The organism is Streptomyces sp. NPDC001056 (assembly GCF_053598955.1).
Genome location: NZ_JBSFLI010000016.1, coordinates 1 through 57671, shown reverse-complemented (window position 1 = coordinate 57671; position 57671 = coordinate 1). Strand labels below are relative to the sequence as shown.

The window sequence follows — 57671 nt, the reverse complement described above, 5'->3', positions numbered from 1 at the left end:
CTGTGGGAGCGGGGTCCCGGACACCCGGAGGCGCTGACCGTGCGGCTCGGCACCGCCGACCGGAGCACGCCGGACGGCTCGGGCCTGCTGCCCGCCGTGCCGGTGACCGCCGCGCTGCGGGAGGCGGGCGCGCTGGGCCTCGCCGGTCCCCGGCCCCGGCTGTCCGGCCTGACCCGCGCGGTGCTGGCCCAGCTGGCCGCGCTCCACTCCCCCGACCTGCTGGAGATCGTGCTCATCAGCGCCGACGGCTCCCGTCCGGTCGAGGAGCGCACGGCCGAGTGGTCCTGGCTGGGCTGGCTCCCGCACGTCCGCCCGAACCACGGCCAGGACTGCCGCCTCCTGCTCGCCTACGACCGCGAGCAGGCCGCCGCCCGCGTGGAGGAACTGCTGCGCCGGGTGGACGACTCCTCGGCGCGCGACAAGGGGGCCGCGCACCCCCACCCGGTCCCGCCGCAGGGCACGGCGGCCTCCCGGACACGCCCGCACGCGGTGCCGCACGACACCCCGCTGATCCCCCACCAGGCCCAGGCCGCGGGCGTCCCCGGCGCCCCGCGGACGCGGGGCCCGGGCGGCGAGTCCGGGCCCGGCCGCCCCGCGCCCACCGCCCCCCTCGGCGCCCCGGCCCACGGCCCCCTGTCGCCCGCTTTCGGCACGCCGGCACAGAGCGCCGCCCCGGGGTCCGGCCCCGCCCCGCGCCGACCCTCCTGGGCCAAGGACGAAGCCGACCTCGGCGGCACCGGCTTCCCCGGCCCCTACACGGTCGTCGTGGTCGACGGCGACCCCGGCGGAACCGGTCTGCACGAGGCCCTGGCCCGTCTGGCCGTGACGGGCCCCCGGGCCGGAGTGCACGTGGTGTGCCTGGCCGAGGTGCCCGCGTCCTCGGCCGCGTCCCCCGTGGCCCGGACCTACGACGCGGCGTGCGCCGTGGCCCCCACCCTGCGGCACTGCGGCGCCGTGGCCCTGCTCGGCGGGGACGTGGCCGGCACGCTCCAGTTGATGCGGGTCGCGCCGGGCGGGCCCGTGGAGCCCGGTGTGGCCGCCGCCGTGGACGCGGTGTCCCCGGCGTGGGCGGAGCGGTTCGCGCGGGCGCTGGCGCCGCTGCGGCCGGACGGCCCGGCCGGCGCGGGGCACGCGCGGGTGGCGACTCCGTTGCCCCCGTCGGCGCGGCTGCTGGACGAGCTGGGGCTCGCCCGCGCCACCCCGGCCTCGCTGATGGCCCGTTGGGCGGACGCGGCGGACGACCCGGAGGCGCTGGGCGGCCGGGCCCGCGCGGTGCTCGGCGCCGGCCCGCACGGCCCGGTCACCGCGGACCTGGTGGCCGACGGCCCGCATCTGCTGGTCGAGGGGCCGGCCGGCAGCGGTCGTACCGAACTGCTTCGGGCCCTCGTGGCCTCGCTGGCCGCCGCGGAACGCCCGGACCGGCTCGGCATGGTGCTCATCGACGGCCGGGACGGCGTCGGCACGGGAGGCGGGCGCAACGAGGGCCTGCGGGTCTGCGTGGAGATACCCCACGTGACGACGCACCTGATCGCCAACGATCCCGTCCGGATGCGGGAGTTCGCGCAGTCGCTCAGCGCCGAACTGAAGCGGCGCGCGGAGCTGCTGGGCCGCACCGACTTCGCGCAGTGGCACGCGGCGCGGACGGCCTCCGGCCGTGTTGTCGCGCAGCGCACCCCGGCCGGCGCGGGGGACGTCGAGGCGCCGCCCAGCTCCACGCTGCGCCTCCGCCCCGGCGCTGCGGCACGTCAACGCGCCGAGGCCGTACCGCCGTTGCCCCGGCTCGTGGTGGTCGTCGACGATCTGGACGCGCTGGTCTCCCCCGCGCTCGGCGCCCCGGGCAGGCCCGCCGCGGGCTCGGTGATGCGGGCGCTGGAGGCGGTGGCCCGGGAGGGCGAGCGGCTGGGCGTGCACCTGGTGGCGGCTACCGGCGCGGACGGCCGTACGGCGCAGAGCGAACCGGCCCGCCGGGCCACCCTCCGCATCACCCTGGCGGCCCCCCAGCCGGGCCCCGACGAACCGGGGCCCGGCCGGGGCGAGTTGGCGCACCCGGACGCCCCCTCCCTGGAGTTCCAGGCGGGCCGCGTCACCGGCCGCATCCCCCGCACCGCGACCCAGCGCCCCACGGTCGTGCCCCTGGACTGGCACCGCATGGGCGACCCCCCGACCCGCCGCCCCGTCCGCGAACTCGGCAACGGCCCCACCGACCTCGCCCTCCTGGCCAGCGCCGTGGAACGCGCCGCCCGCCAGGTCGCGGCAGCTCAGGTGCCGTCCCTGCTGTAGGAGAGGGAAAAGCCCCAACACGCCCCGGGGAACGGCGCATACACCCCCGGTCACGACCCGGTCACGATCACCCCGCCCCGCACGCAGGCGCTCTTGCCCCGCCTCCGCGACCCGGCGTACACCGGACCGCACGGACAGTGTTCTGACGTTCAACGGTGAAAGACGAACGACGAACGGGGAAGTGATGCGCAGCAGGAGCAGCACCATCCGGACCGGCAGGGCCGTCGGCGCGGTCGCCGCGTTGCTCGCGGGGGGCCTTGTCCTCGGCGCGTGTTCCGGAGGGGGTGGTGACGACAAGAAGGACAAGGGGAGTTCGCCCTCCGCAGGCGCCTCCGTCTCGCTGCCGAGGCTGGACGGCGCGAACCTGGAGATCGCCGCCGTGTGGACCGGGCAGGAGCAGACGAACTTCAAGAAGGTGCTGGCGGAGTTCGAGAAGCGCACCGGCGCGAAGGTCACCTTCGTGCCCGCGCAGGACCCGATCATCAACTTCCTCGGTTCGAAGATCGCGGGGGGGCAGCCGCCGGACGTGGCGATGCTGCCGCAGCCCGGTGCCATCAAGCAGGCCGTGGACAAGGGGTGGGCCAAGCCGGTCGGGCCGGACGCGCTCAAGGAAGTGCGGAAGAACTACTCGCAGGGCTGGCAGGACATCGGGAAGGTCGACGGCAAGCAGTACGGCGTCTATTACAAGGCCGCCAACAAGTCGTTGGTCTGGTACAACGCCAAGGTCTTCGAGAACGCGGGGGCCAAGGAGCCCGCGACCTGGAAGGACCTGCTGACCACCGCCCAGGCCGTCTACGACTCGGGGGTCACGCCGTTCTCCGTGCCGGGCGCGGACGGATGGCCGCTGACGGACTGGTTCGAGAACGTCTACCTGTCCCAGGCGGGGCCCGAGAAGTACGACCAGCTCGCCCAGCACAAGATCAAGTGGACCGATCCCTCGGTGAAGCAGGCGCTCCGGACGCTGGCGCAGATCTGGGGCAAGAAGGACTACCTGGCCGGCGGGCAGAACGGCGCGCTCCAGACGGAGTTCCCGAACTCGGTCACCCAGACCTTCACCGGCGGCGACCAGCCGAAGGCCGCGATGGTGTACGAGGGCGACTTCGTGCAGGTCAACATCGGCGAGACCAAGGCGAAGGTGGGCACGGACGCGAAGGTGTTCCCGTTCCCGGCGGTCGGCTCGACCGCGCCCGTGGTCTCCGGCGGTGACGCGGCGGTCGTCCTGAAGGACTCCAAGGCGGCGCAGGCCCTGGTGGCCTTCCTCGCCTCCCCGGACGCGGCCACCATCCAGGCGAAGCTCGGCGGCTACCTCTCGCCGAACAGGAACGTGCCCGTCTCGGCGTATCCGAACAGCGTCCAGCAGAAGATCGCCAAGGCGCTGATCGCGTCCGGCGACGACTTCCGCTTCGACATGTCCGACCAGGCCCCGCAGGCCTTCGGCGGCACCCCGGGCAAGGGCGAGTGGAAGGACCTCCAGGACTTCCTGAAGAACCCGAGCGATGTCGCGGGCGCCCAGGCCGCGCTGGAGAAGGACGCGGCGGCCGCGTACGGAAGCGGGAGCTGAGCCGGCGATGGCGTCGGCAGCGGCGGCCGGGGCCCCACCGGGTCCCGCCGCGCCCCGCGCGCGCAAGAGCGTGACCGGCACCCGCAGGGCCGTGGCAGTGCTGTTCCTGCTGCCCGCCCTGGTGCTGCTGGGCGCGCTCGTGGTCTACCCCATCGGGTACTCGATCGTCCGCAGCTTCGGCACCGACTCCGGGCACGGCTTCGCCGGGTTCGACAACTACAAGACGGTCTTCACCGACGACGGCATCCTCACCGCCCTCAAGAACAACGTCATCTGGGTGGTGTTCGCGCCCGCCGTCTCCACCGCGCTCGGACTGGTCTTCGCGGTGCTGACCGAACGGGTGCGCTGGGGAACGGCGTTCAAGCTGGTCGTCTTCATGCCGATGGCGATCTCGATGCTCGCGGCCGGGATCATCTTCCGGCTGGTGTACGACCAGGACCCGGACAAGGGCGTCGCCAACGCCGCGTGGGTGTCGGTGCACGACACGTTCGCGCAGTCCTCGGCCTTCCCGAAGGCCCACCCGGGGCGTCGGTCGCCGCTCGTCGCGCAGGGCGGCGGCTTCGTCACCAGGGCCGTGGTGCACGCCGGGCAGCCGGTCGCGCTGCCGCTCGTCGGGGTCGCCCCGGACCAGATGCCCGGCGGCGCGGGGAAGGCGGCGGCCGCGAAGGCCGAGCCGGGCAAGGTCACCGGCACCACCTGGCAGGACTTCACCCGCGGCAAGGGCGTCGGCCGGCTCGGCGCGCCGGACCCGTCCGAGCTGGGCTATCCGGGGATGCGGATCGAGGCGGTCAAGGGCGGCAAGGTCGTTGCCTCGGCGAAGGCGGCGGCGGACGGTACCTTCACGCTGCCCGCGGCGGCCGACGGTGCCCGGCTGCGGTTGCCCGCGGGGAACTTCCGGGAGCCGTACAACGGCGTGGAGTGGCTCGGCCCCGCGCTGGTCACCCCGGCGATCATCGGGGCGTACGTCTGGATGTGGGCGGGCTTCGCGATGGTGCTGATCGCGGCCGGACTCGCGGGCGTGCCCCGGGAGTTGCTGGAGGCCGCGCGGGTCGACGGCGCCAACGAGTGGCAGGTGTTCCGCAGGGTCACGGTGCCGCTGCTCGCACCGGTCCTCGCGGTCGTCGCCGTCACCCTGATGATCAACGTGCTCAAGGTGTTCGACCTCGTCTACATCATCGCCCCCGGCTCCTCCCAGGACGACGCCGACGTGCTCGCCCTGGAGCTGTACCGCAGGGGCTTCGCGGAGGGTCAGCCGGGCGTCGCGAGCGCGATCGCGGTGTTCCTGCTGCTGCTGGTGATCCCGGTGATGCTGTTCAACATCCGACGGCTCAGGCGGGAGGTACGGCGATGACGGCGCTCGCCACCGACGTGCGGGAGGCGGCACCCGCCGCCGAGGCCCGGCGGTCGCTCGGTTCGAGGATCGCGGAGAAGCTGAACGGCGGGCTGGTCCGCGTCTTCCTCGTCCTGGTCGGCCTGTTCTGGCTGGTGCCGACCATCGGGCTGCTGATCTCCTCGCTGCGCTCCCCCGACGACATGAGCGCGAGCGGCTGGTGGACGGTGTTCACCAAGCCCTCCCAGCTGACCTTCGACAGCTACCGGAAGCTGCTGGAGAACGGCGACATCACCCACTCCCTGCTGAACACGGTCCTGATCACGGTCCCGGCGACCGTCCTGGTCGTGGTCATCGGCTCGCTCGCCGGATACGCGTTCGCGTGGATGGAGTTCCCGGGCCGTGACTGGTGGTTCCTCGGCGTGGTCAGCCTGCTGGTGGTGCCGGTGCAGGTGGCCCTGATCCCGATCGCCGAACTCTTCGGCAGGATCGGCCTGTTCGGCACGATCTTCGGCGTCGTCCTGTTCCACACCGGCTTCGGACTGCCGTTCGCGGTGTTCCTGCTGCGCAACTTCTTCGCGGAGATCCCGCGCGAACTGCTGGAGGCGGCGCGCCTCGACGGCGCCGGTGAACTGCGGCTGTTCGCCCGGGTGGTGATGCCGCTCGGCGGTCCGGCCATCGCGAGCCTCGGCATCTTCCAGTTCCTGTGGGTGTGGAACGACATGCTGGTCGCGCTGGTGTTCACCAAGTCCGGCACCCAGCCGATCACGGTCGCGCTCCAGACGCAGGTACGGCAGTTCGGCAACAACATCGACGTGCTCGCGCCCGGCGCGTTCATCTCCATGGTGATCCCGCTGGCCGTGTTCTTCGCGTTCCAGCGGCAGTTCGTGTCCGGGGTGATGGCGGGCGCGGTCAAGTAGGCGTTACCAGAAGATCGTTGCGGGGGTGGGTTCGGGCACGGGCCCACCCCTTGTTGTTCACCGGGTGTCCCCCGAATGCCGTACGGGCCGTAACCCCGTCACTCCTTCGGCCGTTCCCGGGCAGAACGCCCGCGCCGACCGACCCATGGATGTCCCGTGCCCACGTTCAGTGTCATTGTCCCCGCGTACCAGGTCCAGGCGTACCTCCCCGAGTGCCTGGACTCGGTGCTGTCGCAGTCGTACCCGGATCTCGAACTGATCGCGGTGGACGACCGCTCGCCGGACGCCTGCGGGGAGATCATCGACGAGTACGCGGCCCGGGACCCCCGGGTGAAGCCGGTGCACCTGGCCGAGAACCGGGGGCTCGGGCGGGCCAGGAACGCGGGGATCGCGCAGGCCACCGGCGACTACCTGATCTTCCTGGACAGCGACGACACCCTCACCCCGGGCGCGCTGCGGGCCGTCGCCGAACGGATCGAGGCGACCGGCGAGCCGGACGTTCTGGTGTACGACTACGAGCGCACGTACGGGGACGGCCGGCGGGTGCGCAACCATCTCGCGGGCGAGCTCGGCGAGTGGGGCCGGGCGCCCTTCCGGCTCGCGGACCGGCCGGGACTGCTGCGGGTGCTGATGGTGGCCTGGAACAAGGCGTACCGGCGGGAGTTCGTCGCGGCGCGGGGGTTCACCTTCCCGCCGGGCTACTACGAGGACACTCCCTGGACCTTCCCGGTGCTGATGGCGGCCGGTTCGATCGCGACCCTGGACCGGGTGTGCGTGCACTACCGGCAGCGCCGCCAGGGCAGCATCCTGTCCACCACCAGCCGTCAGCACTTCGACCTGTTCGACCAGTACGAGCGGGTCTTCGCCTACGTGGCGGACCATCCCGAACTCGCTTCCTGGAAGCCCGAGTTGTTCCGCCGGATGATCGACCACTACGGCGTCGTGTTCACCCGGCCGGGGCGGCTGCCGCGCGGCAGCCACCGGGAGTTCCTGCGCCGCGCCCGCGACCACCACCGCCGCTACCGGGTGCCGGAGGTACGGCTGCGGCGGCGGCACCTGCTGATCCGGTTCGGACTGCACCGCACCTTCCGGGCGCTGCGGTACGCCTCCGCCGTCCGCCGGCGCCTGCGGCAGCTCGTGCTGGGTCCGGCGCGCGCCGTGCGCTCCGGCGCGCTCCGCCTGCACTACCGGGTCCAGCTGCGGCTGCCCCTGCGGCCCGAGCGCGCGGTGTTCGCCGCCGAGGGCGGGTACGGCGGCGATCCGGCCGCACTGGAGGAGGCGGTGCGCAGATACGCCCCGTACGTGCGCACCGTCTGGATCACCGACCCGGCGCACCCGCACCCGCTCCCGGCCGGGCCGCGTCCCGTCGCCCCCGGCACGGCCGCCCACTGGACGGCGCTCGCCCGCTCCACGTACCTGTTCGGCGACGCCCACCTCACGCGCGGGCTGCGCAAGCGCCCCGGGCAGATCCTCGTGCGCACCCTGGACGGAACTCCCCTCGGGCACACGGGACTCGATCTCCAGGAGCGTCCGGCGGTCGCCCGCGACACGGACTTCGCGGCGCTGCTGCGGGACGCCGACCAGTGGGACCACGTGGTCTCCGGCAACCGCCACTCCACCCTGACCTGGGAGCGGGTCCTCCCGGGCCGCTACACCACCCTGGAGTACGGCAGCCCGCGCACCGACGTCTTCCAGCGGGCCACCCCGGACGACGTGGCCCGGCTGCGCGCCGGCCTCGGCATCCCCGCGGGCGCCGTCGCGATCCTCTACGCGCCCGGCCGCCGCGACCACCGCCGCACCCAGCACCTCCCCCTGGACCTGCCGCGGCTCGCGCACCGCCTCGGCCCGCGCTTCGTGATCCTCGCCCGCACCCACGGGGACGTGCCGGTCGAGGGCGCCCGGGTCGTCGACGTCTCCGCGCACCCCTGCCGCGAGGCCCTGTGCCTGGCCTCGGACGCGCTGCTCACCGACCACGCGCCGCTGGTGTTCGACTACGCGGGACTGGACCGGCCGATCGTGCTGCACACGGCGGACTGGACGGCGTACGAGGCGGTGCGCGGCGCCTACGTCGACCTGCCGGGTGCCCCGCCGGGCGCGGTGGGCCGCGACGAGGACGAGCTGGCCGACGTGTTCACCGACGGCCGCTGGAACAGTGCGCACGCCGCGCTGCTGCGCGCCGCGTTCCGGGAGCGGTTCTGCCCGTGGGACGACGGGCGCGCCGCCGAGCGGGTCGTACGGCATGTCGTGCTGGGCCGCGCCGAGCCGTCGCCCGTGGTGCCGCTCGCCGAGCGCCGCCCGGTGCCGTCGGCGGCGGGCCTCGCGTCCGCGGTGCGGTCGCCGCTGGCCACCGTGCCGCGTCCGGCCGGCCCGCGCCCCGTCACCAGGAGCGCCGGACACCGTTGACCCCACCGGGAGTTCCCGTGCCCGCCGGCTCGACGCGGCCCGCCCCGAGCCGGCCGTCCACCCGGCGCCCGGCGGGACGGCCCGGCCGCGCCCGCGGCGGGACGACGGGCGGTGTCCCCGCGTGGTCGGACCAGGTCTCCGCGAGGACGGGCCGCGTCCCCGAGGGGGCGGGCCGCGTGCCGGAGAAGGCCGCTTACGCAAGACGACAGAAAGAGCAGAATGCCCCGCTTCAGCATTATCGTCCCGTCCCACGGCGTCGCCGGCCGGCTGTCCCAGGCGCTGGACTCGGTCCTCGGCCAGTCCTTCGGCGACCTGGAGCTGATCCCGGTCTGCGACGCGCCCGACGCACCGGCCGCCCAGGTGGCCGCCGGGTACGCCGGGCGGGACCCCCGGGTGATGCCGGTCCACTCGCCGCCGTCCGCCGGGCTCGGCGGGGCGCGCAACGCCGGGATGCGGGCGGCGACCGGCGCGTACGTGCTGTTCCTGGACGGCGACGACCTGCTGCTGCCGGGCGCGCTCGCGGCCGTGGACGCCCGGCTGGCCGAGACCGCCGGGGTGGACGTGCTGTACGTGGAGCACGAGCGCGCCCCCTGGTGGGAGGGCGAGCCGACCAACCCGGTGGCGCCGCTGTTCGCCGGTGCCCCGCGGGGCCCCTTCACCCCCGCCGAGCTGCCGCGGCTGACCGGCGCCGCGCTCCCCGCGTGGAGCGCGGTGTACCGCCGCGCCTTCCTCACCGGGCACGGACTCGCCTTTCCCGAGGGCCACTTCACCGACGTCGGCTGGGGCGGGCTGACCACGATCGCCGCCGAGCGGATCGCCGTCCTGCGTCGGGTGGTCGTACGGCACCGGCTGCGGCGGCAGGGCAGCCGGCTGAACGCGCCCGGGAAAGGACAGCACACCCTCCTCGACCAGGTGGAGCTGGTCCTCGCGCGGGCGGCCGAGCACGCCCTGCCGGCCGAGCGCACCGGCCCCCTCTTCGACCAGCTGTTCGCGCTGGTGCTGAAGACCGCGTCCCGGCCCGAGCGGCTGGCCCGCGGGCACCGGGCGTTCTTCCGCCGCGCGGCCCGGCTGTACCGGCGGTTCCGGCCGGCCGGGCACCGGACGCCGCGCGGCAGCCTGGGCGTGCAGCACCGGCTGCTGGCGGTCGGCGCGTACGACGCCTTCCGCGCCCTGCGCGACGCGAACCGGCTCGCGGGCAGGACCGCCGGGACCGTGCCGCGCCCCCGCGCCGTGCGCACCCGGCTGCGCTACCAGGCCGCCCTGCGCCGCCCGCTCGACCCCGACCTCGCGGTCTACTGCGCCTACTGGGGCCGCGGCTACACCTGCAACCCGGCCGCGATCCACGCCAAGGCCCGCGAACTCGCCCCGCGTCTGCGCTCGGTGTTCCTGGTGGAGGCCGGGCAGGAGCACACCGTGCCCGAGGACGTGGAGTACGCGGTGCTCGGCTCGCGCCGCGCCTGGGACGTGCTGGCCCGCGCCACCTACCTGGTCAACAACGCCAACTTCGCCGAGGGCGTGGTCAAACGGCCCGGCAGCGTGCACCTCCAGACCCAGCACGGCACCCCGCTGAAGACGATGGGCGTGGACCAGTCGACGTACCCGGTGGTGGCCGCGCGCTCCGGCAGCTTCACCCGGCTGCTCGGCCGGGTCGACCGCTGGGACTTCAACCTCTCCGCCAACCGCCACTCCACCCGCGTGTGGGAGCGCGCCTTCCCCGGCTCCTGGGAGGCGCTGGAGTACGGCTATCCGCGCAACGACGTCTACTACACGGCGACCGCCGCCGACGTGGCCCGTGTCCGGCGGGAGTTGGGCATCCCCGAGGGCCGGATCGCCGTCCTCTACGCCCCCACCCACCGCGACCACCGCACCGGTTTCGAACCCGGCCTGGACCTGGAGGCGTTCTGCGCGGCGGCCGGCGAGGACGTCGTCGTCCTGCTGCGCGCCCACTACTTCTACGACCGGGGCCCCGCCCGGCACGCGGACCGGGTCATCGACGTGACCGCGCACCGCTGCGCCGAGGACGTGTGCCTGGCCGCGGACGCGCTGATCACCGACTACTCCTCCATCATGTTCGACTACGCCAACCTCGACCGGCCGATCGTGGTCTACGCCGACGACTGGGACGTCTACCGGCAGGCGCGCGGCGTCTACTTCGACCTGATGGCCGAGCCGCCGGGCCCGGTCGCCCGCACCCCCGAGGAGCTGGCCGCCGTCTTCCGCGAGGGCGCGTACGCGGGCGCGGAGTCGACGGCGCTGCGGGCCCGGTTCCGCGCGCGGTTCTGCGAGTTCGACGACGGGCGCGCCGCCGAGCGCGTCGTACGCCGGGTGCTGCTCGGCGAGCCGCCACAGGCGCTCCCGCCGGTGCTGCCGCTCGCCGAACGCGTCCCCGCCCCCGCCGCCGTGACCCTCGTGAGGAGCTGACCGTGCCCCGCTTCAGTGTCATCGTGCCCTGCTACCAGGTGCAGGCGTACCTCCATGAGTGCCTGGACTCGGTGCTGGCGCAGTCGTACCAGGACCTCGAAGTGATCGCCGTGGACGACCGCTCGCCGGACGGGTGCGGCGCGATCCTCGACGAGTACGCCGCGCGCGATCCACGGGTGAGGGTGCTGCACCTGCCGAAGAACGTGGGCCTCGGCCGCGCCCGCAACGCCGGGCTGCCGCACGCCACCGGCGACTACCTCCTCTTCCTGGACAGCGACGACACCCTCACCCCGGGCGCGCTCCGGGCCATCGCCGACCGGCTGGCGGAGAGCGGCGACCCGGACGTGCTCGTGTTCGACTACGCGCGCACCTACTGGTGGGGCGGCACCCGGCGCAACGCGCTCGCCGAGGTGCTCGCCGAGGCCGGTCCGGACACCTTCACGGCTGCCGGGTACCCGCGCATCCTGGACCTGCTGATGGTGGTGTGGAACAAGGTCTACCGGCGGGAGTTCGTCGCGGCGGAGGGCTTCGAGTTCCCGCCCGGCTACTACGAGGACACCCCCTGGACCTTCCCGGTCATGCTCAGCGCGCGGCGGATCGCGGCGCTGGACCGGATCTGCCTCGACTACCGCCAGCGCAGGCAGGGCAACATCCTGTCCACCACCAGCCGCAAGCACTTCGACGTCCACGACCAGTACGAGCGGGTCCTCGCGTTCGTCGGGCAGCGGCCCGCACTCGCGTCATGGCGACCGTATCTGCACCGCAAGATGGGCGAGCACTGCCTGGACATCCTCGCCAAGCCGGACCGGCTGCCGCCCGCCGACAAGGCCGAGTTCTTCCGCCGTACGGCCGAGCTGTTCCGCCGGTGGAAGCCCGAGGGTGCCCGAGTGGACGGCGAGGTGGCCGTGCTGGAGGGCAGCTGGGCCGGTTATCGGCTGCGGCGGCAGGCGGGCCGGGCCGGGCGGGAGGCGGTCCGGCGGGCGGGCGCGGTGTGGCGCCCGGCGGCCGGGCGGGCCCGCTCCGGCTGGGCGTCCCTGCACGCCCGCCGCCCACTCGACCCGCACCTGGTCGTGTACTCGGCGTCTTCCCACCGGGGCCTGCTGGGCGACCCTGCGGCCGTCTACCGCGCGGCCCGGCGGATCGCCCCGCAACTGCGCGGGGTGTGGGTCGTACGGGACGCGGAGACGGCGGCGGGGCTGCCGCCGGACGTGGAGCACGTGATCGCGGGCACCCGGCGCTGCGCGGAGGTCGTGGCGCGCGCCGCGTACCTCGTGAACGACGTGACGTGGACCGGCGTCCCGGCCAAGCGGCCCGGCAGTGTGTACATCCACACCCATCAGGGCACCCCGCTCAAGTACCTGGGCGCGGATCTGCTGGACAAGCCGGGCGCCCGGCTCGGCGTCGACGTGCCGCAGCTGCTGCGCCGCGCCGACCGCTGGGACCACAGCCTGGTCGCCTGCCGTCACTCCGAGCTGGTGTACGAACGCGCCTACCCCTGCCACTTCGCCTCGGCGCGCACCGGCAGCCCGCGCAACGACGTGCTGGTCCACGGCGGTCCCAGCGACTTCCGCCGGCGGTACGGCATCCCGGACGAGCACACGGTGGTGCTGTACGCGCCGACCCGGCGGGACTACCGCAGGGGCGGCCACGCGGACCGGCTCGACGTGGCCCGCCTCGCGGCCGATCTCGGCGCGGACCACACCCTCGTGGTCCGGCTGCATCCCTCGCTCGCGACCGGACCCGCGCGGGGCCTCGGGCTCACGGAGCTGGCCCGGCGCGGCATCGTGATCGACGCGACGGACGAGCCCGGCCTCGCGGACGTGCTGCTCGCGGCGGACGCGCTGATCACCGACTACTCGTCCGTGATGTTCGACTACGCCAACCTCGACCGGCCGATCGTGATCCACGCCGACGACTGGGAGGTCTGCCGGGGGACCCGGGGCGTCTACTTCGACCTGATGGCCGAGCCGCCCGGCCATGTCACCCGCTATCACCGGGAGTTGGCCCGGCTGTTCGCCTCGGGCCGCTGGCGGGACTCGGAGTCGGCGCGGCTGCGTGCCGCGTTCCGCTCGCGCTACTGCGAGTTCGAGGACGGGCGCGCCGCCGAACGCGTCGTGCGCACCCTGCTGCTGGACGAGCCGATGCCGGCCGCGGGGGTATGGCTGCCGGGGCAGACGGCGGGGCTGGGCGCGCTGACGTCGGCGTGAGAGCGGACACCGGCCGACGGGAGTGATCCGCCGGCCGGTGCCGCTTCCCCGAGTTCCCGGACCTACTCGACGACGAGGTCGACGTCGATGTTGCCGCGGGTGGCGTTGGAGTAGGGGCAGACCTGGTGGGCGGCCTCGACGAGCTTGCGGCCGGTCTCGCGGTCCACCGTGTCGGGCAGCTCGACGCGCAGGGTGACCTTCAGCCCGAAGCCCTCGCCCTGCTTGCCGATGCCGACCTCGGCGGTGACGGCGGCGTCGGTGACGTCCACCTTCTCCCGGCGGCCGACGACGCCGAGGGCGCCGCCGAAGCAGGCCGCGTAACCGGCGGCGAAGAGCTGCTCGGGGTTGGTGCCCTCGCCGTCGCCGCCCAGCTCCACCGGCGGGGCCAGCTTGACGTCGACCTTGCCGTCGGAGGAGACGGCACGGCCCTCACGGCCGTGGGTGGCGGTGGCGACGGCGGTGTAGAGCGCGTCCATGACGAACCCTCCCTCTCGATCAATCCTGTGTGGTGGTACTTCGGGGGCTTCCCCGGCTCCACAAGTAGAGCACACAATTTAGTTGTGCACAATCAAATGCCGGACGAAGAGCTACCCTGGACCCATGACCGCTTCCCCCGCCGAGACCGAGGCGGACTGGCTCCGCCTGGACCGCCAGATCTGCTTCTCGCTGCACGCCGCGTCCCGCGCCTTCAACGGCGTCTACCGCGTGGTCCTCAAGGACCTCGGCCTCACCTACCCGCAGTACCTGGTGATGCTGGTGCTGTGGGAGCAGGGCGACCTGCCGGTCAAGAAGCTCGGCGAACAGCTGCGGCTCGACTCCGGCACACTGTCCCCGCTGGTCAAGCGCCTGGAAGCGGCGGGCCTGGTGCGCCGGGAGCGCAGCGTCGAGGACGAGCGCTCGGTACGGGTCCTCCTCACCGGGGAGGGCGCCGCCCTGCGCGAGCGCGCCCTGGAGGTACCGCGCCGCATCATGCGCTCCACCGGCTTCGACCTCGCCGAGATCGCCGACCTGCACGCCCGCCTCGACCGCCTCACCACCGCACTGGACGCGGCGGCGGCGACGGAGGCCGCGCGCTCGCGGGACTGAGGGGTCGCACATAGAGCCGTACGACGGTCCGCCCGCGCACGGCCTCGCCGCTCACCGTGAACTCCTGCCGGAGCAGGGCGAGTTTGGCCCGCTCGGTGGGACTGCGCGGCGTCCACCGCCCCGCCAGCACGGCCCGGTCGGCGACGACCCACACCCGCCGCACCCCGGCCGCCCTGCGCCGCACCTCGCCGCCGGGGACCTCCACCCCGTACAGGGTCCCCGACACGTCCCCGGCCCGCCCGAGCGCCAGGTCCCGCGTCCCCCGGAAGGGAGCGGGGTACGCCAGCTCGGTGTTCCGCGTGTACGCCGGCAGGTACAGCACGGCGTCCCCCTCCCGCACCCCGTGGGCCGCCGCCCGCGCGACCGCGGCGAGGTCGTCGGGACGCCTGGCGGGGTCGCGATCCCGCTGGAGGAGGGGGAACTCCTGGACGGGGACCAGGGCGAGGGCGAGGAGACCGGCGAGGGTGACGGCCCAGGAGGACGAGCGGAGTCCGGCGGGCACCGGGAGGCCACCGGCGACCCGCCGCCCCGCCACCCCCACCAGCCACTCCGCCCCGCCGGCCACCAGCAACGGCGCCCCCGCCAGCGCGAACAGCACGTACCGGTCGACGTACAACGGCGGCGAGGACTGCGACACCGCCATCAGCACCCCCGGCGGCACCACCGCCAACGCCCCCGCCACCCCCGCGAGCGTGACCTGCCCCGCCTTTCCCCTTCCCCCGGCCGCCCCGGCCGCCCCGGCCACCAACCCCGCCGCCGCCAGCCCCAGACACACCCAGTACACCCCGTCCGACGTCCCGAAGAACTGCCGCGCCAGCCCCTCCGCCGTCGCCCCCGTCGGCCTGCGCAGCCACGCCACCTGTGCCGCCTGCGCCCGCGACACCAGCACCATCGGCACCAGGCACACCAGGACCGCCCCCGCCGCACACCCCCACCCCCGCCACGCCCGCCCCCGCACGCGGCCCAGCGCCAACGCCACCCCATGGGCCGGCACCACCAGCACCGCGAACTCGTGCAGCCAGCACGTGACGCCGAGGCAGGCGCCGTACCCCCACCACGTCCCCCGCTCCACCCCTTGCAGGAGCAGCAGCGTCGCCCCCATCACCCCCGCCGCCACCAGCGCGTAGGACCGCCCCTCCTGCGCGTAGTGGCCGGCCATCGGATTCACCGCGTAGAGCAGCCCCGCCCACAACCCCACCCGCGGCCGCGCCAGCCGCGCCCCCACCTCGGCCACCAGGCCCGCCGCCACCGCCGCCCCGGCCACCGACGGCAACCGCAGCGTCACCTCGTCGGCGCGCACGGCGAGCACCGCGTGCATGAGGAAGTAGTAGAGCCCGTGCACCGCGTCCACGTCACGCAGCAACCGCCAGATCTGCGGCACCGTCCGCCGCGCGACCTGGAACGTGACCGCCTCGTCGCGCCACATCCCACCCCGGTCCACCCCCCACAGCCCGAGCCCGAGCATCACCAGCGCGGGTACGCCCACCACACCCCCGCGCCGCCGCCGCACCCCACGCGGCTTCGGCGACGGCGCTTGCACAGCTTCCCCAGGGAGCCCGACGTTCACCACGGCCCGATCTTTTGCGATTAGCCAATGTTTGCGGGTGACTGCGGCGTATCGGCGCCGATAGTCCATCCACCCGGCTTAGGCTCCAACGCGATGAACGGTCTCGGTGTCACCCCCGGCCCCGTCCTCAAGCTCACGGTCGGCTGGCTCGCCAGTCGCGCGTTGATGCTGTGGCTGCTCGCGCACGACAGTTCGCCGCTGCTCAGCGGCGGTTCGGTGGCGCGGGAGGTGGGGCGGCTGTACTTCCACTGGTACGGCGTGCTCGAACAGGGGTCGTATCCGGTGCACGACACGCTGTGGCAGTACCCGCCGGGCGCGGGCGCGGTGTTGCTGGCGCCGGGGCTGGTGCCGGGGCTGACGTATGTCCAGGCGTTCGTGACGCTGACGCTGGCCGCGGACGCGCTGATCGAGGTGGCGCTGGTGCGCGCGGGGCGCCGGCCGGGGCGGAGTCTGCTCGGCGCGGTGATGTGGACCGGCGGACTGCCGCTGCTGTTGCACCTGCCACTCGCCCGGTACGACGTCCAGGTCACCGCCTTCGCCGTCCTCTCCCTGCTCGCGCTGGCGCGCTCTCCGCGCGCGGGTGGGGTACTGGGGGCGCTCGGCGCGCTGGTGAAGGGCTGGCCCGCGCTGGTGCTGCTGGGCACGCCCCGGGGCACGGCGACCCGGAGCGCGTGGACGTGGGCGGCGGGCGCCGGGGCCGTCGCACTGGGGGTGCTGTCCCTGTCGTTCCGGCATCCGCTGTCGTTCCTCGCGCAGCAGGGCGGGCGCGGGGTGCAGATCGAGTCGCTGGGCGGTACGGCGCTCAACCTCGCCCGGCACGCGGGCTGGTCGGGGCGGCCCCGTTACCAGTACGGCGCCATCGAACTGGTCGGCCCGTACGTGCCGGTCGTGGCCGCCGCGTCCCTCGCGCTGACGGCGCTGGCGTTCGGACTGCTGGTGCTGTGGCGGGTGCGGGCGCGGTGCTGGAACGAGGCGACGCCGTTCGACGCGGCGCTGTGCGCGGTACTGCTGTTCACGGTGACCAGCAGGGTGATCAGCCCCCAGTACATGGTCTGGCTGCTCGGGCTCGCCGGCGCCTGCCTGACCTCGCGGCACACCGTCCAGCGCCCGGCGGCCGCGTTCGTCCTGGCGGCGTCGGCGCTGAGCACGGTGGTGTACCCGCTGTGCTACGGGCAGGTGATCGGGGGCAGTTGGGCCGGCTGCCTGCTGATGCTGGGGCGCAACGGGATGCTGGCGGCCGCCGCGGTCCTGTCCTTCGCCAGGCTGTGGCGGGCCACCGGGGCGTCGAAGGTAAAGAGCGAGCAAAGGGCACAACCCCGCACGGATTCCAACCGTCTACCAAACCGAGCACTAAGCCTCTCTTAATGGGGTATTACCAAACATTTCTACGCTCCCAGCCTGTGGACCCCATGCTTCCCGACTCGCCCGACCAGTCAGAGACCCCCCAGACCACGCAGAGCACACCGAACAGGGAGAGCGCACAGAACGTCGGCGCCGTCTGCGTCGTCGTGATCGGCTACAACGATCGCGCCCATGTGGCCGACGCGGTGCGCTCGGCGCTCGCGCAGGGGCCCTCGGTCGCGGAGGTCGTGGCGGTGGACGACTGTTCCACGGACGGCAGCGCCGCGTTGCTCGACCGGATGACCGGCGAGGATGCCCGGCTGCGGGTGGTCCGCCGGGACGTGAACAGCGGTGGCTGCGGCAGTCCGCGCAACACCGGGATCGACGCGGTCACCGCGCCGTACGTGATGTTCCTGGACAGCGACGACGTGCTGCCGCCGGGCGCGGTGGACGCGCTGCTGGCCGCCGCCGAGGGGGCGGGCGCCTCGGTGGCGAGCGGGCTGTGTGTGCGCCGGGAGCTGCCCTCGGGGCGTGAACAGCCCTGGCAGGAGAGCCTCTACGCGGGGCACTCCGTCCTCGCACGCCCCTCCCAGCGCCCGGGGCTGGTCCACGACACGCTGTGCGTCAACAAGCTGTACCGCACCGACTTCCTGCGCGCGCACGGCATCCGCTTCCCCGAAGGCCCCTTCCTCTACGAGGACTTCGTGTTCACCGCCCGGGTCCTGGCCGCGGGGCCGCGCATCGCGCTGGTCCCCGACCGCGTGTACGTGTGGCACGTGCGCCGCGCCGCCGAGCGGCTGTCGCTCTCGCTGGACCGGGGGCACATCGACAACTGGGAAGCACGCACGCGGGCGTGCGCGCTGGCGTACGACATTCTGCTGGGCGCCGGGCAGAAGGAGCTGGCGCGGGCGGCTCGGGCCAAGTTCCTGGACCACGACGTGCGGATGTACGCGCGCGAACTGGGGTTGCGCGAAGCGGAGTACCGGCGCGCGTGGTGGGCGCACACCCGTGCGTACCTCGCCCGCTACGACGCCGCCGACTGGGAGCTGGACCCGGCCGCGCCCGGCCGGCTGCTGGGCCGGCTGCTCCTGGAGTCACCGGAGCCGCGCGACCTGCCCCGGCTGCGGGACCTGGCCGCCCGTCCCGGCCGCCTGCTCCCGCCGTACGCCCGCGCTTCGGACGGCACCCCGGTCTGGTCCGAGGACCTCCCCCAGCTGTCCCTCGCGCCCCTCCTGACCAGCCCCGTCGAGAGGCTCCCGCTCGCACTGGACGCGGAACTGCGCCCGCGGGCACGCGCCGGCGCCCTCACGCTGCGGCTGCACGAGCTGTACGGCAGGGTGGCCGCGGCGGGCCCGCGCGAGCTGGACGTGCGCTGGGAATCCCGGGACGACGAACGCGCCCGGGGGCGCGCGACGGTCGCGCTCACACCCGCCGGCGCGGATCTCTGGTCGGCCGGGCTGCCCGTCGACCTCGGCGCGCTCGGCGCGGGCGTCTGGGATCTGCGGCTGACCGTGCGCTTCGCGGACGGCGCGGAGCGCGAGGTGACGGCGGCCGCCCGCACGGGCGCCGGCCGGCTGCGCCGCCGCGCCGTCCCCAGCCTCCGGCACGGCGTGCTGCTCGTCCAGCCGTACGCCACCCACTCCGGCGCGCTGGCCCTGCGCGTGGCGACGGGCGCGCGCGGTCTCGCGCGGGTTCTGCGCGCCCGGCTGCGGCGCCTGCTTCACTGAGACGGCGGCGTTCTGTTCGCTCGTGCTGTGACGGGAACTACTGCGTCTGGAACTACTGGGTCTGGAACGAGGCCGGGAAGAGAATCATCGTGTCTGTCCTTATCGCCGGTGGAGCGGGTTACATCGGAAGCACCGTCGCGTCGGCCTGTCTGGACGCGGGCATCACCCCGGTGATCCTCGACAGCCTTGTGCGGGGCCGCGCCGAGTTCACCGAGGGACGCGTCTTCTACGAGGGCGACATCGCGGACGGGGCCCTGGTCGACCGGATCTTCGCGGAGCACCCGGACATCTCGGCCGTGGTGCACTGCGCGGCGCTGATCGTGGTGCCGGAGTCGGTGGCGGACCCGATCGGCTACTACGAGGCGAACGTCGCCAAGAGCCTGGCCTTCGTCGGCCATCTGCACCGCAACGGCTGCGACCGCCTCATCTTCAGCAGTTCGGCCTCCATCTACCGGGCCGAGGACGGCTCCCCCGTCACCGAGGACTCGCCGCTGGCGCCGCAGAGCCCCTACGCCCGGACCAAGGCGGTGTGCGAGGAGATGTTCGCCGACATCGCCGCGGCCGGGAAGATGCGGGTGCTGTCCCTGCGCTACTTCAACCCGGTCGGCTCCGATCCCCTGCTGCGCACCGGTCTCCAGCTCAAGCGGCCCAGCCACGCGCTCGGGATGCTGATCCAGGCCCACCAGAACGGCACGCCGTTCCCGGTCACCGGCGTGGACTACCCGACGCGCGACGGCACGGGCATCCGCGACTACGTGCACGTCTGGGACCTCGCGGCGGCCCACATCGCGGCGATCGAGCGTTTCGACGCCATCCTCGACGAGGCGGAGCCGTCGATCGCGATCAACCTGGGCACGGGCTCCGGCACGACGGTGCGGGAGCTGTGCGCGGCCTTCAACAACGTCGTGAGCACCCCCCTCGCGACGATCGACACCGATCCACGGCCCGGCGACGTCGCCGGCGGCTACACCACGAGCGACCGCGCGGCCCGGCTGCTGGGCTGGACACCGGAACTGTCCCTGGAGGACGGCATCCGCTCCGCGCTGGACTGGATCCCGGTGCGCGACAAGATGCTGGGGGGCTGATCCCCGGGGGCGGTCCGGCACCCGGTCCGCCTCAGTACGCTGAGCCCGTGCCTCCCGCTCCCTCAGCCCTCGATCGGGCCATCGGTGCCGTCGTCGGCTCCGCGGTCGGCGACGCCCTGGGCGCGCCCTTCGAGTTCGGGCCCGAGGGCGCTTTCTCGCAGCGCTTCCCGACCCCCGGCGGCGAGATGTGCGGCGGTGGCGGCTGGGAGCCCGGGGAGGCCACGGACGACACGCAGATGGCCGTACTCGTCGGGGAGTCGCTCCTGGAGCGCGGCGGCCTCGATCTCGCCGACGTCTTCCGGCGCTTCCGGCGCTGGGCCGCCGCCGAGCCGAAGGACATCGGGTTGCAGACGGAGGCCGTGCTGACCGGCGGACATCCGTGGGACACCGCCGCCGAGCTGCACTTCCGGAGCAGTCAGCGGGCCGCGGGAAACGGGGCGTTGATGCGGGCCGCGCCCTCCGCGGTGTACTTCGCGCGGCACGGCCGTACCGCCACCCTCGACGCCGCCCGCCGTCTCGCCGCGCTCACCCACGGCGACCCCGCCGCCGGCGAGGGCACGGCCGTGCTGCACGAACTGGTGCGGGTGGCGCTGGCCGGCGACGACCCGCTGGCCGCCGTGCCCAAGACGCTGACCGCCCTGCGCCCCGGTCACCGGGAGCGGTTCGCCGTGGTGCTCGCCCCCGGCTGGCACCCGGACCGGGCCACCGAGTTCAACGGCGCGGTCTGGCCCTGCCTCGGGTCCGCCGTGTGGGCGCTGCGGACGACGGGGTCGTACGAGGAGGCCGTCCGCGCGGCCGTCGACCTGGGCGGCGACACGGACACCGTGGCGGCGGTCACCGGTGCGCTGGCGGGGGCCGTCCACGGGATCGGCGCCGTACCGGAGCGCTGGACGCGCGTCCTGCACGTACCGCTCCCGGGCTTCGGCGGGCGCGTCCTGCGCGCACCGGACCTGGTCGCCCTCGCCCGCGCTCTCACCCCCGCCTGAGCCCCGCCGCCCTCACAGCGCCTTCAGCGCCCCCGCCGTCGCCCGTGCCAGCTTCTCCAGATAGCCCTTCGGGGGCTTCGGGGAGCGGATGACCACGGAGCGCCAGTACAGGGGGCCGGAGATGAGGTCGAGGGAGAGGTCGGGGTCGAGGTCGGGGCGGAGTTCGCCGCGGGCGGTGGCCGCGGCGACGATCTTGCTGGCCACGCCCTCCTGGCCGTCACGCAGGGCCTTCTGGAATGCCTCGGCGATGTCGGGGTTGCGGGCGGCCTCGGCCTGGAGGTCGGGGATGATCTGGGAGGCGACCGGGTGGCGCAGGGCGCGGGAGGTCACCTCGTAGAGGAGGCGCAGGTCGCCCTCCAGGGAGCCCGTGTCCGGCACGGGCAGGCCCAGGACCGCCATCGCGGAGACCACGTCGAGCACGAGGTGGAGCTTGGAGCGCCAGCGCCGGTACACCGCCGTCTTGCCGACCCCCGCCCGCCGCGCGATCCCCTCGATGCTCATGCGCGCGTAGCCCACCGCGGCCAGTTCCTCGAAGACGGCCGCCCGGATGGCCTCGGTCACATCCGGGCGCAGCACCGCGGCCCCGGCAGGGGTACGGCGGCGCGCAGGCTTCGGCGGTTCGTCGGCGGGCCCGGCGGCGTTCGTGGTCATGGAACCAGCATAGGGCGTTACGACGAAACGGTTGCGTTGCGACGTCACATGGTTCTACGCTCACGTTGCGACGATACGGTCCCGTCCCGTCGTAAGAGAACGTGAAGAGAATCGTAAGGAAACGGCGGACCACGGGACCGGCCCGCCGCGGACCCGGCCACAGTCGGAGCCGTGGCACCCCCCTCCCCCCGAGCGAAAGCAGCGGATGTGAGCCAGGTCCTCGACACACCGCCCCCGATCCAGGCCCCGGCCGACGACCTCAAGGCGCTGGCCGCCCGGCACGGCCTGTCGGTGAGCGGCGCCCGCCCCTCGCTGCCGGAGTACATCCGCCAGCTGTGGGACCGGCGCCACTTCATCACCGCCTTCGCCACCGCCAAGCTCACCGCGCAGTACAGCGAGGCGAAGCTCGGCCAGGTCTGGCAGGTCATGACCCCGCTGCTGAACGCGGCGGTCTACTATTTCATCTTCGGCGTCCTGCTCGGCACCAAGAGGGGCGTCCCGGACTACATCCCCTTCCTGGTCACCGGCGTGTTCGTGTGGACGTTCACGCAGAGCTCGATCCAGGTCGGCACCCGGGCGATCTCCGGCAACCTCGGCCTGGTGCGCGCCCTGCACTTCCCGCGCGCCGCCCTGCCGATCTCCTTCTGCATCCAGCAGCTCCAGCAGCTGCTGTTCTCGATGGCCGCCCTCGTCGTCATCCTGCTCTGCTTCGGCGTGCCGGTCAGCGTCTCCTGGCTCCTGGTGATCCCCGCGCTGTTCCTCCAGTTCACCTTCAACGCGGGCGTGGCGATGATCATGGCCCGCTGGGGCGCCAAGACCCCCGACATCGCCCAGCTGATGCCGTTCATCCTGCGCACCTGGATGTACGTGTCCGGCGTGATGTGGAGCATCGACAAGCTCACCAAGAACGACCACCTGCCGCACGTCGTCACCGTCCTGCTGCAGACCAACCCCGCCGCGGTCTACATCGACCTCATGCGCTTCGCCCTGATCGACAGCTTCCACGCCCGGCAGCTGCCCCCGCACGTGTGGCCGATCGCCGTCGGCTGGGCCCTGCTCGCCGGTGTCGGCGGCTTCATCTACTTCTGGAAGTCTGAGGAGACGTACGGCCGTGGCTGAGCAGACCGAGCGCACCCAGCAGATCGCGCACACCGACCGGGTCCCCACCGTCGTCGCCGACGGGGTCGACATCGTCTACCGGGTCAACGGCACCGGCGCGGGCCGCGGCTCCGCCACCGCCGCCCTCAACCGCATCATGCGCCGCAAGCAGGCCGAGAAAGCCGCCGGCGTGCGCCGGGTGCACGCGGTGAAGAAGGTGTCGTTCGTCGCCTACAAGGGCGAGGCGATCGGCCTCATCGGCACCAACGGCTCCGGCAAGTCCACCCTGCTCAAGGCCGTCGCCGGCCTGCTGCCGGTGGAGAACGGCCACATCTACACCAACGGTCAGCCCTCCCTCCTCGGCGTCAACGCGGCACTGATGAACGACCTCACCGGTGAACGCAACGTCCACCTCGGGGGCCTCGCCATGGGCATGTCCCGCGAGCAGATCAAGGAGCGCTACCAGGACATCGTCGACTTCTCCGGGATCAACGAGAAGGGCGACTTCATCACCCTTCCGATGCGCACGTACTCCTCCGGCATGGCCGCCCGGCTGCGCTTCTCCATCGCCGCCGCCAAGGACCACGACGTGCTGCTCATCGACGAGGCCCTGGCCACCGGCGACCGCAGGTTCCAGGTGCGCTCGGAGGAGCGGATCCGCGAGCTGCGCGCGACGGCGGGCACCGTCTTCCTGGTCAGCCACAACAACAAGTCGATCCGCGACACCTGCGAGCGGACGCTGTGGCTGGAGCGCGGCGAGCTGCGCATGGACGGCCCCACCGAGGAGGTCATGAAGGAGTACGAGGCCTTCACCGGCGACAAGTCCGACAAGGCGAAGAAGCCCGCCCCGAAGAAGGACGCGTAACGCGCCCGGAAACTCATCACCGCGTAAAGGTGGCCAAGGGGGGCAACCAGGGACCCGGGACGTCTGTCTAACAACCGGGTCCCTTCTTCTTACCCCGAACGTGGTCATCCCTTTCATCCGCTTAGTGACAGTATGTTATGAAGGGTGATCCTCCACCGAAGAGCCGAAGGAGTCCATCGCGATGCCCCAACTCAGCGTCATCGTCTACGGACCCAACGCGCAGGGGCATCTGACGGAGCTACTCGACTCCCTGGAAGCGCATCCCCTGTCCGACGCCGAGATCGTGGTCGCCGCGGTCGGTGACTGGGCCCGCGAGACGGCCGAGGGACACGCCCCCGACACCGTCGTGGTCCCGCTCCCCGACGGCACCACGGACGCGGCCGCCCGCGCCGCGGGCGCCGCGCGCGCCTCGGGCCGCTGGCTGCACTTCGTGCACGCCAAGGACGGCCTGCCGGCCGGCGCGCCCCGCCTGATCGCCGAGCGCGCCGCCGAGCTGGACGACACCGTGGACGTCCTCCTCCTCGACCACCTCACCACCACCTGGCAGAGCGCCGCCCGCCCCTCCCGCGACGGCCGCTTCCTCGCCGCCGTCGGCCGCGCCGCCCTGCCGCTGGACGAGGCCGCCGACCTGCTGCGCCTCACCCCGCTGCTCGGCAACCGCGCCCTGCGCAGGGAGTTCTGGCAGGCCCACGAGGAGCTGCTCACCACCGAGGACGAGCCGCGCGCCGCCGGTACCGCCCTGCTGTGCGCGGGCCGCGTCGCCTGCCTCAACCAGGTGGCGTACGAGAACCGCGAGCTGCGCCCCGAGAGCCTGCCGCCGCTCGCCCCCGAGGACCGCTTCGGGCTCATCGAGCGCTACGAGGCGCTGATGCCGCTCACCCGCGACCGCCGCGCCCCGCGGGTGGTGCTCTACGACCTGATGATGCGCGACCTGGTACGCACCTTCGCCGGTGAGAACCTGCCCGACGACGTGGCCCGCGAGTTCTTCCGCCGCGCCTCTCTCGCGGCGGTGCGCTGGCGCCCCGAGCGCCACGAGCGCCCGGCGGGCGTGGAGGGCGTACGGCACGCCCTGCTGGAGGAGGGCGCGTACACCAGGTACCGCGCGTTCCAGGCCGCCAACCGCGCCCGCCGCGCCGCCAGGAAGGCCGTGCGCACCCGCAAGCGCGAGGTGGGCGCCAAGCTGCGCGAACAGCAGTACCGGCGCGCCCTGAGCCGCCCCGTCGATCCCGACCTGGCGGTGTTCGCGGCCTACTGGGAGCGCGGGGTGGCCTGCAACCCGGCCGCGATCGCCGCCGAGCTGGCCCGGCTCGCCCCGCACATCCACCCGGTGTGGGTGGTGTCCAAGGACAACACGGCCCTGCTGCCGCCCGGCACCGACCACGTGGTCCCGGGTACCCGCCGCTACTGGGAGGTGCTGGCCACCGCCAAGTACCTCGTCAACAACGTCAACTTCCCCAACGCGGTGGTCAAACGGCCCGACGCCGTCCACCTCCAGACCCACCACGGCACCCCGCTCAAGCGCATGGGCCTGGACCAGATGGAACACCCGGCCGCCGCCAAGGGGCTGGACTTCGCCGCGCTGCTCGCCCGCATCGACCGCTGGGACTACAGCGTCAGCGCCAACAGCCACTCCACCCGGATGTGGGAGCGCGCCTACCCGGCCCGCTACACCTCGCTGGACTACGGCTATCCGCGCAACGACGTCTTCTACACGAGCGACGCGGAGGCGGTCCGCGCGGCCCGCGCCCGGCTCGGCATCGCCCCCGGCAAGACGGCGATCCTCTACGCCCCCACCCACCGCGACTACGAGGCCGGCTTCACCCCCCGCCTCGACCTCGCCGAACTCGCCGACCGGCTGGGCGAGGACACGGTCCTGCTGGTGCGCGCCCACTACTTCTACGGCGGCGCCACCTCCCCGCTGACCGGCCTGCGCCGCTCCGGCCGGCTCATCGACGTCTCCTCCTACGACCCCGTCGAGGAACTGTGCCTGGCCGCCGACGCGCTGGTCACGGACTACTCGTCGATCATGTTCGACTACGCCAACCTGGACCGCCCGATCGTCGTCTACGCCGACGACTGGGAGACCTACCGCACCACCCGCGGCGTCTACTTCGACCTGATGACCGACCATCCGGGCCAGGTCGCCCGCACCCAGGAGGAGCTGACGGAGATCTTCCGCTCCGGCGCCTGGCGCGACGACAACGCGGCCAAGGCCCGCGCCGCCTTCCGGCGCCGGTTCTGCGAGTACGACGACGGGCGCGCCGCCGAACGGGTCGTACGCCGGGTGTTCCTGGGCGAACCGGAGGAGGCGCTGCCACCGGTGCTGCCGATCGAGGACCGCACCCCCGCCCCGACCCCCGAGGAGGCCACGGCATGACGAGCCCGGCCACGACCCCCGACGTCACGGTCACCGTCATCGTGTACAACGACGCGGCCCGCCTGCCCCGGGCGGTCGCCTCGCTGCGCGCGCAGACGCACGCCGACATCGAGATCGTCATCAGCGACGACCACTCCACCGACGACACGCCCGCGGTGGCGCGCCGTCTGGAGGCGGAGGACCCGCGCGTGCGCTATCTCCGGCTGCCGGAGAACAGCGGCGGGTGCAGCGCCCCCCGCAACCGGGCCATCGAGATCGCCCGCGCGCCGTATCTGATGTTCCTCGACAGCGACGACGAACTGCCGCCGCGAGCCGTGGAGTTGCTGCTGGCCGCGCACCGCGAGCGCGAGGTCGACTTCACCATGGGCGCGGTGCGCCGGGTGCGGGTGGACAACGGGCGGCGCACGACGTGGATGCCGCACCTGGTCGCCGAGCGGCGCACGGTCGAGGGCATCGAGGAGGACCCGCGGCTGCTGTTCGAGCACCTGTCGACCAGCAAGATGTACGCGCGGTCCTTCCTGGACCGGCACGCACTGCGCTTCCCCGAGGGCATCCACTACGAGGACCAGCTCTTCTCGGCCCAGGCGTACTGCCTGGCGAAGGCGTTCACGATCATCCCGGACCCGGTGTACGTCTGGTACATCGACCCGTACGCGGCGGCCGCGTCGGCGTCCATCTCCAACCAGCGGCACAAGGTCAGCAACGTGCGTGACCGGGTCCACGTGCAGCGGCTCATCGACGACTTCCTGGTGGAGAGCGGGCACGCGGGGCTGCGCGAGGACAAGGACTTCAAGTTCCTCAAGCACGACTTCCGGATGTACGCCGGCGACCTGCCGTACCGGGACGAGGAATGGCTCGGCGCGTTCGCCGACATCATGAACCCGTACCTGGACACGCTGGCGCCGGGCGCGTTCGCCCGGCTGCCGCGGCCCGAACGGGTGGTCCTGGAGCTGCTCCGCTCCGGCCGCCTCGCGGACGCGCGGCTCGCGGCGCGGGGGCTCGGCCAGGACGTCGCGCCACGGCAGATCACGACGGACGCGGCGGGCGTGCCGTACTGGGGAGCGGGCGTTCCCGACACCGAGCGGGGCCGACGCGAACTGGACGTCTCCGACCTGGAGTTGGACACGCGCCCCTTCCCGACGGCGCAGTTCCGGCACGAGATCACGGAGCTGAGCCGGGGCAGCGGGGCGACGCTGACGCTGTCCGTCCGCACGTACGACCCGGGGCTGCGGCTTCCCGTCGGACCCCAGCGTGCCGGACTGATCGTCTCCCCCGGCGGGCGCCGGATGACGGTGCCGTTCCGTCTGGACCCGGTCAGCCCGGGTGTCTTCGAGGGCACGGTACGGCTGGACCTCGCCGCCGCGCGCATTCCCCTCCAGGGCTTCCAGGGCATCCGCCACCCCCTGGTCCGCCTCAACCAGCAGGGCCTGTGGAACTCCGGCGTCCTCCTGGCCCCCCTGGACTTCCCGACGGCCACGACCCGCGTCGACTACCGCTCGGGGGCGACGCCGCACGAGGTCACGGTGGAACCGGAGGGACGCAACCCCGGCCGCCTGCAGCTGCGCTGGGAGCCGGTGGGGGTGACGGCGGCGGTGATCCGGCCGGTCCTGCACAAGATCGCCCGGCCGAGGGTGCGCAGGGCGGCGAAGCTGGTGGCGAGCGTCCTGAAGTAACTCCCGGGACAGTGCCGTAGTACCGCGGGCCCGTGGACATCCACGGGCCCGCGGTGGTTTGTCGCGCGGTTCCCCGCGCCCCTTACGGGGTGCTTCAGGGCTCGACGCGGTACAGGACCTGGTGCCCGGGACCCGTCGTCACCCTCCGCAGGCCGGGGCCGGCCAGGTCGGCCGAGCCCACGACCCACCGGACCCCGTATTCCCGCACGATCCCCCGTCGCTGCGCCGCGGACGTCCCGCCCGCGAAGAACCGGTCCACCGCGGCCGACCGCCGCGCGGAGTCCCGGAGAAACACATCCGGATAACCCGGCGCCACGGTGTATCCCCCGTACGCCGGAATCTGCCGCGCCGGAAACGTCCGGGCCATCACCACGTCCCCGTACCGCACCCACGGCGTGATCCAGTGATAACCGGTCCACGGCGCCTCGTACCTGGCGGCCAGCACGGACGGCAGCGCGTCCTTCCCGGTCACGTACCCGAGCGTCCCGGCCTGCGCCCACGCCCCCACCGCCAGCGCGAGGCCGAGCGCACACGCCCACCCGGCCCGCACCGCCCGCCGCCCGGCGGACACCACCTCCAGCGCGGCCGCGAGCTGCGCCGGGATCAGCGCGGCGGGCAGCGCGCGGCCCCAGGAGTAGTGCCCGGTCAGCCCGCCGGCCGCGACGACCAGCGCGCCGAGGACGAAGAAGAGCGCCAGCGCGTCCCACCGGTTTCGCCGCAGGCGCGGCACCAGCGCCGCCACCCCCAGCAGCACCAGCCCGAACCGTACGAACAGGTGCTGGTACAGCGACTTGTGGATCGCCTCCAGATCCGCCCCGGCGGAGAACAGCGAGAAGAAGTCGTAGTACGGCCACAGCCACAGCAGCACGGCCCCGAGCGCCAAGCCGCCCCCGAGCCGCAGCCACACGTCCCGGCCCGGACGGGCGGAGACGACCATGGCCAGCGCCCCGAGCGTGGCGACGACGCCCGTGAACTGGTGGCAGAGCAGGATCAGCGCCCACAGCACGCCGAGCCCCAGCCAGCGCCCCCAGGACGCCCGCGACCGCAGCGACCGGGTGAGCCAGGCCCAGAAGTGGAAGGTGAGCCCGAGCGCGAACACGCTCGGATAGGAGATGGTCAGGGCGAGGGAGTGCAGCCCGATGAAACCGCTCCAGTTGAGGACGTCGGTCCCCCACAGCAGCACCAGGCCGAGCAGGGCGAGCGCCGGCGCGGCGCGATGCGCGCTGAGCGTGCGGACGTACCGCCACACCCCCGTGACCAGCAGGGTCAGACCCACGAGCGCGCCGATGCGCAGCACCACGAACACCGACAGACCGCTCACCTTGGCGAGCGCGCCCAGCAGCAGCATCCACGGCGAGTAGTACGGACTCGGCGTGTCCGCGTCGACCAGCGGATTGCCGGGGTGCAGCAGGTCGTGCCCGAGCCGCTGGATCGTGGCCGCGTGCATGCCGAGGTCGCCGATCCACGGCAGCCGGACGATCACCGCCAGCAGCAGCGCCACCACGAGCACCGCGGCCACCTGCGGCACCGCCCGCGCCGCCCGCGCGCCGCCGCTCGACGGCTCCCGGCGGCTCACCTGTTCTTCGAGGTCAGACTGCGCTGCGTGCATTCTGCTGGAACACCCATGTCCGATAGACGAGAAAACGAAAAGCGGAGGCGAGAACGATGGACAGCGCAAACCCTATCCGAAAGAAACCGATGAGCAGGAAAAGGTAAATCCACCCATCTCCTTTGTGCAAAGGTCGGCAAGAAAAGGAACGCCCCGGGCCGATTCCTCATCGGCTCGGGGCGTTCTCGGCCTCGTACGGGTATCGGCGCGGCTACGAGTGCGTGCGCAGCAGCGTCCGCATCGTCCGCATCGCCACCGACAGGTTGGCGAGGTCGAAGGAGTCCGAACCGCGGATCTCCTCCAGGGTGGTGCGCGCCCGGCTCAGGATGGGGGCGTTCTTCTGCTCCCAGGCCGTGAAGCGCTGCTCCGGCGACGAGGTGCCGTTGCCCACCGCGAGCACGTCCGCGGTGAGGGCCGCGTGCGCCGCGTAGAGGTCCTCGCGGATGGAGGCGCGGGCCATGGACTGCCAGCGGTCGTTGCGCGGCAGCTCGATGATGCGGTCCATCAGCTGGGTGATGCCGAGGCGGTCGGCGAGGTCGTAGTAGACCTCGGCGACGTCCAGCGGCTCCTTGCCCATGCGGTCGGCCACCGACACGATGTCGAGCGCCGGGAAGGCGGAGGAGAACCCGGCCACGCGGCTGGCGAGTTCGTCCGGGACGCCGGCCGCCGACAGCTCGTCGTACACGTGCTGGTACCACTCCAGGTCCGCGCCCCGCACCAGCTTGGGCAGCTGCTGCCAGACCTGCTCGACGCGCTCGGCGAAGAACTCCACCGTCTCGGCGAGCTGGAGCGGCTGCGGCCGGTTGTTGAGCAGCCAGCGGGTGCCGCGCTCGACCAGACGGCGCGAGTGCAGACGGATGCGGGTCTGGACGCCGGCGTCGACCTGGTTGTCCAGGGCCTCCACCGCGTCCCACACCGGGGCCGAGCAGAAGATCGCGCGGGCCGCGGTCTGGGCCCGGACGATCTCCTCCAGGGAGGCGCCGGTCTCCTCGCGCAGGCGGTGCAGATACGTCGTACCGCCCGTGTTGACCGTGTCGTTGACCAGCACCGTGGTGGTGATCTCGCGGCGCAGCGGGTGGTTGTCGACGGCTTCCGTGAACCGCTCGCGCAGGGCGGTCGGGAAGTAGGCGTGCAGCAGGCCGCGCAGGTACGGGTCGTCCGGCAGCGAGGTGCCCAGCAGCTCCTCGGCGACCGTGATCTTCGTGTACGCCATGACGACGGCCGTCTCGGGGCCGGTCAGGCCCTGGCCCTGGCCGAGGCGCTCGCGGATCTGGCGGTCGGTCGGCAGGAACTCCAGCGCCCGGTCCAGGTGGCCCTCGCGCACCAGGTGGCGGAGGAACCGCTGCTGGGCGTGGAGCATGTCCTTGGCCTGGAACAGCGCGTTGGCGAGCGCGGTGTTCTGCGCGTAGTTGTTGCGCAGCACCAGCGAACCGACCTCGTCGGTCATCTCCGCGAGCAGCTTGTTGCGCTGCTTGACGGTCATGTCGCCGTCCGCGACCAGGCCGTTCAGCAGGATCTTGATGTTCACCTCGTGGTCGGAGGTGTCCACGCCGGCGCTGTTGTCGATCGCGTCGGTGTTGATCTTGCCGCCGTGGTGGGCGAACTCGATGCGGCCGAGCTGGGTCAGTCCCAGGTTGCCGCCCTCACCGACGACCTTGACGCGCAGGTCGGCACCGTCGACGCGGATGGCGTCGTTGGCCTTGTCGCCGACGTCCGCGTTGGACTCCGCGGACGACTTCACGTAGGTGCCGATGCCGCCGTTCCACAGCAGGTCGACCGGCGCCTCAAGGATCGTCTTCATCAGGTCGGCCGGGGTCATCTTGGCGACCTTGCCCTCGATGCCGAGGGCCTCGCGGATGTGCGCGTTGAGCTGGATCGACTTGGCGCTGCGCGGGAAGATCCCGCCGCCCGCCGACAGCAGCTCGGTGTCGTAGTCGGCCCAGCTGGAGCGGGGCAGCTCGAACAGGCGGCGGCGCTCGGCGTACGAGGTGGCCGCGTCCGGGTTCGGGTCGATGAAGATGTGCCGGTGGTCGAAGGCGGCGACCAGACGGATGTGCTCGGACAGCAGCATGCCGTTGCCGAACACGTCGCCGGACATGTCACCGATGCCGACGACCGTGAAGTCCTCGGACTGGGTGTCCACGCCCAGCTCGCGGAAGTGCCGCTTGACGGACTCCCACGCGCCGCGCGCGGTGATGCCCATGCCCTTGTGGTCGTAGCCCGCCGAACCACCGGAGGCGAAGGCGTCGCCCAGCCAGAAGTTGTACTTCTCGGCGACCCCGTTGGCGATGTCGGAGAAGGTGGCGGTGCCCTTGTCGGCCGCGACGACCAGGTAGGTGTCGTCGCCGTCGTGCCGCACCACGTCCTTGGGCGGCACGACCTCGCCGGCGACCATGTTGTCGGTGATGTCGAGCAGCGCCGAGATGAACGTCTTGTAGCTGGCGACGCCCTCCGCGAGCCACGCGTCCCGGTCCACGGCCGGGTCCGGCAGCTGCTTGGCGACGAAGCCGCCCTTGGCGCCGACCGGCACGATGACGGTGTTCTTCACCATCTGCGCCTTGACCAGGCCGAGGATCTCGGTGCGGAAGTCCTCGCGCCGGTCGGACCAGCGCAGACCGCCGCGCGCGACCTTGCCGAAGCGCAGGTGCACGCCCTCGACGCGCGGCGAGTACACCCAGATCTCGAACGCCGGGCGCGGCGCGGGCAGGTCGGGAATGGCCTGCGGGTCGAACTTCATCGACACGTAGTCGTGCGGGTGGCCGTCGGGGCGCCGCTGGAAGAAGTTGGTGCGCAGGGTCGCCTTGATGACGGTCAGGAAGGAGCGCAGGATGCGGTCCTCGTCCAGGCTCGCCACCTGGTCCAGGGCCGCGTCCAGCTCCTCCAGCAGGGCGTCCGTCAGCTCCAGGCCGGCCTGCTGGCGCTCCGGGGACATACGCGCCTCGAACAGCGAGACGAGCAGCCGGGTGGTGTGGACGTTGTTGCGGAGGGTGTCCTCCATGTAGTCCTGCGAGAAGGTCGAACCGGCCTGGCGCAGGTACTTGGCGTAGGCGCGCAGCACCATCGCCTCGCGCCAGGTCAGCCCGGCGCTGAGCACGAGGGCGTTGAAGCCGTCGTTCTCCGCGCGGCCGGTCCAGGTCGCGGCGAACGCCTCCTGGAAGCGCTCACGGCCGTCGTCGCCCAGGAAGTCGCCGCCGGCGGCGCCGAGCGACCTGGGGATGCGCAGACCGAAGTCGTAGATCCAGCCGGTGGTGCGGTCCGAGCAGCGCAGCTCGTACGGCCGCTCGTCCACGACCTCGACGCCGATGCGCTGCAGGACGGGCAGCACGGCGGACAGGGAGACGGAGGCGCCCTTGCGGTAGATCTTGAAGCGGCGCTCGTCGGGGGCGGCGCCGACCGGCTCGTACAGGCTCAGCGCGAAGTCGTTGCCCGGCTCCTCGGTCAGCCGCTCCAGGTGCACGAGGTCGGCCACGGCCGCGCGCGGCGTGTGGTCGGCCTTGTAGCCCTCGGGGAAGGCGTTGGCGTAGCGGCGCTGCAGCTCGGCGGCACGCTCCTCGCCCAGCTCGGCGTTGAGCGCCTCGGCGAACCCGTCCGTCCAGGAGCGGGCGGCCTCGACCAGGCGGGCCTCGATGCGGTCCTTGTCGGCCTCCGACAGCTCGGGCAGTTCGGTGCCCTGCGGGACGCGGACGACGAAGTGCAGCCGGGACAGGATCGACTCGGTGTTCCAGGCGGTGAAGTCGACGCTGGTGCCGCCCAGCTCCTCCTTCAGGATCTCGATGATCCGCAGGCGCACGCCGGTGGTGTAGCGGTCGCGCGGCAGGTAGACGAGGGCCGAGTAGTAGCGGCCGTATTCGTCCTGGCGCAGGTACAGGCGCAGCCGGCGGCGCTCCTGGAGGTAGAGCACGCTGGTGACGATCGACTGGAGCTCGGCGGCGGGCGTCTGGAACAGCTCGTCGCGCGGGTAGGTCTCCAGGATCTGGAGCAGGTCGCGGCCGTCGTGGCTGTTGGGCGAGAACCCGGCGCGGTCCAGGACCTCGGCGACCTTGCGGCGGATGACCGGTACGCGGCGCACCGACTCGGTGTACGCGGCCGAGGAGAACAGGCCGAGGAAGCGGCGCTCCCCGACGACATTGCCGTCCTTGTCGAACTTCTTGACGCCGATGTAGTCCAGGTACGACGGCCGGTGCACGGTGGCCCGGCTGTTCGCCTTGGTCAGCACCAGCAGCTTGTGCTCGCGGGCCTTGGCGCGCGCGTCGGCCGGCAGCCGCTCGAAGGAGGGGCTGACCGGGTGCTGGTCGTCCTCGGCGTGGTGCGGGTCGGAACGCAGGATGCCGAGGCCGGTGCCGGGCACGGCGGCCAGGGTGTCGTCCTCGCGCAGCTGGTACTCGCGGAAGCCCAGGAAGGTGAAGTGGTCGGTGGCGAGCCAGCGCAGCAGTTCGCGCGCCTCCTCGACCTCGGGCTTCGGCAGGTCGGCGGGGACCGGCTCGCTCTCCAGCTCGCCGGCGATCTGCGCCGCCGCCTCCCGCATCTTCTCCCAGTCCTCGACGGCCTCGCGGACGTCGGACAGCACGCGCAGCAGGTCGGAGGTGATCTGCTTCAGATCGGCGCGGTCGGTCTCGCGGTCGACCTCGACGTGGATCCACGACTCGACGTGCGCGTCGTGCGGCAGGCCGGCGGCGTCGGCGGAGGTGGCCGGGGTCGGCAGGATCTCCAGCAGCCTGCCGGTGAGGTCGCGGCGGACCACGAACTGCGGGTGGATCACGACATGGATGCCGCGGCCGCCCCGGGTCAGCTCATTGGTGACGGAGTCGACCAGGAACGGCATGTCGTCGGTCACGACCTCGACGACCGTGTGGCTGCACGTCCAGCCGTTCTCCTCGACCGTCGGAGTGTGGACCCGGACGTTCGCGGTGCCCTGGGGACGGTTCTCGGCGAGACGGTAGTGCGAGACCGCGGCGCCGAAGACGTCCACCGGGTCGCGGTCGGCGAGGTCCTCGGGTGCGGTGTGCAGGTAGTAGCGCTGGAGGAACGCGAGGGTGGATTCGCTGTCCGGGGTGTCCGGGGAGCCCTCGCCCGTCGACCCGGTCGGTAGGTTCCCCCCGACCGGGCTGTTCTCAGCTACCCGGGCGGCCCGTTCGAGCAGCTCGGCCTTGGCTTCGTCCAGCTTGGTCTGCATTGTCCTCTGGCTCCTGTCGCGCGCCGTTGCGTGACGTAGAAGGAAGTACTGGCTCTTCCCCTGCGGCTCGACGCCACGGCCCGGGGTTTCCGGTCCGTTCCGACGCTATGCCGCCAGGCGGGATGAGCGGGGGGTATTCAGCCATTTCCGACACGGCCGTCGAGTGTGACGCCGCTCTCGGCACCGTCGCATTCCGGGCCGGCCTCGGCGTCCTGGGGGCATCGGCGCCCCCGTCCCGCCCGCGAGGACCAGCGAGCGCCGCCCGGTCACGGAGGTTCTCCGTGCAACCCGGGCGCGGGGCGGGAGCCACATCGCTCCCGCGAGCTATCGCGCTGATCACGCCACCAGGCTATCGCCCCTCACCCCGGAACCGTCATGAGCCGTATGTGTACAAAACAGGGGGTCAAACTTTGACGTTCTGCACAGGGCCGGGGGCCGTCCGGGTGGCGTAACCGGATTCGGCCAGGTGAGGGGCGGGGCGGGGTAGCGGCTCGCCGTCCCGCGCAGCACTCTGAAAGCGACGGACCAGGAGTTGCCGAGGGGTCCGTCCCCGTCTGTCCCGGAGGAGCGCCGACATGCCCGCGAAGATCCTCATCGTCACCGGCGACGCCGCGGAGTCCCTGGAGGTCCTCTACCCCTACCAGCGCCTGCGCGAGGAAGGCTACGACGTCGACATCGCGGCCCCCTCCCGCAAGACCCTCCGCTTCGTCGTGCACGACTTCGAGCCCGGTTACGACACCTACACCGAGAAGCCGGGGTACACCTGGCCCGCCGACCTCGCCTTCTCCGAGGTCGACCCCGGCGCGTACGCCGCCCTCGTCATCCCCGGCGGCCGGGCCCCCGAGTACCTGCGCAACGACCCCGAACTGCGCAAGATCCTCAAGGCCTTCTTCGACGCGGACAAACCGGTCGCCCAGATCTGCCACGGCCCCCTGCTCACCGCCGCGATCGACACCCTGCGCGGCCGGCGCGTCACCGCGTACCCGGCGCTGGAGCCCGACATGCAGTCCGCCGGCGCGAGCTTCCAGGACACGGAGACCGTGATCGACGGCACGCTGGTCTCCGCCCGCGCCTGGCCGGATCATCCGTCGTGGATGCGGGAGTTCGTCAAGGTGCTGCGGGCGAAGGCGCCGGTGAACTGAGCAGCCGCGGCGCACAGGGCGCCCACGAAGGCCCGCTCACGCGGCTACGGCTATGCGCTGCGCGACCTCCACCGCCTCCGCCAGCGTGTCCACCACGGGCACGCCGACCTCCTCCAGGCTGGCCCTGCTGTGCGACCCGCCGGTGTACAGCACCGCCCCGGCCCCCACGTACCGCGCCGCCACGGCGTCGTCCGCCGCGTCCCCGATCACGACCGTCCGCCCCGGCTCCACCGCCCCCGTGAGCCGGGACAGATGCCGCACCATGTGCTCCGCCTTGCTCCCCCCGGACGGCCCCGTCCGCCCGTCGACGCGCAGGAACTGCTCCTCGATCCCGAACCCCCGCACGAGCGGCACCAGTTCCTCGTGCCCGTACATGCTCAGCAGGGACTGGCTGTGCCCCGCCGTCCGCCACCCCCGGAGCAGCTCCGCCGCCCCGTCGGTCAACGCGCACCGCGCCCGCTGCTCCGCGTACCGCCGATGGAATATCCCGTCCATCAGCTCCCACTCGGCCTCGCTCGGCAGCCGCCCCATCAGCCGCTCGTAGAACTTCGGCACGGGCACGCAGTACAGCGCCCGGTACTGCTCCAGCGTGATCGGCGCCAGCCCCAGCTCCGCGAAGGCCGCGTTGGTCGCCCCGATGATCGCCTCGTTGTCGTGGAACAGCGTCCCGTTCCAGTCCCAGACGATGTGCGCGCGTGCGTGCTTCCCCATGCCCACGACCGTACCCGCCCCCACTGACAATCCGGCCGGGCGGCCGGTCCCGCCCGGTCAGCCCCGCCCGACGAGGCTGGGGATCTCCTGCGTGGCGTACCACAGCAGCTCGTGGTCGTCCGCCCCGTCCACGACGGACTGCGCGTCGTCGTCCCCGCCGTCCGCATCCGCCAGCGCCCGCGCCGCCGCGCTCACGTCCCGCTCCGCGTCGTCGGCGTCGAGATGGACCGCCGCCGCCTTGGCGAGCGGCACCGTCACGGTCACGGTCACCTCGCCCAGCGCGGCCGGGTCGAGCCCGCGGTCCGGGTCGACCGTCGTGGCGCCGTCGGAGACGTCCACGGCCACCACGACCCGGCGCCGCGGGGCGCCCTCGTCGGCCGCGAGCAGGCGCAGGGAGGCGAGCGCGGCCCGGCCGAGCGCGGCGTACTCGAGCTCCTCGATGTCGTCGGAGCGGCACCACTCGCGCAGGGCGGGCGTGACGGCGTACCCGACGAAGGGGCCGGTCCCCAGCTCACCCGTCCTGTGCGCCTCGGCGAGACCGGTGAGGGTCAGGGGGACGTAGACGCGCATGCTGGCCGCTCTTTCCTGGTCGAAGGCTCCGCGGGACCCCGGGTCGGGGGCGCGGCCCCCGCCTTCCGGAGGGCCTTCAGGATACGTGCGGCTGTCCCCTTTCGAGTCCCTGCCCAGACCCCCCAGGCGTCAGCCGCACGCGTCACACCTCACCCGGTGCACCCGCGGGACCTCGGGGCTCAGAACCCTGTCCATCCCCCTGAGGGGTGAATCCTCTCGCCCCCTCGCCACCACCGCCCGCGTCCTTGCCGCGCGGTCCCGTGCCCCGTACAAGAGCCCCACCACCTGGTTACCGCCCGGTATCACCCGGGCCCGCCGAACGGGGACCCCCATGAACAAGGTCATGAGCCGCAGCCCTCTCCCCCGCCCCCGCCACCGCCCCCCGACCCGCCACGACACCCGCCGCCCCTCCTCGGCCCCGCGCCGCGCGTCCGCCGACAGCCGTACGACCGCCCGTACGGCAGGCCGGCAGCCGTCCCGGAGCGGCCCGGCACCGGCCCAGCCGCCCCGCACAGCCCCGCAAGCCCCCGCCGGGCCCCCTCGCCCCACCGACCTCTTCGCGGACCGTCTGCTGGCCGTCCTCAGCGGTCAGCGCCCGGTGCACTGGATGCTCCGCCACACGGCGGGCCGCGCCTACGACGACCTGGCCCGCCTCGCCGCGCGCGCCCCCTTGCGCACGCGGGGCGCCCGCCCGGTCGTCCGCGACATCGGCTACTACGTCGCGCGCGAGGGCGCGCTGGAGGTCTTCGCCCGCGTCGCCGCGGGCAGCCGGCTCCGCGCCCTCGCCTTCCGCCTCGAACTCGGCGCCGACCTGCGCTGGCGCTGCACGGCCGTGGAAACGGGCCCCCGCGCGGCGCCCTAGCCGGGCCGGGCGGGGACGCCTGTGGTCTGTCGGGGGGGCAGCCACGCTGTGGCCGATCGTGCGGTCGTGCGGTCGTGCGGTTGTGCGGCACAGCAGGCGCCCCGGCGCAGGGCGCTCAAGACGGAGCAACGCGAAGGGCCGGGCCCCCGAAGGAACCCGGCCCCTCACGGAGTGAGCGTCACTTCTTGCGACGCCGGCCGCCCTTGGCCTGCTTGCGCCGCTCCGCCCGCGTCAGCCCGTCCGACTCCGACCGCACCGGCCCGTCGTCCTCAAGGTCGCGCTCGACGATGCCGCCCTCGCCGTCCACGGTCGGCGCGGAGAAGTGCAGGTCCCGCCGCTGCGGAACGTCGAGGCCCTTGGCCCGGATCTCCGGACGTCCCGCACCCGCCTGCGCCGGCACCGCGTCCTGGACGCCCTCGCCGACCGGCTCGGCGGCCTCCTCGACCGGCACCTCCTCGACCTGCTGCTCGACCTGGACCTCCAGGTTGAACAGGTAGCCGACGGACTCCTCCTTGATGCCCTCCATCATCGCGGTGAACATGTCGAAGCCCTCGCGCTGGTACTCGACCAGCGGGTCCTTCTGCGCCATCGCGCGCAGGCCGATGCCCTCCTGGAGGTAGTCCATCTCGTAGAGGTGCTCGCGCCACTTGCGGTCGAGGACCGACAGCACGACCCGCCGCTCCAGCTCCCGCATGATCTCGGAGCCGAGCTGGGCCTCGCGGGCCTCGTACTGCTCGTGGATGTCCTCCTTGATGGACTCCGAGATGAACTCGGCGGTCAGACCCGCACGGTCGCCGGCCGCCTCCTCCAGCTCCTCGACGGTGACCTTCACCGGGTAGAGCTGCTTGAAGGCGCCCCACAGCCGCTCCAGGTCCCAGTCCTCGGGGAAGCCCTCGGCGGTCTCCGCGGCGACGTACGCGTCGATCGTGTCGTCCATGAAGTGCTGCACCTGCTCGTGCAGGTCCTCGCCCTCCAGCACGCGCCGGCGCTCGCCGTAGATGACCTCGCGCTGCCGGTTGAGCACCTCGTCGTACTTCAGGACGTTCTTGCGCGTCTCGAAGTTCTGCTGCTCGACCTGCGACTGCGCGGAGGCGATGGCGCGGGTGACCATCTTGTTCTCGATCGGCACGTCGTCCGGCACGTTCGCCATGGACATCACGCGCTCGACCATCTGCGCCTTGAACAGGCGCATCAGGTCGTCGCCGAGGGAGAGGTAGAAGCGGGACTCGCCGGGGTCGCCCTGACGGCCGGAACGGCCGCGCAGCTGGTTGTCGATGCGCCGGGACTCGTGCCGCTCGGTGCCGAGGACGTAGAGGCCGCCGAGCTCCTCGACCTCCTCCTTCTCCGCCTTGACGGCCTGTTCGGCCTTCTCCAGGGCGGCGGGCAGGGCCGCGGCCCACTCCTCGATGTGCTCCTCGGGGTCGAGGCCGCGCTGGCGCAGCTCCGCCTCGGCGAGGTCCTCGGGGTTGCCGCCGAGCTTGATGTCCGTACCACGGCCGGCCATGTTGGTGGCGACCGTGACGGCCCCCTTGCGGCCGGCCTGGGCGACGATCGACGCCTCACGCTCGTGGTGCTTGGCGTTCAGCACCTCGTGCTGGATGCCGCGCTTGCTGAGCTGCTGCGAGAGGTACTCGGACTTCTCGACGGAGGTGGTGCCGACGAGGATCGGCTGGCCCTTCTCGTGCTTCTCGGCGATGTCGTCCACGACCGCCTCGAACTTGGCCACCTCGGTGCGGTAGATCAGGTCGGACTGGTCCTTGCGCACCATCGGCTTGTTGGTCGGGATGGGGACCACGCCGAGCTTGTAGATCTGGTGGAACTCGGCGGCCTCGGTCATCGCCGTACCGGTCATGCCGGAAAGCTTGTTGTAGAGGCGGAAGAAGTTCTGGAGGGTGATGGTGGCGAGCGTCTGGTTCTCGTCCTTGATGTCCACCCCTTCCTTCGCCTCGATCGCCTGGTGCATGCCCTCGTTGTAGCGGCGGCCGGCGAGGATACGGCCGGTGTGCTCGTCGACGATCATGACTTCGCCGTCGATGACGACGTAGTCCTTGTCCTTCTTGAACAGTTCCTTCGCCTTGATGGCGTTGTTCAGGTAGCCGACGAGCGGGGTGTTCACCGACTCGTAGAGGTTGTCGATGCCCAGCCAGTCCTCGACCTTGCCGACACCGGACTCGTGGATGGCGACGGTGCGCTTCTTCTCGTCCACGTCGTAGTCGCCGGTCTCCTCGACGCCCTTGAGCGGGTTGCCGGCCTCGCCCTTCTTCAGGCGCAGCACGAGCTTGGCGAAGTCGCCGTACCACTTGGTGGCCTGGTCGGCCGGGCCGGAGATGATCAGCGGCGTACGGGCCTCGTCCACGAGGATGGAGTCGACCTCGTCCACGATGGCGAAGTTGTGGCCGCGCTGCACCAGCTCGTCCTGCGACCACGCCATGTTGTCGCGCAGGTAGTCGAAGCCGAACTCGTTGTTGGTGCCGTAGGTGATGTCGCACGCGTACTGCTCGCGGCGCTGGGCCGGCGTCATGTTGGCGAGGATGACGCCGACGTCGAGGCCCAGGAACTTGTGGACGCGGCCCATCATCTCGGAGTCGCGCTCGGCCAGGTAGTCGTTGACCGTGACGATGTGGACGCCGTCGCCGGACAGCGCGTTCAGGTACGCGGGAAGGGTGCCGACGAGGGTCTTGCCCTCGCCGGTCTTCATCTCGGCCACGTAGCCGAGGTGGAGCGCCGCGCCGCCCATCAGCTGCACGTCGTAGTGACGCTGCCCGAGGACGCGCTTGGCGGCCTCGCGGACGGTGGCGAACGCCTCGGGGAGCAGGTCGTCCAGGCTCTCACCATCGGCGTACCGCTGCTTGTACTCCTCGGTGAGGGCCCGCAGCTCGGCGTCGGAGAGGTCGACGAAGTCCTCTTCGATGGAGTTGACCTGGTCCGCGATGCGGTGCAGCTTGCGCAGGATCTTGCCTTCGCCTGCACGCATGATCTTCGAGAGGACGGACACGGGGGCTGGTCTCCTTGCCGGTCGGGCCTGGGACGGTCGGTTTTCCATGTGACGTACTGAGCAACGGCCATCGTATGCGAGGACCCCGCTGCGCCGGGAGGGCCTGGCGCCCCGGCCGCTGCTTCACAGGAACAACGGACCGGATATCCGGATAGTGCCGCATCCGCGCAGGGATTTGTGCGAAATGTGATCGCGCGCTCACGGATCGCGGAAAACGATGGCCCCTGCGGGGCGGCAGGAGCAAAATCGCCCGATGGAACCCGTCACGCTCACCACCGGCCGTCTCCGTCTGCGCGCCGTCGGACCGGCCGACACCGAGGCCGTGTACGAGGCCGCCCAGGACTCCGACATCCGGCGCTGGACCACGATCCCCTCCCCGTACCTGCCCGAGCACGCCCGTGGCTTCACGCACGAGATGGTCCCGGACGGCTGGGCGAACGGTTCGATGTTCACCTGGGGGATCTTCCTCGCCGGCGGGGAGCTGGCGGGCATGCTCAGCCTGTCCATGCGCGGGCCGGCCGCGGCGGAGGTCGGTTTCTGGGCCGCCAAGGAGCACCGCGGCCGAGGCTACGTCACCGAGGCCGTGCTCACCGCGTGCCGCTGGATCTTCACCGACCTGGGCGTGGACCGGGTCGAGTGGCGCGCCGAGGTCGGCAACCACGGCTCGCGCGGGGTCGCCGAACGCGCGGGCTTCACCCTGGAGGGCACCCTGCGCTCCGCCATCAACAACAAGGGGGTACGGCGGGACTGCTGGATCGCCTCCCTGCTCCCCTCGGACCTCGGCCTGCCCTCCACGGCCCCGTATCTGCCGGGCCCCGGGCGGTGACCGCCTCTCGGCACGGGTTGTCAGTGCCGCCCTCTATCGTCCGAGGCATGACGACCCTGCCGCGCCCGACCACCATGCTCACCGCGGACGACGCCCGCCGTATCGCCCTGCGGGCCCAGGGCCTGCTCGGCGCGCCCGACCGGCGGGCCGGGGTGCGCGGGGTGCTGCGCCACCTCGGCGCGGTCCAGCTCGACACCATCTCGGTCCTCGCCCGCTCGCACGAACTGGTGCCGTACGCCCGCCTCGGCGCGGTCGGCCGCAAGACGGTCGAGGACGCCTACTGGCGGGACACGCACGCCTTCGAGTACTGGTCGCATGCCGCCTGCATCCTGCCCGTCGAGGAGTGGCCGCACTTCGCCTTCCGCCGCCGCGCCTACCGCGACCGCCCGCACTGGAACCACCAACTCCCCGACGGCGCCTACGAACAGGTCGTCAAGCAGCTGCACACCGAGGGCCCGCTGACCGCGACCGAACTGGGCGGCGCGAAGCGGACCAGCGAGTGGTGGGACTGGTCCGGCACCAAGGTCGCGGTCGAACGAGCCCTGATGTACGGCGAGGTGGTGTGCGTCGAACGCCGCGGCTGGAAGCGGGTGTACGACCTCGCCGAGCGCGCCGTCCCCGCGTCCCTGCTGCACGACGAGCTGGACGACGCCGAGTGCCTGCGCCGTCTGGTCCGGCTGGCCGGCGAGTCCCTGGGCGTGGGCACCCGCGCGGACATCGCCGACTACCACCGGCTCAGGGGCGATCAGGTGGACGCGGTGATCGCGGACTCCGGCCTGGTGCCGGTCGAGGTCGAGGGCTGGGGCCGGCCGGCCTGGGCGGACCCGGCGGCCCTGGCGACCCCGCCGCGCGGCCGCCACCGCACCACCCTGCTGTCGCCGTTCGACTCGCTGATCTGGGAACGGGCGCGCACGGAACGGATCTTCGGCTTCACCCACCGCCTGGAGGCGTACGTCCCGAAGCCCAAGCGGGTGTACGGCTACTTCGCCATGCCGGTGCTCGCGGGCGGCCGGCTGGTCGGGCGTGTCGACCCTGCTCGGGAGGGCCGCACCCTGGTGGCCCGGCAGGTCACCCTGGACGGCCCCAAGGCGGTCCCGGCGGTCGCCCAGGCCCTGCTGGAGGCCGCCACGTGGGTCGACTGCACGAACGTCCGGGTGGAGCGCGTGGACGCCCCCGCCCTGCGCGGACCGCTCACCGCGGAACTCGCCCGCGCCCTCGACTAGCCCCGGTGCCCGGCGGCTAGCGGATCTCCAGGATCTTCTCCCGCATCGCGTAGACCACGGCCTCCATGCGGGAGTGCAGCTGCAGTTTCTCCAGGATGTTGCGGACGTGGTTCTTCACGGTGTTCTCGGAGATGAACAACTCCTTGGCGATATCCCGGTTGTTCATCCCGGTGGCCACGAGTTTGAGGACTTCCAGTTCACGGTCGGTCAGCCGGGGCGCGGGCACCAGCCGGCGCTCGTCGGTGCGCTGGATCATCGACTTGAACTCGGTGAGGAGTTTCGACGCCATGGACGGGCTGATCTGCGACTGTCCGTCGGCGACCGCGCGGATGGCGGTCGCCACCTCGTCGGTGGAGATCTCCTTGAGCAGGTATCCCGTCGCGCCCGCCTTGATCGCGTCGTAGAGGTCGGCCTCCTCGTCGCTGATCGTCAGCATGATGATCTTCGCGCTGGGGGCCACCTCCTTGATGGAGGTGCACGCCTCGATCCCGCCCCTCCGGGGCATCCGGACGTCCATCAGCACGATGTCCGGGAGCAGATCGGCGGCCTTGTCGACGGCCTCGGCCCCGTCACCCGCCTCGCCGACGACCTGGATGTCCTCCTCGGCCGCGAGCACGATCTCCAGGCCGCGCCGGAAGAGCGCGTGGTCGTCCACCACCAGGACTCTGATCGGTTCCTCGCGTGGCGAGCCCCCGCCGGGGCCCATGCCGAGCACACCGTGGTCGGTGTCGTCGGCCTCCTCGCTCCGCATCGGTCCGAAGGTGTCCGCCATCGTTCCTCCCCCTGAAGGCTGTGGCCTGTGTGGTCCCGTGCCATCGCCAACCCAAGGCAGCGGCCCACCGGTTGGGCCCTTGCGTCCATGATTTCATGCCGGAACGACACCGAGGCGCCGTGCGCGGCGTGAACTGGTCGCACACGGGTGCCCCGGGGGCGCACACGCGCTCCAGGGGCACCGTTCCGGTTGGGACCCCGGGCGGTCAGCCGCCCAGCGTGCCCCCTGCCGCTGGGGGCTGCGCCTCGGCGACCATCGGGTCCGTGCTGAGGTGGATCACGCCGTAGTCGTAGGCGTGGCGCCGGTAGACGACGCTCGGTTCCTTCGTCTCGGAGTCGACGAACAAGTAGAAATCATGGCCGACCAGTTCCATCTCGTAGAGGGCCTGGTCGAGGCTCATCGGGGAGGCGACGTGCGTCTTCTCACGGACGACGAGGGGACCTTCGCCCTTGACCTCAAGCGAGCCGATCTTCGTGGTCGGCACTCCGTCCGTCTCGTCCTCCCCCACCGGGAGGCCGTTCCCGTTCAGCGTCGCCGCGCCCGGTACGTGGTCGGGAACCTCTGCCGCCGAGATCCGGCGTGCGCCCCGGCGCGAGAACCGCTTGTCGTGCTGCTTGCGCAACCGCGCGTCCAGCTTCTCCGCCGCCATGTCCAGCGCCGCGTACGGATCGCTGGCGGCCGCCTCCGCCCGGATCACCGGGCCACGGGAGCGGAGCGTGATCTCCACTCGGTCGCAGCGGTCGGCCTGTCGAGGGTTGGGCTCCTTGGACACCTCGACGTCGAGGCTGATCACCTTGCCATCGAGCTTCTGGATCTTCTCCAGCTTCAGCTTCTCGGCCACGTGCTTGCGGAACCGCTCAGGCACCTCGGTCTTGCGGCCTTTGACGACGATGTCCACGCAGAACTCCGTTCCCGGATCGCTCCGCTGCTTCGGCGGAGCATCTCCCTTTCGCACCAGGTCCGGTGGGCACCGGACCTCGGACTCGGTGACGTCCACCTCCTCCTCCCCCAAGGGCGGGATGTCCATCCCACGCGCGGGTGATTGCGGAAAACCCGCAGCACGGCATTCGGATATGAGAGGTGTGGCCTGCGCCTCTTTCCTCACACCCGAACATATCTCGCCCGGACGGCTGTCGTCACCCTCTACCGCCGCGTACCTCCGTTCAGATGAATTAGCCCTCTCACTATCTGCAACGACGCAGGTAGGCGGTCAGTTCCTGTTTATTTCGAAAGAATCCGCAGGAGCGGCGATCACGGCCGCGCGCAACGGCTGCTCGAAGGCGTTCAGCGCCGTCTTTTTCGCTGCACCATGCACCCACTCACCCTTCTCCGGTCGTGCCCCGGCGCTTCGTTCCTCCCTTCCTTCCCGAGTTGCGTTCCCGTACACGACACTTGACACCTCATTTCGTCCGCCGGAGTGCGATACGGGCGCCTCCCGCAGCGCCCGCGCCGCCTCCGCGAGGCTGGCACCGGTGGTGACGAGGTCGTCCACGAGCACCACCCGGCCGCCGGCGAGCAGCCGGTCCCCGCCCGTCGTGACCTCCAGCGCGCCGGCGAGGTTCGCCAGGCGCCGCCGCGCGTCCAGCCCCGCCTGGTCCGCCACGGGTCTGCGCTGACGCAGCACCGCCGCGACCCGGGCCGGCGTCCCGGTGCGCCGCAGCTCCCCGGCCGCGGCGAGCGCCATCCGCCGTACCGGATCGTGCCCCCGCGCCCGCACGGCCCACCGGGCGGAGGGCACGGGCACGAGCACGACGGTCCCGGAGGCACCGGTCCCGGTGGCACCGGCCCCGGTGGCCCTGCTCGCCGGAGGCCCCGCCCCGGCCAGCCCGCCGAGGCCCGCCCGCACGGCCCCCGCCAAGGCCGTACCCAGCGCGCCCGTGAGCGTCAGCGCGCCCCGCTCCTTGTGCGCGAGGAGGAGCGCGCGCACCGCCTCCGCGTACGGAGCCGACGCGTACACCACCGGCAGCCCGGGGGGCTCCGGCAGTGGCCGCACCCGTCGCGGCACACCCCCGGTCAGCGCCGTCCGGCAGCGCGCGCAGAGCGTCGTACGAAGTGCTCCGCAGCCCGCGCAGTCGGTCGGCAGCACCAGGTCGGTGAGGTCCCGCCACCACCCCCGCATGACCACCACTGTGCCAAGGCCGGGGCGGGCTCACCACCCCTGTGGACAACGGCCTGTGGACAACTCACACAGACCGCTGACCGGGCCTCCGACCAGGGACGCCGCCCGGGCCGGCGCAGCCCCGTCCAGGCCCGCACAGGCCCGCGTACCCGCGGCTCAGCCCCACACAGGCCCACGCCCGCCCGGGACCAGTCCTACGCGGGCCCGCGCCTCAGCCCTGCTCAGGCCATCCAGCCGGGCTGGTGGCGGCCCGGCCCCGACACCTCAGCCCGGATAAACCGGCGCCGTCCCGTCCTTGTCCACCTTCTGCCACTGCGCCCCGGTCGGCAGCCGGACGATCCCGTCGTCCGAGTAGGCCACCAGCGGCACCCGGTCGTCCTCGGACGCGGCGATCGCCTTCACTCCCGGCAGCGTGCCGGGCGCCGGGCCGTCGAGCGTGGCGCCGTCGACCTGGACGTAGCGCATCTGCTGCACGCCACCCTGCTCCTGGCCGACCACCAGCAGCCTGCTGTCCCCGGCCCAGGTCATGGTGTCGACCTCCTCCAAGTCGGGCGCGGCGGAACGCAGTTCGACCACCGAGGGCGCCTCCCCGGTCCCGTCCTCGCGCTCGATCCGGCCGATCAACAGGGACTGCTTGCCGTCCTTCTCCACGACCAGCGCGACGCGCACACCGTCGGCGGCCACCCGGACGTCCTTGATACGGCCGGGCAGGTCCGGGACGGTGACCTTCTCCGCCTTGGCGGCGCCGTGCTCCACGACGTACAGGGCCGCGTCCTGCCGGTCTCGGTCGGCCACCCACAGGTCGCCGCGGGCGTCCCAGCTCGGGGTGGTCAGCCGCTCGTCGGGGGTCGCGCCCTTGCTGGTGACCAGCGCGCTGCCGAGCGAGCCGTCCGAGGTCAGCGACGTGACGTGCAGCGACGCGCCGTCGTTGTCGACCGCGGCCACGCTGTGCTCGTCCCGTGACACCGCCACCGACCGCAGCGTCCTGTCACCCTCGCCGAGCGCGCCGGGCACCGGTACGGACCCGGTGCCGGTGCTCCCGGTCGGCATCCGCACCAGCCGGTGCTTGCCGTCGACGTAGTACAGGTATTCGGGCCGCTTCGCCGACCCGTGCCAGGCGGCGGACTCGGCGCGCTCCTCGGTCAGATCGCACAGCCGGCGGTCGCCGGTGCCCCGCAGTTCGACGGACTCCAGGGTCGGCGCCAGATTCCGCAGCGTGAACAGCAGCTGGGTGGCCATCTCCGTGCACTTGGACGGCGCGATGCGCGACTCGCCGAGGTTCAGGGGCACCGTCAACCGGTTCTGGTCGTCCGGCGCCAGCCCCGACACGCCCTTCTGCAAGGCCGTACCGGTCGGGAAGCTGGAGCGCACCACCGGATCGAGCCATCTGGACGGCCCGTTCAGCAGCGAGCGGACCATCTGCGTCATCGGGTCGACCTTGCTGCGCACGAACACCGGATCGGCGACCGCCACCGGCTCCCCGGCCGACCCGACCGACGTACCGGAGGCGAAGTAGTACTTGTCGACGGACGTGTAGTTGCGCTGGAAGTCCGACTTGCCCATGACCACGCCGTCGGGCAGCTCGTCGATGCGCCACTGCCCGGTCTTGCCGTCCCGCGTCAGATGCACCTTCCTGCGGTAGGTGCCGGCCGCGGGCTGGTACGCCTGCTGGGCATCGACCGTGGCCACCCGGTTGCCGGTGAGCACACAGGTGACGCTGTTGGTCGTCTCCCGGCTGCCCGCACGGCAGTCGGTCTCGATGCTCGGCCCGTTCGCGAGGACCGTGGTCGACCGCTCCGGCCGCCAGGTGCGCGCGGCGTCGTTCGCCAGGTACTTGCGCGCCGTGTCGTACTCCGGGTCGTCGCTGGTCAGCGCCTCCAGGAAGCCCTGCATGATCTCGCCGGGATTGGCGTCGTCGGCGGGCGGCATGGCGAACACCCGTACCCCGGTGTCCTGCCGGGGCGTGGATTCCACGTTCCGCAGGTCGCCGCTGTCGGGCATCGAGGCGCACCCGGCCAGCAGGACGACCCCCAAGGCGGTGTACGCCGCCGCGCGCCCGGGCCTTCGCCGGACGCCCCCCTCGCGGTCAGCGCCCACGAAATGCCTCCCCTGGCTCGGTCGAGTCATCCGGCCGCGCCGGTCCCTGCCCGGACTCCGGTCGTACGGCCATCGCGTCCGGCGCCGGATCCTCCGCGGACCGCTCCTCCGGGCGCTGTACGGACCCCGTGGGCCGGGGCACCACGCGCGCGCCGTTGCCGGGCAGCGCGGTCGGGTCGGTGGCGGGGGCGGCGGCGGACCGCCGGGGCGCGATGGGCGAGTGCGACGGAAGAGCGGGCGCATGGCCGCCGCCCTGCTGCGCCGGAACGGTCGCCCGCTTCTCCTGCCGCGGCGTCCCGGGGTCCTCGGGGCGACGGCGGGTGCGCGCGTCCTTGGGCTCCAGCGGTATCGGGGAGCCCCGCAGCGGCTCGTCCGCGGTCCGGGGCAGCGTCAGCCGGAACTGCGAGCCGCCGCCCGGCTCGCCCCAGGCCTGCAGCCAGCCGCCGTGCAGCCGCGCGTCCTCCAGGGCGATGGACAGCCCGAGGCCGGTGCCCCCGGTGGTGCGGGCGCGGGCCGGGTCGGCCCGCCAGAAGCGGCTGAACACGCGGGTCGCCTCGCCCGGCTTGAGCCCGACGCCGTAGTCGCGCACCGCGACGGCGACCGCGCCGCCCGCGGCGGCCAGCTTGACGATGACGTCCTTGCCCTCGCCGTGCTCGACGGCATTGACGACGAGATTGCGCAGCACCCGCTCCACGCGCCGGGCGTCGGCCTCCGCGACCACGGGCTGGAGGTCGCCGACCACGCGGATCCGCGAGCCCTTGCGCTCGGCGAGCGGCTCGGCGCCGCCGACCACGCGCCGCACGACCTCCCTGAGGTCGATCGGCTCGGCCTCCAGCGCCGCCGCGCCCGCGTCGAAACGGCTGATCTCCAGCAGGTCCGCGAGCAGCGACTCGAAACGGTCCAGCTGGTCGGCGAGCAACTCGGCGGAGCGCGCGGTCACCGGGTCGAAGTCCTCGCGCGCCTCATGGATCACATCGGCGGCCATACGGACGGTCGTCAGCGGGGTGCGCAGCTCGTGCGAGACGTCCGAGACGAACCGGCGCTGCATCCGCGACAGGTCCTCCAGCTGCTGGATCTTGCCCTGGAGGTTCTGCGCCATCTTGTTGAAGGCCTCACCGAGACGGGCGATGTCGTCCTCGCCGGTGACCTTCATGCGCTCCTGGAGCCGCCCGGCGGACAGCCGCTCGGCGATCCCGGCCGCCATCCGCACCGGCGTGACGACCTGCCGCACCACCAGCCAGGCGATGGCGCCGAGCAGCACGACGACGAACAGTCCGGCGGTCGCCAGGGTGCCCTTGACCAGGCTCAGGGACTTCTCCTCCTGCGTGAGCGGGAAGAGGTAGTACAGCTCGTACGGCCGCCCGTTCGGGTCGTTGACCTGCTTGCCGATGACCAGCGCGGGCTGCGGGTCCTTGCCGTTGGAGTAGACGATCCGGGTGTAGCTCTGGGCGGCCGTCATGCCGCTGTTGACCCGGTCGCGCAGGTCGGCCGGGATGCTGGAGGTCGGGTTGACGTTGCCGGAGCCGCGCGGGCTGCGGCCGCCGCCGCTGTCGTCGCCGACGGGCAGCGTCACCACGTCGAAGGCGCCCGCTCCGCCGCTGGACAGCGACTCCACGAGGTCGCTCATCCACTGGATGACGTTCTGCGTCGGCCGTCCGTCCGCGCCGGCGGTGCCGTCCGTGCTGCCGTCGGCGGTGGCGGGCGCGGTGCCGGTGCCCGTGCCGTTGGTGCCGGCCGCCTCGTCGGCGCGCTGCTTGGCCACCGCGAAGCCGCCCGTGGCCTGGCTCTGCGAGGCGTGCACCTTCGCGTCCAGCAGGCCGTTGCGTACCTGCCCGATCACGACGAAGCCGAGCAGCAGGACGACGCCCAGGGACATCAGCAGGGTGGTGGCGACGACCCTGAGCTGGATGTTGCGCCGCCACAGCCGCATCACCGGCAGCAGCGGACGGCGCACCCAGCGCAGGAAGAGCCGCAGGACCGGGCTCCCCTGCACCCCGCCCCGCAGCAGTCCGCCCTCGAAGAGCCGCCCGACGCGCGTACCCGACGCCGTCCGGCCGACAGGCCGCTTCGGGCGCTCCCCGGGCAGGCCGGACCCCGAAACGGCACTGTCCTCGGACATGTCAGCTCGGTCCGGCCTTGTAACCGACGCCACGGACGGTCACCACGATCTCCGGCCGCTCCGGGTCCTTCTCGACCTTGGAACGCAGCCGCTGGACGTGCACGTTGACGAGGCGGGTGTCGGCGGCGTGGCGGTAGCCCCACACCTGCTCAAGCAGCACCTCGCGGGTGAAGACCTGCCAGGGCTTGCGAGCGAGCGCGACCAGAAGGTCGAACTCCAGCGGGGTCAGCGCGATCGACTGCCCGTCCCGCTTCACCGAGTGCCCCGCCACGTCGATGACCAGGTCACCGATGGTCAGCTGCTCGGGCGCCGGCTCCTCGGAGCGCCGCAGCCGCGCCCGGATCCGCGCCACCAGCTCCTTCGGCTTGAACGGCTTGACGATGTAGTCGTCAGCGCCCGACTCCAGGCCGACCACGACATCGACGGTGTCGCTCTTGGCCGTGAGCATCACGATCGGCACGCCCGACTCGGCCCGGATCAGCCGGCACACCTCGATACCGTCCCGTCCGGGCAGCATCAGGTCGAGCAGCACCAGGTCGGGCTTGGTCTCACGGAACGCAGCCAGCGCCTTGTCGCCGTCGGCTACGAAAGACGGCTCAAAACCTTCACCACGCAGCACGATGCCGAGCATCTCGGCCAGTGCGGTGTCGTCGTCGACGACAAGGACTCGTCCCTTCATAAACGACATCATCCCATTCTCGTAACAGTGACAGAGACGCTGGTGAGCGAGGTCACTGGCCGGTGACGATAGTCGTACGGAGCCATCACTGTCTGCCCCTGACCGTCTCACTCCGGCGTCCCGCGGCGCCGGATCCCGGGTCCGGCGCCGCGCTCCGATCAGCCGATCGCCGCCTCGCGTGCCCGCCGGCACACGCCCGCGAGCGCCTCGGCCGACACGGGCGTGACGGCCCCCTCCTCGGTGACGATGGCCGTCACCAGTTCGGGCGGCGTCACGTCGAACGCCGGGTTGTACGCCCGCGTCCCCAGCGGCGCCACCGGGACCCCGCCGCCGGGCCCCGTCACCTGCGCCTGCGGTGCCATCACCTCGGTCACCTCGAAGCCGGGCCGCTGCTCGACCTCGATGGACGCCCCGTCGGGCGTGCCCGGATCGATCGTCGTCAGCGGCGCCACCACGATGAACGGCACCCCGTGGTGGCGCGCGAGCACGGCGAGCGGATAGCTGCCCACTTTGTTCGCCACCGAGCCGTCCGCCGCGATCCGGTCCGCCCCGATCAGCACCGCGTCCACCTCACCCGCCGCGAACAGCGAGCCCGCCGCGTTGTCGGTGAGCAGGGAGTACGCCATGCCGTTGCGGGCCGCCTCGTACGCCGTCAGCCGCGCGCCCTGGAGCAGTGGGCGCGTCTCGTCCACCCACAGCCGCCGCAGCCGCCCCGCGCGATGGGCCGCGAGCGCCACCGCGAAGGCCGTGCCCTCCCCGCCCGACACCAGCGCACCGGTGTTGCAGTGGGTGAGGATCCGGTGCCCGCCACCGGGCACCAGCTCGTCCAGCAGCGCCAGACCGTGGACCGCCATCCGGGCACTGGCCTCCGCGTCCTGCCGGTGCAGCGTCCGCGCCGCGGCCAGCGCCGCCTCGGCCGCCGCGGCCGGGTCACCGCTCCTGGCCAGCTCGGCCTCGTGCGCGGCCCGCGCCCGGCGCACGCCGACGGACAGGTTCACCGCGGTGGGCCGCGCCTCCTCGATGGAGCGTGCCGCCTCGGGCACGTCGAAGCCCCGCGCGGCGGCGAGCGCCACGCCGTACGCCCCCGCGATCCCCAGCAGCGGCGCCCCGCGCACGGCGAGCGAACGGATCGCCTCCACCAGCGCCGGCGCGTCCGTGCACACCAACTCGACCTCCTCCACGGGAAGCCTCGTCTGATCGAGAAGGACCAGTACGGGACCTTCGGGTGGTTCCTCCCATCGGATCGCCGGTATTCCGGACGGCCGTTCGTCCCCGCCGCTTCGTGCCTGATGATCAGCCATGCGATCAGTCTGCCCCGGACACCGCGGGCAACTGAAGGCATCCGGCCCCCACCTCGCCCGGACCCGACTTGACCGAGCCATGGCACGATGTCCACCAACCTGCCGCCGCGACCGCGGACGGGCACCGAGAAGGAGCTCCGATGACAGACACTCCGGGCTGGGCCTCGCCCGGATCCGACCCGACGCCCGAGGGACGGGAACCCGGCGCGTCCGACAGCACCGACCAGCCCGGATCCGGTCCCGGCGCGCCCGCCTCGCAACCCGGCCCGCAGCCGCAGGGCCCAGGCGCGCAGTGGTCCGGCCAGCAGCCGCCACCGGGCCAGTGGTCCGCGCCCACCGGTGCCCCTGGCCGGACCCCGCCCCCCGGCCCCGGCTGGGGCGGCCCCGGCGCGCCCGGCGGCCACGGAGGCCCCCCTGGGTACGGCGGCTACGGCGCTCCCGGCTACGGAGCCTGGGGCGGCGGTTGGGGCGGCCCCCCGCCCGCGGCCAAGCCCGGTGTCATCCCGCTCCGCCCGCTCGGCGTCGGCGAGATCCTCGACGGCGCCGTCTCCACCCTGCGCACCCACTGGCGCACGGTCCTCGGCATATCCCTGACGCTCGCGCTGGTCACGGAGACCACCGCGGTCCTCGTCCAGGGCCTCTTCCTGAACAAGGCCGCCACCCGGGCCTCCCTGGGCGACCCGACCATGACGCCCACCGAAGCCCTGCGCATCATGGGCGAGTCCTTCCTCAGCTCCATAATCCTGGGCCTGATCACCATGATCGGCACGCTCATCGCCACCGCGATGCTCACGAGCGTGACCAGCCGGGCGGTCCTCGGCAGGCCGGCCACCCTGGGCGAGGCATGGCGCGAGGCCCGCCCGCAGTTGTGGAAGCTGTTCGGCCAGCTGGTCCTGCTCTTCCTCATGGGCTTCGGCATCATGCTCATCGCCTCGGTCCCCGGCACCATCGGATTCCTCGGCGGCAGCCGGGGCGCCGGAATCGCGCTCCTGATCCTCGGCTTCCTCGCCGGGATGGTCGTGCTCATCTGGCTGACGGTGCGCTTCTCCCTGGCCGCGCCCGCGCTGATGCTGGAGAAGCAGGGCGTCATACAGTCCCTGCGCCGCTCCACGAAGCTGGTGCACGGCTCCTGGTGGCGCATCCTCGGCATCCAGCTGCTCGCCGGGCTCATCGTCTCCGTCGTCAGGGTGGTGATCTCGATTCCCTTCACCGTCATCGCCCTGATCGCGGGCGGCGACGGCCTGTCCGGCCTGCTGGGCCAGAACGGCGGACACGTCAGCTGGACCGTCCTGATGATCGCCGGCATCGGCGCGGTGATCGGCACCACCATCACGCTGCCGATCTCCGCCTGCGTCACCGTGTTCCTCTACATCGACCAGCGCATCCGCCGCGAGGGACTCGACCTCGAACTGGCCCGCGCCGCCGGTGTCCAGGGCGCTCCCACCGGCGCCCCCGGCCTGGTCCCGGGGAGCTGACGGGGTGCTTCTCACGGGGGGAATGTTCACGGCGCCGGGCCGGCCCGGCGCCGTGACCGCAGTCGTACACGGCCTGCTGCGCGCCTCGGGCACATCCGTCCTCTCGGCGGGCGGCCCGGGGGACGGGCCGCCGGTGACCGTCCCACGCGATCCCGCCCGCGAGGCGGCCCGGCGCGAGCTGGCCAAGCGCATGTACCACGAGAACGACCCCAGCCTGTGGGAACGCGCCCTGAGGGCGCTCGGCAACTGGCTCGGCGACCTGTTCCGCAGCGCGTCCGCGCCGGCCCCCGGCGGCACCGTCGGACTGTGGGTCGTGATCCTCTTCATCGTCGCCGTCCTGGCCGCCCTGTGGTGGCGCCTGGGCACCCCTCGCCGCCGCCCCACCCGCGCCGCCGCCGTCCTGTTCGACGACGGCCCGCGCAGCGCCGCCGAACACCGCGCGGCCAGCGAGGCACACGCGGCCCAGGGCCACTGGAGCCAGGCCGTGCAGGAGCGCATGCGCGCCATCGTCCGCTCCCTGGAGGAGCGCACGGTGCTCGACATCCGGCCGGGCCGCACCGCCGACGAGGCCGCCGCCGAAGCCGGCCGCGCCCTGCCCGCACACACCGGCCGACTGCGCGCCGCGGCCCGCGAGTTCGACGACGTGACATACGGCGGACGCGACGCGAGCGAGCCGTCGTACCGCCGCCTCGCCGAACTCGACCACGACCTGGAACGCACCAGGCCCGCCCACGCCGACAGCGCGGCCGACACGGCCCACAGCACCAGCCAGGGGGCCGCCGAGTGACCGCCGAGGCCGCGCCGCCCACCACCTCCACCGCGCCCACGGCCCGCACCGTGTGGACCCGGACGCGAGGCATCGTCCTCGCCGCCGTCCTCCTCCTGGCCGCGGCCGTCGCCATGGCCGCCGTACGCTCCGCCGAGCGGCACGGCGCGCTGGACCCGCGCTCCGCCGACCCCTACGGCAGCCACGCCGTCGCCCAGTTGCTGGCCGACCGCGGGGTCACCACGCGCGTGGTCACCACCCTGCGCGCCGCCCGCGCCGCCGCCGGCCCCGACACCACCCTCCTGATAGCCGTCCCCGATCGCCTGACCGACAACCAGCAGACCGAACTGCACCGGGCGACCGCGACCTCCGGCGGGCGCACCGTCCTCGTCGCGGCGAGCGGCTGGTCCGTCGGACGGCTCGCCCCCGGCGTCAGCGCCGACCCCGCCGACAGCCTGGGCACCACCCTGGCCCCCGGCTGCGCCCTGCCCGAGGCCCGGCGCGCGGGCGACGCCGACACCGGCGGCATCCGCTACACCACCACCCGGCTCGACGCCGACTCCTGCTACCCCAGCGCACGCCTCGCCACCCTGCTGCGCGTCCCGGCCGCCTCCGGGGGCGACACCGTCGTGCTCGGCGCGCCCGACATCCTCTACAACGACCGCCTCGACCAGCGGGGCAACGCCTCGCTCGCCCTCCAGCTCCTCGGCTCCCGCCCCCATCTGGTCTGGTACCTCCCCTCGCTCTCCGACGCCCCCGCCGCCGACGGCGACCGCAAGAGCTTCCTCGACCTGATCCCCTCGGGCTGGCTGTGGGCCACCCTCCAGCTGTTCGTCGCGGCCGTGCTCGCCGCCTTCTGGCGGGGACGCCGCTTCGGACCACTGGTGCCCGAACGACTCCCCGTCGCGATCCGCGCCTCCGAGACCGCCGAAGGCCGCGCCCGCCTCTACCGCAAGGCCAACGCCCGCGACCGCGCGGCCGCCGCGCTGCGCTCGGCCGCCCGCACCCGCCTCGCCCCGCTCGTCGGGGTGCCCGTCGCCCAGGCGCACGCGCCCGAGGCCCTGCTCCCCGCCCTGTCCGCCCATCTCGCCGGGGACGGACGGGAACTGCGCTCCCTGCTCTTCGGGCCGCCGCCCGGCGACGACACGGCCCTGATCGCACTGACCGACCAACTCGACGCCCTCGAAAGAGAGGTACGCCGTTCATGACGGACCCGACCACCGACATCGCCGGGCCGGCCGAGGCCGCGGGCGACCCCCGCGCCTCCCTGGAGTCCCTGCGCGCCGAGATCGCCAAAGCCGTGGTCGGCCAGGACCCCGCCGTGACCGGCCTCGTCGTCGCCCTCCTGTGCCGCGGACACGTCCTGCTCGAAGGCGTCCCCGGAGTCGCCAAGACGCTGCTCGTGCGCGCCCTCGCCTCCGCCCTCGAACTCGACACCAAGCGCGTCCAGTTCACCCCCGATCTGATGCCGAGCGACGTCACCGGCTCCCTCGTCTACGACACCCGCACCGCCGAGTTCTCCTTCCAGCCCGGCCCGGTCTTCACCAACCTGCTGCTCGCGGACGAGATCAACCGCACCCCGCCCAAGACCCAGTCCTCCCTCCTGGAGGCCATGGAGGAACGCCAGGTCACGGTCGACGGCACCCCTCGCAAGCTCCCCGAGCCGTTCCTCGTCGCCGCGACGCAGAACCCGGTCGAGTACGAGGGCACCTACCCCCTCCCCGAGGCCCAGCTGGACCGGTTCCTGCTCAAGCTCACGATCCCGCTGCCGTCCCGCGAGGACGAGATCGACGTCCTCACCCGGCACGCCTCGGGCTTCGACCCCCGCGATCTGCACGCCGCGGGCATACGGCCCGTCGCCGGCCCCGCCGACCTTGAGGCGGCCCGCGCCGCGGTCGCCGGGACGACCGTGTCCCCCGAGATCACGGCCTATGTCGTCGATATCTGCCGTGCCACTCGCGAATCCCCTTCCCTCACCATGGGTGTGTCCCCGCGCGGGGCCACCGCCCTTCTGTCCACCGCTCGCGCCTGGGCCTGGCTGACGGGCCGGGACTATGTCATCCCGGACGACGTCAAGGCCCTCGCCCTGCCGACTCTGCGCCACCGCGTCCAGCTGCGTCCCGAGGCGGAGATGGAAGGCGTGACGGCCGACTCGGTCATCAACGCCGTCCTCGCCCACGTCCCGGTCCCCCGCTGATGGCGCTCACCGGACGCGCCGCCCTGCTCGCGGCCCTCGGCTCCATCCCGGTCGGCATCCTGGAACCGGGCTGGACGGGCCTCCTCGCGGTCAACGGCCCGCTGGCCCTGGCCTGCGCGTGCGACTTCGCGCTGGCCGCACCCGTACGACGCCTGGTCCTGAACCGCTCCGGCGACACCACCGCCCGGCTCGGTGAAGGCGCCGATGTCACACTCACGGTCGCGAACCCGTCGCGCCGCACGCTGCGGGCACAGCTCCGGGACGGCTGGCCGCCCAGCAGCTGGCTGCCCGGGACGGAGGTCGAGTCGTCCCGGCACCGGCTGACCGTGCCTTCGGGTGAGCGCCGACGGGTGACCACCCGGCTGCGTCCTACCCGCCGAGGCGACCGCCAGGCGGACCGCGTGACGATCCGCTCCTACGGCCCCCTCGGGCTGTTCTCCCGCCAGGGCGCCCACCGGGTGCCCTGGTCTGTACGGGTTCTGCCCCCGTTCACGAGCCGGAAGCATCTTCCGTCGAAACTCGCTCGATTGCGTGAACTCGACGGTCGTACAAGCGTTTTGACACGCGGCGAGGGAACGGAGTTCGACAGTCTTCGCGAGTACGTGCCCGGCGACGACACCCGCTCGATCGACTGGCGGGCCACCGCCCGGCAGTCCACGGTCGCCGTGCGCACCTGGCGCCCCGAACGCGACCGCCACATCCTTCTCGTCCTGGACACCGGCCGCACCTCGGCCGGACGGGTGGGCGACGCACCGCGCCTGGACGCCGCCATGGACGCGGCCCTTCTTCTCGCGGCGCTCGCCTCCCGGGCCGGCGACCGCGTGGACCTGCTCGCCTACGACCGCCGGGTACGGTCTCTGGTGCAGGGCCGCTCCGCGAACGAGCTCCTGCCCTCCCTCGTCGGCGCGATGGCCACGATCGAGCCGGAACTCGTGGAGACCGACAGCCGGGGCCTGACCTCCATGGCACTTCGTACGGCGCCACGACGTTCCCTCATCGTGCTGCTCACGACGTTGGACGCGGCACCCGTGGAGCAGGGCCTGCTCCCCGTCCTGCCGCAGCTCACGCATCGCCATACGGTTCTGGTCGCCGCGGTGGCGGACCCATACATCGCCCGCATGGCAAAGTCCCGGGGCAGCGCCGAGTCGGTCTACGAGGCCGCGGCGGCGGCTCAGGCGCAGAACGAACGTCAGCGCACCGCGGACAAGCTGCGCCGGCACGGTGTCACGGTGGTGGACGCGACTCCGGAGAATCTGGCGCCGGCTCTGGCGGACGCGTATCTGGCTCTGAAGGCGGCGGGTCGGCTCTGAGTCGGTGCCGACCCGCCCTTCGGGGGCATCAGGATGCCGTGAACCGGCCGTGAACGCAGAAAACCCCCGCACCACTGGTGCGGGGGTTTTCCCAAAAATTGTTCGGCGGCGTCCTACTCTCCCACAGGGTCCCCCCTGCAGTACCAT

The 57671-nt window shown here is 72.8% G+C and carries 40 protein-coding genes (1 of these 40 running past the window's edge); 25 read left to right on the top strand and 15 right to left on the bottom strand.

Translation table 11 applies throughout. From position 1 onward, the window contains the following. The 7 genes from ACWDD7_RS20055 to ACWDD7_RS20025 form a co-directional block, all read left to right on the top strand. Positions 1-2280: the 3' portion of an FHA domain-containing protein gene (locus ACWDD7_RS20055; protein WP_450458303.1), read on the top strand. Its footprint begins 1113 nt before the window's first position; only the last 2280 of its 3393 coding nucleotides appear in the window; the start codon falls outside the window, past its left edge; the stop codon is at positions 2278-2280. A 184-nt stretch (positions 2281-2464) separates the two neighbouring features. Continuing rightward, a complete protein-coding gene (locus tag ACWDD7_RS20050; RefSeq protein ID WP_351880754.1) occupies positions 2465-3841 on the top strand; it encodes an ABC transporter substrate-binding protein in 1377 nt (458 codons plus the stop codon). 7 nt (positions 3842-3848) lie between these two features. After that, on the top strand, positions 3849-5192 hold the full coding sequence (locus ACWDD7_RS20045; protein ID WP_450458302.1) for a carbohydrate ABC transporter permease: 1344 nt from the start codon (positions 3849-3851) through the stop codon (positions 5190-5192). Beyond that, positions 5189-6091 (top strand): carbohydrate ABC transporter permease, encoded by a 903-nt coding sequence (locus ACWDD7_RS20040; protein WP_450458301.1) that lies wholly within the window; start codon positions 5189-5191, stop codon positions 6089-6091. The genes ACWDD7_RS20045 and ACWDD7_RS20040 overlap by 4 nt, the downstream gene beginning before the upstream one ends. A gap of 156 nt (positions 6092-6247) precedes the next feature. Beyond that, positions 6248-8494, top strand: a complete 2247-nt coding sequence (locus ACWDD7_RS20035; RefSeq protein ID WP_450458300.1) for a bifunctional glycosyltransferase/CDP-glycerol:glycerophosphate glycerophosphotransferase — start codon at positions 6248-6250, stop codon at positions 8492-8494. 219 nt (positions 8495-8713) lie between these two features. Further along, entirely contained in the window at positions 8714-10915 is a 2202-nt protein-coding gene (locus tag ACWDD7_RS20030; protein ID WP_450458299.1) for a CDP-glycerol glycerophosphotransferase family protein, read from the top strand. Between the two features lie 2 nt (positions 10916-10917). Then, positions 10918-13122, top strand: a complete 2205-nt coding sequence (locus ACWDD7_RS20025) for a bifunctional glycosyltransferase/CDP-glycerol:glycerophosphate glycerophosphotransferase (RefSeq protein ID WP_450458298.1) — start codon at positions 10918-10920, stop codon at positions 13120-13122. A gap of 62 nt (positions 13123-13184) precedes the next feature. Here the strand turns inward: ACWDD7_RS20025 and ACWDD7_RS20020 are convergent, their stop codons facing one another. Then, positions 13185-13598, bottom strand: coding sequence for an organic hydroperoxide resistance protein (locus ACWDD7_RS20020; RefSeq protein WP_351879949.1), 414 nt, complete (start codon positions 13596-13598; stop codon positions 13185-13187). A 124-nt stretch (positions 13599-13722) separates the two neighbouring features. Between ACWDD7_RS20020 and ACWDD7_RS20015 the strand changes: the two genes are divergently transcribed. Next, positions 13723-14208, top strand: coding sequence for a MarR family winged helix-turn-helix transcriptional regulator (locus tag ACWDD7_RS20015; protein ID WP_351879952.1), 486 nt, complete (start codon positions 13723-13725; stop codon positions 14206-14208). On the opposite strand, the gene ACWDD7_RS20010 is transcribed toward ACWDD7_RS20015, so the two are convergent. Then, positions 14153-15694 carry a glycosyltransferase family 39 protein gene (locus ACWDD7_RS20010; protein ID WP_450458297.1) on the bottom strand — a complete coding sequence of 514 codons (1542 nt, stop codon included), beginning with the start codon at positions 15692-15694 and terminating at the stop codon, positions 14153-14155. The genes ACWDD7_RS20015 and ACWDD7_RS20010 overlap by 56 nt on opposite strands. A 174-nt stretch (positions 15695-15868) precedes the next feature. Here ACWDD7_RS20010 and ACWDD7_RS20005 point away from each other — a divergent pair, with 174 nt between their 5' ends. The 4 genes from ACWDD7_RS20005 to ACWDD7_RS19990 all read left to right on the top strand — a co-directional run bounded on the left by ACWDD7_RS20005 (position 15869) and on the right by ACWDD7_RS19990 (position 20914). Next, positions 15869-17140: a glycosyltransferase 87 family protein gene (locus ACWDD7_RS20005; RefSeq protein ID WP_450458295.1), complete on the top strand. Its 1272-nt coding sequence runs from the start codon at positions 15869-15871 to the stop codon at positions 17138-17140. A 44-nt stretch (positions 17141-17184) separates the two neighbouring features. Continuing rightward, a complete protein-coding gene (locus tag ACWDD7_RS20000; protein ID WP_450458382.1) occupies positions 17185-18843 on the top strand; it encodes a glycosyltransferase family 2 protein in 1659 nt (552 codons plus the stop codon). 89 nt (positions 18844-18932) lie between these two features. After that, entirely contained in the window at positions 18933-19928 is a 996-nt protein-coding gene (gene galE / locus ACWDD7_RS19995) for a UDP-glucose 4-epimerase GalE (protein WP_392217185.1), read from the top strand. A 47-nt stretch (positions 19929-19975) separates the two neighbouring features. Next, a complete protein-coding gene (locus tag ACWDD7_RS19990; protein WP_450458294.1) occupies positions 19976-20914 on the top strand; it encodes an ADP-ribosylglycohydrolase family protein in 939 nt (312 codons plus the stop codon). 12 nt (positions 20915-20926) lie between these two features. Here ACWDD7_RS19990 and ACWDD7_RS19985 read toward each other — a convergent pair whose 3' ends face one another. Next, the gene (locus ACWDD7_RS19985) at positions 20927-21565 is read right to left on the bottom strand and encodes a TetR/AcrR family transcriptional regulator (RefSeq protein WP_351875156.1); all 639 of its coding nucleotides are present in this window, start codon (positions 21563-21565) and stop codon (positions 20927-20929) included. A 207-nt stretch (positions 21566-21772) separates the two neighbouring features. On the opposite strand from ACWDD7_RS19985, the gene ACWDD7_RS19980 reads away from it, so the two are divergent. The 4 genes from ACWDD7_RS19980 (at position 21773) to ACWDD7_RS19965 (ending at position 27578) form a co-directional block, all read left to right on the top strand. Beyond that, positions 21773-22684 (top strand): ABC transporter permease, encoded by a 912-nt coding sequence (locus ACWDD7_RS19980; RefSeq protein WP_450458293.1) that lies wholly within the window; start codon positions 21773-21775, stop codon positions 22682-22684. Then, the gene (locus ACWDD7_RS19975; protein WP_450458292.1) at positions 22677-23528 is read left to right on the top strand and encodes an ABC transporter ATP-binding protein; all 852 of its coding nucleotides are present in this window, start codon (positions 22677-22679) and stop codon (positions 23526-23528) included. Before ACWDD7_RS19980 ends, ACWDD7_RS19975 begins: the two co-directional genes overlap by 8 nt. Positions 23529-23709: 181 nt before the next feature. Continuing rightward, positions 23710-25905 (top strand): CDP-glycerol glycerophosphotransferase family protein, encoded by a 2196-nt coding sequence (locus tag ACWDD7_RS19970; protein WP_450458291.1) that lies wholly within the window; start codon positions 23710-23712, stop codon positions 25903-25905. Then, a complete protein-coding gene (locus ACWDD7_RS19965; protein WP_392217192.1) occupies positions 25902-27578 on the top strand; it encodes a glycosyltransferase family 2 protein in 1677 nt (558 codons plus the stop codon). Before ACWDD7_RS19970 ends, ACWDD7_RS19965 begins: the two co-directional genes overlap by 4 nt. 94 nt (positions 27579-27672) lie before the next feature. On the opposite strand, the gene ACWDD7_RS19960 is transcribed toward ACWDD7_RS19965, so the two are convergent. Further along, the gene (locus tag ACWDD7_RS19960; protein WP_450458290.1) at positions 27673-29187 is read right to left on the bottom strand and encodes a hypothetical protein; all 1515 of its coding nucleotides are present in this window, start codon (positions 29185-29187) and stop codon (positions 27673-27675) included. 211 nt (positions 29188-29398) lie between these two features. Further along, complete coding sequence (locus tag ACWDD7_RS19955; RefSeq protein WP_450458289.1) at positions 29399-34360, bottom strand: NAD-glutamate dehydrogenase; 4962 nt, start codon at positions 34358-34360, stop codon at positions 29399-29401. A gap of 575 nt (positions 34361-34935) precedes the next feature. Here ACWDD7_RS19955 and ACWDD7_RS19950 point away from each other — a divergent pair. Next, a complete protein-coding gene (locus tag ACWDD7_RS19950) occupies positions 34936-35502 on the top strand; it encodes a DJ-1/PfpI family protein (protein WP_392217195.1) in 567 nt (188 codons plus the stop codon). Positions 35503-35538: 36 nt separating this feature from the next. On the opposite strand, the gene ACWDD7_RS19945 is transcribed toward ACWDD7_RS19950, so the two are convergent. Together ACWDD7_RS19945 and ACWDD7_RS19940 are read right to left on the bottom strand one after the other, a co-directional pair. Then, positions 35539-36213 (bottom strand): HAD family hydrolase, encoded by a 675-nt coding sequence (locus ACWDD7_RS19945; RefSeq protein ID WP_351875136.1) that lies wholly within the window; start codon positions 36211-36213, stop codon positions 35539-35541. Between the two features lie 57 nt (positions 36214-36270). Then, complete coding sequence (locus ACWDD7_RS19940) at positions 36271-36783, bottom strand: DUF6912 family protein (protein ID WP_450458288.1); 513 nt, start codon at positions 36781-36783, stop codon at positions 36271-36273. 331 nt (positions 36784-37114) lie between these two features. Here ACWDD7_RS19940 and ACWDD7_RS19935 point away from each other — a divergent pair, with 331 nt between their 5' ends. Next, complete coding sequence (locus ACWDD7_RS19935; protein WP_450458287.1) at positions 37115-37645, top strand: Rv3235 family protein; 531 nt, start codon at positions 37115-37117, stop codon at positions 37643-37645. Between the two features lie 178 nt (positions 37646-37823). On the opposite strand, the gene secA is transcribed toward ACWDD7_RS19935, so the two are convergent. After that, positions 37824-40640, bottom strand: coding sequence for a preprotein translocase subunit SecA (gene secA, locus ACWDD7_RS19930; RefSeq protein WP_450458286.1), 2817 nt, complete (start codon positions 40638-40640; stop codon positions 37824-37826). A gap of 253 nt (positions 40641-40893) precedes the next feature. On the opposite strand from secA, the gene ACWDD7_RS19925 reads away from it, so the two are divergent. Both ACWDD7_RS19925 and ACWDD7_RS19920 read left to right on the top strand, forming a co-directional pair. Further along, entirely contained in the window at positions 40894-41466 is a 573-nt protein-coding gene (locus ACWDD7_RS19925; protein ID WP_450458285.1) for a GNAT family N-acetyltransferase, read from the top strand. A 47-nt stretch (positions 41467-41513) separates the two neighbouring features. Next, positions 41514-42689, top strand: a complete 1176-nt coding sequence (locus tag ACWDD7_RS19920; protein ID WP_450458284.1) for a winged helix-turn-helix domain-containing protein — start codon at positions 41514-41516, stop codon at positions 42687-42689. Between the two features lie 16 nt (positions 42690-42705). On the opposite strand, the gene ACWDD7_RS19915 is transcribed toward ACWDD7_RS19920, so the two are convergent. The 7 genes from ACWDD7_RS19915 to mtnA form a co-directional block, all read right to left on the bottom strand. After that, positions 42706-43461 (bottom strand): response regulator transcription factor, encoded by a 756-nt coding sequence (locus ACWDD7_RS19915; protein ID WP_351875120.1) that lies wholly within the window; start codon positions 43459-43461, stop codon positions 42706-42708. A gap of 205 nt (positions 43462-43666) precedes the next feature. Beyond that, a complete protein-coding gene (gene hpf / locus ACWDD7_RS19910) occupies positions 43667-44359 on the bottom strand; it encodes a ribosome hibernation-promoting factor, HPF/YfiA family (protein WP_285562396.1) in 693 nt (230 codons plus the stop codon). 312 nt (positions 44360-44671) lie between these two features. Beyond that, complete coding sequence (locus tag ACWDD7_RS19905; protein WP_450458283.1) at positions 44672-45580, bottom strand: ComF family protein; 909 nt, start codon at positions 45578-45580, stop codon at positions 44672-44674. 264 nt (positions 45581-45844) lie between these two features. Continuing rightward, positions 45845-47677 carry an LpqB family beta-propeller domain-containing protein gene (locus tag ACWDD7_RS19900; protein ID WP_450458282.1) on the bottom strand — a complete coding sequence of 611 codons (1833 nt, stop codon included), beginning with the start codon at positions 47675-47677 and terminating at the stop codon, positions 45845-45847. Continuing rightward, the gene (gene mtrB / locus ACWDD7_RS19895; RefSeq protein ID WP_450458281.1) at positions 47667-49796 is read right to left on the bottom strand and encodes an MtrAB system histidine kinase MtrB; all 2130 of its coding nucleotides are present in this window, start codon (positions 49794-49796) and stop codon (positions 47667-47669) included. The genes ACWDD7_RS19900 and mtrB overlap by 11 nt, the downstream gene beginning before the upstream one ends. A gap of 1 nt (position 49797) precedes the next feature. Next, complete coding sequence (mtrA, locus tag ACWDD7_RS19890; RefSeq protein WP_191870552.1) at positions 49798-50487, bottom strand: two-component system response regulator MtrA; 690 nt, start codon at positions 50485-50487, stop codon at positions 49798-49800. 146 nt (positions 50488-50633) lie between these two features. Continuing rightward, on the bottom strand, positions 50634-51776 hold the full coding sequence (gene mtnA, locus ACWDD7_RS19885) for an S-methyl-5-thioribose-1-phosphate isomerase (RefSeq protein WP_450458280.1): 1143 nt from the start codon (positions 51774-51776) through the stop codon (positions 50634-50636). Between the two features lie 140 nt (positions 51777-51916). Here mtnA and ACWDD7_RS19880 point away from each other — a divergent pair, with 140 nt between their 5' ends. Genes ACWDD7_RS19880 through ACWDD7_RS19860 form a run of 5 tightly spaced genes read left to right on the top strand, consistent with a single transcriptional unit; the run spans position 51917 to position 57524 of the window. After that, the gene (locus tag ACWDD7_RS19880) at positions 51917-53251 is read left to right on the top strand and encodes a glycerophosphoryl diester phosphodiesterase membrane domain-containing protein (protein ID WP_450458279.1); all 1335 of its coding nucleotides are present in this window, start codon (positions 51917-51919) and stop codon (positions 53249-53251) included. A gap of 22 nt (positions 53252-53273) precedes the next feature. After that, positions 53274-54038, top strand: coding sequence for a DUF4129 domain-containing protein (locus tag ACWDD7_RS19875; RefSeq protein ID WP_450458381.1), 765 nt, complete (start codon positions 53274-53276; stop codon positions 54036-54038). Continuing rightward, a complete protein-coding gene (locus ACWDD7_RS19870; protein WP_351881380.1) occupies positions 54035-55225 on the top strand; it encodes a DUF4350 domain-containing protein in 1191 nt (396 codons plus the stop codon). Before ACWDD7_RS19875 ends, ACWDD7_RS19870 begins: the two co-directional genes overlap by 4 nt. Beyond that, positions 55222-56214, top strand: coding sequence for an AAA family ATPase (locus ACWDD7_RS19865; RefSeq protein ID WP_351881377.1), 993 nt, complete (start codon positions 55222-55224; stop codon positions 56212-56214). Before ACWDD7_RS19870 ends, ACWDD7_RS19865 begins: the two co-directional genes overlap by 4 nt. After that, positions 56214-57524, top strand: a complete 1311-nt coding sequence (locus ACWDD7_RS19860) for a DUF58 domain-containing protein (RefSeq protein ID WP_351881374.1) — start codon at positions 56214-56216, stop codon at positions 57522-57524. The genes ACWDD7_RS19865 and ACWDD7_RS19860 overlap by 1 nt, the downstream gene beginning before the upstream one ends. The last annotated feature ends 147 nt before the right edge of the window (positions 57525-57671 follow it).

Coding starts and splice junctions, on each gene's coding strand:
- ACWDD7_RS20050 (WP_351880754.1), top strand. CDS start 2,465: ATGCGCAGCAGGAGCAGCACCATCCGGACCGGCAGGGCCGTCGGCGCG.
- ACWDD7_RS20045 (WP_450458302.1), top strand. CDS start 3,849: ATGGCGTCGGCAGCGGCGGCCGGGGCCCCACCGGGTCCCGCCGCGCCC.
- ACWDD7_RS20040 (WP_450458301.1), top strand. CDS start 5,189: ATGACGGCGCTCGCCACCGACGTGCGGGAGGCGGCACCCGCCGCCGAG.
- ACWDD7_RS20030 (WP_450458299.1), top strand. CDS start 8,714: ATGCCCCGCTTCAGCATTATCGTCCCGTCCCACGGCGTCGCCGGCCGG.
- ACWDD7_RS20020 (WP_351879949.1), bottom strand. CDS start 13,598: ATGGACGCGCTCTACACCGCCGTCGCCACCGCCACCCACGGCCGTGAG.
- ACWDD7_RS20015 (WP_351879952.1), top strand. CDS start 13,723: ATGACCGCTTCCCCCGCCGAGACCGAGGCGGACTGGCTCCGCCTGGAC.
- ACWDD7_RS20005 (WP_450458295.1), top strand. CDS start 15,869: ATGAACGGTCTCGGTGTCACCCCCGGCCCCGTCCTCAAGCTCACGGTC.
- ACWDD7_RS20000 (WP_450458382.1), top strand. CDS start 17,185: ATGCTTCCCGACTCGCCCGACCAGTCAGAGACCCCCCAGACCACGCAG.
- ACWDD7_RS19985 (WP_351875156.1), bottom strand. CDS start 21,565: ATGACCACGAACGCCGCCGGGCCCGCCGACGAACCGCCGAAGCCTGCG.
- ACWDD7_RS19970 (WP_450458291.1), top strand. CDS start 23,710: ATGCCCCAACTCAGCGTCATCGTCTACGGACCCAACGCGCAGGGGCAT.
- ACWDD7_RS19965 (WP_392217192.1), top strand. CDS start 25,902: ATGACGAGCCCGGCCACGACCCCCGACGTCACGGTCACCGTCATCGTG.
- ACWDD7_RS19960 (WP_450458290.1), bottom strand. CDS start 29,187: ATGCACGCAGCGCAGTCTGACCTCGAAGAACAGGTGAGCCGCCGGGAG.
- ACWDD7_RS19955 (WP_450458289.1), bottom strand. CDS start 34,360: ATGCAGACCAAGCTGGACGAAGCCAAGGCCGAGCTGCTCGAACGGGCC.
- ACWDD7_RS19950 (WP_392217195.1), top strand. CDS start 34,936: ATGCCCGCGAAGATCCTCATCGTCACCGGCGACGCCGCGGAGTCCCTG.
- ACWDD7_RS19945 (WP_351875136.1), bottom strand. CDS start 36,213: ATGGGGAAGCACGCACGCGCGCACATCGTCTGGGACTGGAACGGGACG.
- ACWDD7_RS19940 (WP_450458288.1), bottom strand. CDS start 36,783: ATGCGCGTCTACGTCCCCCTGACCCTCACCGGTCTCGCCGAGGCGCAC.
- ACWDD7_RS19935 (WP_450458287.1), top strand. CDS start 37,115: ATGAACAAGGTCATGAGCCGCAGCCCTCTCCCCCGCCCCCGCCACCGC.
- ACWDD7_RS19925 (WP_450458285.1), top strand. CDS start 40,894: ATGGAACCCGTCACGCTCACCACCGGCCGTCTCCGTCTGCGCGCCGTC.
- ACWDD7_RS19920 (WP_450458284.1), top strand. CDS start 41,514: ATGACGACCCTGCCGCGCCCGACCACCATGCTCACCGCGGACGACGCC.
- ACWDD7_RS19915 (WP_351875120.1), bottom strand. CDS start 43,461: ATGGCGGACACCTTCGGACCGATGCGGAGCGAGGAGGCCGACGACACC.
- ACWDD7_RS19905 (WP_450458283.1), bottom strand. CDS start 45,580: ATGCGGGGGTGGTGGCGGGACCTCACCGACCTGGTGCTGCCGACCGAC.
- mtrB (WP_450458281.1), bottom strand. CDS start 49,796: ATGTCCGAGGACAGTGCCGTTTCGGGGTCCGGCCTGCCCGGGGAGCGC.
- mtrA (WP_191870552.1), bottom strand. CDS start 50,487: ATGATGTCGTTTATGAAGGGACGAGTCCTTGTCGTCGACGACGACACC.
- mtnA (WP_450458280.1), bottom strand. CDS start 51,776: ATGGCTGATCATCAGGCACGAAGCGGCGGGGACGAACGGCCGTCCGGA.
- ACWDD7_RS19880 (WP_450458279.1), top strand. CDS start 51,917: ATGACAGACACTCCGGGCTGGGCCTCGCCCGGATCCGACCCGACGCCC.
- ACWDD7_RS19875 (WP_450458381.1), top strand. CDS start 53,274: ATGTTCACGGCGCCGGGCCGGCCCGGCGCCGTGACCGCAGTCGTACAC.
- ACWDD7_RS19865 (WP_351881377.1), top strand. CDS start 55,222: ATGACGGACCCGACCACCGACATCGCCGGGCCGGCCGAGGCCGCGGGC.
- ACWDD7_RS19860 (WP_351881374.1), top strand. CDS start 56,214: ATGGCGCTCACCGGACGCGCCGCCCTGCTCGCGGCCCTCGGCTCCATC.